Consider the following 57671-nt stretch of genomic DNA (forward strand, 5'->3'; position numbering starts at 1 on the left):
AACTGCTCAGTAATGTGAAAAAATTCTTGAAAAAATCTGCAAATAGACTCTTTCAGAGAAAGTAAATCGAGTGTCTCACTATTATGAAAAGTTATTTAGTAATGATTGCTCCTTCGCCCGCTATTGCAGCTTGTATAGAATGAGTTTCATCAGTGAATCGTGCTCCATGAACAATTTCCAATTGTTTGGGACCAAAACAGGAACGCCAGATATCCCAGTCTGGAGATGGTTGTGGAATACGACGGCCATCAGTATGAATCAAAGGTACATTATGAAGATCTTCCAGTGATTTTATTTTGAAAGTTGGGCTAGCGGCCAAAACAAACTCATCCTCCAAAATTATATGGATATTTAAAGTATCTCTGGGTGGATAACCATAGCGAATAGCCATATCGATTCCGGTAGCGTCTAAATCAACAGGACAATCATCTGCATGTAGCCGCAGATCAATATCTGGAAATTGATGACGTATTTCAGCCAGATGAGGAATCAACCAACAAGTAATAAATGCTGTAGTCGTAGTTAGGGTAAAAGGTGAAGAGCTATGTAACAACCTCATTTCATTAATAGCAGATTGGAGTAATAAAAATACCTGACTCGTGGCTTTTTGTAATATTTTTCCTTCCTCAGTCAAAGCAACATAACGTGGCGAACGTTTAAGAACACATATCGCTAACTGCTCCTCAAGCAGCCGTATTTGATGACTAATAGCTGTAGGAGATACATTTAATTCTTCCGCTGCTAATTTAAAACTTTTTAAACGAGCAACAGCATCAAAAGCACGTAGAGTTCCCAAAGGTGGTAATCGTCTTTGCATATTAAGTTATTCTCATCTTTTGCTGAAAATAATGACCTTGATGGTATCAGATTTATAATGATATTTTCTTATCTATTCGAAAATATCAATGATAAAAATTCATGTTTGGCGGAAATATATGATGATAAAAAAAACTGTAAAAGAATTACGTTTAGTTGTAATGACTGAGAATTTTGACGAAGCACTTTCTTTCTATCGTGACATCCTAGGACTAAATGAAATCAACTCAGTCCCTCCAGATAATGGGAAAGTTGCCATATTAGAAGCAGGGAAGGCAACTCTTGAACTTGTAGAACCTTCTACTGCTAATTATATCGATAAAATTGAGGTCGGTAGAAAAGCATCAGGCCGGATACGAGTAGCATTTGAAGTTGATGATGTTATTGAAACAACATCTCTTTTGCAAAAATCTGGGGCAGAGGTCATTGGATCCCCACGCCAAACGCCATTTCACTCTATTAACAGCCGATTAGAAGCTCCGGCAGGGCTTCAAATTACGTTATTCCAGCGAAATTAATTTTACAGATTAATATTTACAACAAGGAGATGGTATTAACTGTGGTGGTGGCGGTATCGTTATTGATGAAAATAGCATGAATATTGGGTACTATCCTTAAATTGGTTAATCAGATAATGACGTATAATTCTCTGATTAGCCAAATCATGAAACAAAAATGTATGGATATATAAAATGATAAAGTATGCCCTAAAATCTATTATATTTACTTTGGTAATATCAATCCCTTATTCTCATGCAAATCAAAACCAAATCGAAGTAATCAACAATCCTGTTTTAAAAATATCTGAAAATTATAGCCGCACTAGCCCTAGTGATAATCTTCTTATAGAGGAGTGCAAAAAATGGAATTTAAACAAAAAAGTCATAGATAAAATTTTTAAAATAAGCGAGCAATATGAACATTCCCCCTATCGGGAGTTTTACCAAACTCCCTGCGATATAGTTGGCAGAGCGAAATTAAACAACGAAATATGGGACTTTCATATCAATGGTGGTGGGATAACCACGTTTACCAATGATAACAAAATTATTTACCTAGGGTGTAACACTAAAGAGTGCGAACCTTTTTTTATAATACCTTATGATGGAATGGTTCCATAAACAATACCGAAATAAATAACCAACAGCCCGTTTAACCTATATGCTTTCCAGTGAAACGGGTTTTCATACCAGTAAAATCAGAATATTAAGTTTCATTTGACAATTAATAAAAAATACATATAAAAATGACATAACCTATAAACAAAATACATTAATTCTTAGGTGAATTAAAATTCCTGAAACAATAAATTTAAGTAATATGAAAATTATTATATTTTCAATTTAGTAGAATAAAATGTGATCCAAAACTCAAACAACGTATCTTTTCATATTCAAAATTCTGAAATCTGACTAGGATGGGCTGGTTATTACTTCACTCTATGAATTATCTCATCATAAAAGTAATCATTCTGTTAGTACCTATTTCCGTTATTTACTACTCCTGCCATAGAAAGGAGAAAAGGCATGAAGAAAAAATCAATAAATCAAAAGGATGTTGATAATCTTATTAGATTAGTCGGAGGGCAGGAGAATATTGCCTCCGTAACCCACTGTATCACCAGGCTCAGATTTGTTCTTAATACCCCGGAAAACGCTGATGCTAAGGCCATTGAAGAGTTACCCATGGTGAAAGGCTGTTTCACTAATGCCGGGCAATTTCAGGTCGTCATCGGAACGAATGTCGATATTTATTATAAAGCCCTGCTTGCCGCAACCGGTAAACAGTCAGCAAATAAAGAAGAAGTTAAGCAGGCTGCACGACAAAATATGAAATGGTATGAAAATGCAATTTCACATTTTGCTGAGATCTTCTTTCCATTATTGCCAGCCCTTATCAGCGGCGGTCTGATATTAGGCCTTCGAAATCTGATCGGCGGCATTCCATTTAGTGACGGAAAACCCCTTGCCGATATATATCCAATCTGGCAAACCATCTATGATTTCCTCTGGCTTATCGGTGAAGCCATATTTTTCTATCTCCCTGTCGGGATCTGCTGGTCTGCCGTTAAAAAAATGGGTGGAACCCCCATTCTGGGGATTATTCTGGGGATCACACTAGTCTCCCCACAATTAATGAATGCCTATCAACTTGGGCAACAAATCCCCGAAGTCTGGAATTTCGGTTGGTTTACCATCTCCAAAGTAGGTTATCAGGCACAGGTTATTCCTTCTCTGATGGCTGGGTTAGCCTTAGGCTGGATTGAAATACGCCTGAAGAAACTGGTGCCGGATTATCTTTATCTGGTGGTTGTTCCGGTTGTTTCCCTGCTGCTGGCCGTTTTCCTTGCCCATGCAATTATCGGCCCGATTGGGCGTTCAATCGGTGATGGTGTGGCCTGGTGCGTCAAAGGGCTGATGACCGGCAGTTTTGCACCAATCGGTGCTGCCTTATTTGGCTTCTTCTATGCTCCTCTGGTGATTACCGGTGTACATCAGACAACGCTGGCGATTGACCTGCAAATGATCCAAAGCACGGGCGGAACCCCTATCTGGCCGATTATTGCCCTGTCTAATATTGCTCAGGGTTCCGCAGTTATCGGTATCATCTGGGCAAGCAAAAAACAAAATGAGCGTGAGCTTTCCGTTCCTGCGGCAATTTCAGCCTACCTCGGCGTTACTGAACCAGCCATGTATGGTATTAACCTGAAATATCGTTACCCGATGTTCTGCGCGATGATTGGAACGAGTCTGGCTGGCTTGCTATGTGGGTTGAACCACGTGACTTCCAATGGTATCGGGGTCGGAGGTATACCGGGTATTCTGTCCATCAAACCTCAATTCTGGATGATCTACCTTCTCGCTATGCTGATTGTGATTATTGTACCAATGACACTGACTGTTCTGATGTATCGCAGGAACGAACGCAAAGAAGAATTGATCAACAATGAAGCCGCGGGTTAATAGGATATAGTTTTATAAGGTATTGTTATGACTGAACAACAACCGTGGTGGTTAGACAGCGCTATCTACCAGATTTATCCAAAGAGTTTTCAGGATAGTACAGGAAATGGTACTGGTGATATTAACGGGATCACCCAACGTCTGGATTATTTACAGCACCTCGGAGTAGGTGCTATCTGGATCACCCCTATTTATCCCTCTCCACAGGTGGATAATGGTTATGATGTTGCCGACTACTGCGCAATTAACCCTGAATATGGCACGATGGAAGATTTTGATAATTTGGTGGAGAATGCCCATCGCCGTGGTATTCGCATCATTTTAGATATGGTTTTCAACCATACTTCAACGGAACATCCGTGGTTTAAAGCCGCGCAGGACGCCAATAATCCTTACCGTCAGTTTTACATCTGGAAAGAGGGTGGCGGGCAGGATAATCCCCCTAATAACTGGAAATCCAAGTTTGGCGGCAACGCGTGGCAATGGCACGCAGCGAGCCAACAGTATTACCTCCACCTGTTTGCCGCCGAACAGGCTGATCTGAACTGGGAACATGAACCCGTTCGTGCTGAGCTAAAAAAAGTCTGTGAATTCTGGGCTGACCGTGGTGTTGATGGACTGCGGCTGGATGTCATTAATCTTGTCTCAAAACAGCAGGACTACCCTGACGATGATCGTGGTGATGGGCGCCGTTTTTATACCGATGGCCCACGGATACACGAGTTTTTACAGGAAATGAGCCGTGATGTTTTCCAGCCTAAAGCGTTAATGACTGTTGGTGAAATGTCTTCCACGAGCCTTGAACATTGTATTCGTTATAGCTCACTGGATGGGAATGCACTCTCCATGACATTCAATTTTCATCACCTGAAAGTTGATTACCCGAATGGGGAAAAATGGACACATGCAAAACCAGATTATATTGAACTGAAAAAGATCTTCTCGGTCTGGCAGCAAGGGATGCATCAGAAAGCATGGAATGCTCTTTTCTGGTGTAATCACGATCAGCCCCGCATTGTTTCCCGATTCGGGGATGAAAAACAGCACCATAAAGCATCCGCCAAAATGTTAGCCATGATGCTACACGGAATGCAGGGAACACCTTATATCTATCAAGGTGAAGAGCTTGGTATGACCAATCCTCACTTTAAATGCATTGAAGAATATCGGGATATTGAAAGCCTGAATATGTATCAGGAACGCATTGAACAAGGTATGTCTTCAGAAGAAATACTGACAATTCTGGCGCAAAAATCCCGTGATAATAGCCGAACGCCAATGCAATGGGATGACACTGACAATGCTGGGTTTACCTCTGGTACTCCGTGGATAGCGACCAGCGATAATTACCGTGAAATCAATGCAGAATCCGTATTACAGGACAAAGATTCTGTATTCTACTGCTATCAGGATTTAATTCAGTTAAGAAAAACACAGCCCATACTGACTTATGGTGATTATCTGGATCTTTTGCCTGAGCACCCTTCTCTGTGGTGCTACCTGCGACGTTGGCAGGATCAGACTTTACTGGTTATTGCCAATCTTAGTGACGAAACACAGCTTTGGTCACCAGAGCCTGAACTTACACAAAAAGAATGGCAGGTATTAATCAGTAATTATCCATCACCCGTCACCGTGGAAAAAGAAATTAAGATCAAACCTTATGAGTCGGTTTATTTAATTTCAACATAGCAATATTTTTTATGTATTTTGATAATACATAATACATTGTTTATATACCACTTAAAACTTCATGCCTCACAGAATAAAAGTGAGGCATGATATAAACAACAAACAGAAATAATAAATAAACCATCATCCTCCCACCAGAAAAAAATAAAATCCCAAATCAAACTTTACCTTTATTAATCCCTGCTATACTTAAATAAAAAAATACAACTATCTATTTTAAAAATCACAGCTTTTTAATTTAAACCTCTTGTTATTATACTAACTTACTCCCTTGTGAGTAATTTTAAAAATCAACACAAATAATAAATAGGAAATCAATATGAAATCATTTAAAATACAAAACATACATACCTTGTCTTTAATTTTATTATTATTTTCTAATTTTTCTTTAGCTCAAAACAACACAACACAATCTTTTCCTAAGCCAGAAAATAATATCAGTAAACCCTCTGTGTTTTCTGCATATTATAATATGCACATTAATAATAAGAGCAAAACTGCCAACGTAAACATTATACGTAAAACGTACACGTGTATGTATGAACCAGGGCCAGAGAATATCTCTTTACCCCCTCAAAACAAAAGAGATTTTAGGTTAGAAGATGATGATAATGTCCTTCATCATTGTAATCGAGAGAAAAAAATAGAAACATGGACTATTGAATATATTAAGCCAGACTCTGAAAAAACAACCTGTAGTGCAACACTACTCACAAAACCTGCCGGAGGAATATTTGCAGGGTGGCTAACCTATCTTACTCCTGAAAAGGGTACAGAATGCGATGTTCCTGTTAAATTTATCTGTGATGGTAATACTGCACATTGTCGGGATGGTTTTTCAAGTCATGATGGAGCACAGTTCACTATGGAAATAACTAATTAAAAAATAGAATTTTCTAATTAGATTCATAGGGGAAAGAAGAATGAAATTACTAAAAAGACATATAGCTTATGCTTTATCTTTAAGTCTGATAATTATTTCTAACTACGCTTTAACAAAAGAAAATATCGTCCAAGGAATTCATAAAACAGAAAATAAAAGTACAACGAGTAAGCCATCTGTATACTCTGCATATTATAACATGTACGTGTTAAATGCCAGTGAGACCGCTGTGGTTAAAATTAAACGTGATCAATATGAATGTATGTATGGTGCCGGGCCAGAAGATGAGTTTACTTTATCTCATTATGAGGAAAAACACTTCAATTTAGAAGATGATGATAATATATTTCATAATTGCAATGCATCAGCTAAATGGGTGACATGGAATATTGAATATGATGCACCAAACGGAGAAAAAAAATATTGTAATGTAAAATTGTTGACTGACTATATCGATATGGAAGATGGATGGAGAACTTATTTTTATCCAACACCGGGAACAAACTGTCAGGTTCCGGTTAACTTTGTTTGTGATGATAGTGAGTCAAATTGTCGTGATGGTTATGTCAGTCATGATTCATCTGTAAATGCTTTGGTGATAACCAAATAATTTATATATGAATTAAGATGATTTATATATAATTGAGTTAGCACATTCTATATATACACTATACGACAAAGATATGGACACAACATAAATATGGCACAGCCTGAAAACCTGTGCCATACTTATTTCGATTACCTATTCGGAGTATCTTGCCATGTATTATGCAAAATATTTAACCTGTCTTGGTATCAGTTGTCTGGTTTTCTCTTCTACCATACAAGCCGAATCTTCCCCAGTTCAACTATCTCAGAATCAGCAAAAATACCTTCAGCAACAAATTGATAAACAAGTTATCGATAAATCAGCACTAAAAGATATAAATAAGTGGTCAGATGCAAAAAAAATCGCTGAATTTATTTGCCGTCCTTTTGCTTTACCGATTATTCAACAACATCACAAAGATGCTGATAAAGTTTTCCTTGGTGATGTATCACCAGATAGCATCAAATTAATGAATTCCTCAGAATTAGTCGGGGCTGGTATGTATCGGACCGATAATGGCTGGAAAGATATTCAGTTTTCCTGCAAGCTCGATGCAACCGGTAAACCACAATCCTTCAATTATGAAGATGCTAAAGTACCCAAATTACCAATGGGGCCGGGGCCTGTCGTTCCTCCGGATAAGGAAGAATAATGCGGTATATGCTGTTTTTATTATTCCTGCTGTCTCCACTCAGCCTAGCTGCCAGCTTTGATTGTGCAAAAGCCAAATCTCCTGATGAAAAGGCAATTTGTGCCAGCCAGAAGTTGAATGATTTGGATGTAGAGATGAGTGTGAAGTATCACTTCCTACACGGATTATTTGCAATGGGTGTATCAGGAGAGATGTATAATAGTCAGCAGGCATGGCTGAAACAGCGTCAGCAATGTGGAGCTAATATATCCTGCCTGACCAATAGTTATCGCCAACGAATTAATCAATTGGATACGCTTTATAACTCAATAGAAAAACCTATCTAAAATCAGATTTATTATTTAATAAATTTTTATTAAGCCAGCATTTAAATTTGCTGGCTTTTTATTTTCCCTGCCACTTAATTTGTTCTGTCATTTAATTTTATTTTTTATTCTTATAACATCACTTCGCAGATCACTGATATAAAAAGAGCATTATTATTCAAAGAAAAATGCGGCTTTTAAATTTAACTCACGATATCTTATCCCCGTCTTTCAACAACAACTCCTTGGGACATCGGTATTACCCAATTACACTAATACTAATAAGGTGCTCATTATGACTAATCCATTATTAGATTTTTCTGGACTACCAAAATTCGCTTCTATTAAAGCAGAACATGTTGTACCCGCGGTGAAAGAAATGCTGACTAAATATCGTCAGGTAATTGAGAAAGTGGTGAACGAAAATAGTCAATTTACCTGGGATAATTTATGTCAGCCAATCTCTGAGGCAAGGAATCAGTTTGAACGCGTCTGGTCTCCTGTATCTCATCTCAATTCTGTCAAAAATACACCAGAATTCCGGGTGGCTTATGAACAATGCCTGCCAATGAATTCTGAGTTCTCAACCTGGATGGGTCAACATAAAGGGTTATATCAGGCTTATAAGTCACTGAAAGAAAGTCCTGAGTTTGAAAAACTGTCTCAACCGCAGCGTAAAGCTGTAGAAGATAAGCTGCTTGATTTCACTCTATCCGGCATTGCATTACCGGAAGAGAAACAAAAACGCTACGGTGAAATCACGGCTCGCTTGTCTGAGCTGAGCGCCCGCTTCGGCAACAATGTGTTGGATGCCACAATGGGATGGACAAAGCTCGTCACTGATGTCTGCGATCTGTCTGGTTTACCTGAAAACATAAAAAGTTCAGCCAAAGCTGCCGCTAAAGCGAAAGACTTAAAAGGCTGGTTACTGACGTTGGATCCGCCAGTCTACAGTGCAGTGATGAGCTATGCCGATGACTGTGAGCTGCGTGAAGAAGTCTATACAGCTTATATGACTCGTGCTTCTGATCAGGGTATGAATGCCTGTAAGTGGGACAATAACCCGATTATGGAAGAAATTCTCGCGCTGCGTCATGAACTTGCTCTGCTGTTAGGCTTTAAAAACTACGCTGAAAATTCTCTCGCAACCAAAATGGCGAAGACAACTAAGGAAGTGCTCGATTTCTTAAACGGTCTGGTTGACCGCGCCCATGAACAGGGTGAAAGAGAGATGGAAGAACTTTGCGAGTTTGCCCAATCCCACTACTGTGTTGATGAGCTGGAAAGCTGGGATGTAAGGTATTACAGCGAAAAACAAAAACAGCACGATTTCTCTTTTGATGAAGAGCAACTGCGTGCTTACTTCCCGGAAAAACGCGCCATTGAAGGGCTGTTCGAAGTTGTTCACCGCATTTATGGCATCACGGCCAAAGAGCGTAACGATGTAGATACCTGGAATTCTGATGTCCGTTTCTTTGAGCTTCATAATGATAAAGGGGAACTGCTTGGTAGTTTCTATATGGATCTCTATGCCCGCGCAGGTAAAAAAGGCGGAGCATGGCAAAGCAGTTATGTTGACAGAATGCGCCTTGCTTCCGGCGAGTTGCAGAAACCCGTTGCTTTCATTAACTGTAACTTCAGTGGGCCTGTAGGCGGTAAACCTGCGCTGTTTACACACTCTGAGGTTTCAACGCTGTTCCACGAATTTGGACATGGTCTGCAAACACTGCTGACGACGATTGAAACTCTGGATGTTGCTGGCACTAACGGCGTACCGTGGGATACCGTAGAGTGCCCGAGCCAGATTATGGAGAACTGGTGTTGGGAAGCGGAAGCACTGGAATTTATCTCAGGTCATTACGAGACAAATGCACCTCTGCCGAAAGAAATGCTGGATAATATGCTGGAAGCGAAAAATTATCAGGCAGCAATGAAGATGCTACGACAATTAGAGTTTGGCCTGTTTGATTTCCGTTTGCATGTTGAATATGACCCGGAAGAAGGGGCACAGATCCTGCCAATACTGGAGTCAGTGAAAGAACATGTTTCCGTCGTTCCGTCATCAGACTGGGAGCGCTTCCCGAACTCTTTCAGCCATATCTTTAATGGTGGCTATGCAGCGGGCTATTACAGCTATATGTGGGCTGATGTACTGGCAGCAGATGCTTATTCACGCTTCTCTGAAGAAGGTATTTTCAACCGCACAACCGGTCAGTCATTCCTTGATGATTATCTGGGGCGCGGTGGTTCAGAAGACCCTCTGACACTGTTTATCCGCTTCCGTGGCCGCGAACCAAAACTGGATGCACTACTGAAAAAGCTAGGCATTACCGGATAATTCTTTGTTTATTATAAGGCGCTGATAGCAGTGCCTTATAATATAGTTATAAATAATATAAAAAAATCGCCAAGTATTATTCTAATATACACAATGGATTTCAAGTTGCATCGCGACGGCAAGGGAACGTGTTCCTAAATAAGCTTTCAAAATAGTAGATCACCTGGAGGGAACTCAGTCCAATTTTTGCGATCTGATTAATCGCCAAATCAAAAAAATCCCAAAATGGACTGAGTGATGCGGATCATAGCACCAATCCCCCGAAGTGAACGACGTCAGATGAAAAAATTTATTCATAAAACCCGCGATAAAGATTATGCCCGCCGACTTATGGCTCTCTTAATGTTACATGAAGGTCAGACCGTTTCTCACATCGCCAGAACCCTTCATTGCTCACGTTCTTCCGTCCATCGTTGGATAAATTGGTTAACATTATATGGGCTGGAAGGATTAAAAAGCTTACCGAGAGGAAGGCCAGCTCGATGGAGTTTAGCCCCGATTTTTAGCTTGCTCTCATTCTTATTATCACACTCCCCGCAAGATTTTGGCTGTTTGCGTTCACGTTGGAGTATTGAACTTATCACTCAGATAATCAATGAATTATTAGGTTTATCACTGTCAAAAAGTACCCTGTATCGTTACTTTTGTCAGGTGGGTATTGTCTGGCGAAGAGCGGCTCCTACCGTCAAAAAGTTTGATCCTGAATATGACGAAAAAATGGCAAAAATCACCGAAGCCTTAGCCAACGTATCAGAGCAACATCCTGTTTTTTATGAAGATGAAGTCGATATCGATCTGAATCCTAAAATCGGGGCAGACTGGTGTCTAAAAGGACAACAGAAACGTGTGATGACGCCGGGGGAAAATCAAAAGCACTACCTTGCAGGCTGCCTTGAGGTACGAACAGGTCAAGTGACCTATGTCTGTGGTATAAAGAAAAACTCTGATTTATTTATCAATATGTTAGATAGAATTAATCGTCAGTATAGCCAAGCCAAAAGTATCACGTTAATTTTGGATAATTATGGTATTCACAAAAGCCAGAGAGTCAGGGAATGGCTAAAACAAAATCCTAAATTTAACCTGTTATTTTTACCGGCCTATTCGCCATGGCTCAATAAGATTGAACGCCTGTGGCAGTCTTTGCATGAAACCGTCACACGGAATCATTGCTGTCAGTATATGTGGCAACTCTTAGCGTGCATTGAAGAATTTATGACCGCCTTTTCATTAGGGCAACAGCCGGGAGTGAAAAAAATGAGTGTATCGTTATTATGAAAGCTTATTTAGGAGCATAGATAACTATGTGACCAAGGTGAGCGAGCTCAGCCAACAAAAAAGCAACTTGAAAGACTAAATGTATAGAGTAAAAGAATAATAATTAATTTTTGGTCATTGCTCAAAAACGTTATAATGGTGTTTTTCATAGTAAGCTTCCTGCCTTAGTTTTACTTTCTGTGGTGAATTTTTTTTAAAGTCCATATAACCGTATTAATACCAATGCTTAAAACATGACTAATATCCCTGACACCAGAACCATGCATCTCCATATTAATCAATTATTCTTTCATACTTGGTTTATGGTCGTTGTAAAGATAGCTAAGTTGGACTGTTCTCTGGCAGGATTGGTGGTAATAATGTGGAAATCCACTTACCTGTGCCATGTTTATATACCGGTTCTATTTATTTAGGCACATTATCAACAAACAACGGCTATCGTGACAATCATTCTCATCACCCTCCTGAAAAATAATAATATAAAATTAACGTTTCAGATCCTCGATTTATAAATTAGCTAAAAATTAAATATAGAATATTAGTTCACAGTTCGCTCATATCAATCAATCTATAAACATACCTTAATAACATTATCAAAATGGCATTTCCTTGCAATTATGGACATAAACGAACTGAAATTAACGAAGATTTTAAATCTCCGGTCGCTACAACTAATATTTTTCACCTCAAAGTGATGCAGTGCATTTATTTTATAAGCTTTTTATTGAAGTTAATAAAATAAATGCACTGCATCATTCACCATAAACCTTAGAGAATTTCCTTCATTGATAAATAAAATCTCACAGTAGCATTATAATCACTTCCTGTATTAGGATCTTTAATTACATCATATAAATTGGTATCAGACACCCCCTGATTATACACATTGCTCCCCCAATATGGATTATACCATGCAACATCGACCCAGTTGTTACCCTGCCCATCGGGTGAATTCTTGTTATCCATAATATTGTATCTAACATGTCCTCCAGTCCCATTCCCAAAAGCATTTGACTGAGTTTCAAATACCCCTTGACTTTTGGCTAAAATAGTACCTGGAGGGTAAAAATCTGTACTCCACTCCCCATTATCTATTCCAACATGATGACGATTCAACCTCAAAGTGAAATTTGTTTCATTTTGTAAAATAACAGTAACACTTCGTGCAGCCATAATAACCCCCTTATTTTAATTAAAATTATTTTTTATATTCTATAAAAGTCACTTTCTATATATTTCCGATTTACCTCCCACAAAAAAGAAAAAAATAGACACAATAACGCCTCTATATACCTTTTCATAATAATTAGAGCATCAGCATTCGGGGTAAGGAATACTCCTATCATTTTGAAAATGATATTTAGTAAAATATTCTAATGAACCAATATACACTCCATTTCTGGAGAGAGGAATAACTTTCACTAAGATCATAAAAGATATAAAAAACACAACTCATCATTAACATATTACTAATTTTGGATTTACCACATTATATTTTAAGCATCTATGTCATGATATTAATTATAATCACAGATGTTGACTATTTCCACTTTTGAACAGATTATTTTAGACATAATTATAAATACCTAATTTATTCACACACCAATGTATTTATTAAAACGTATTCAATATCATGAAAATTAAAAATAACATGTAAAAATCCACAAGTAGGTCTCCATACAAAATGCAAAGTTAATTGTATATGTTTCCTCTGAAATGTGGAATATCTAACAATACGCTGTTAAGGTAATGAATACATTAACGTGAATTGCATGAACTTACCAAAGAACATCCGCATAAACCAACCACAATTGCTGAGGTACTGAAACATGCTCGAAGAAATTTATGCTGAAACACGCCGTTTTCCGATAATTGCTCATGAGTTAGGCATTGATAATGTCGTAGCGACAACAATTGCCCTGCATATGGAGCAAAAATGGCTGGATCTAAAACTATGACATTAGCGGCATACGCAACTAAGCATTGAACTCACGCTATTTTATCCCCATCTATCCTCAATACCCCATAATGGGATATCAGGCTGATAACAGCTTATACCCCTATACAAAGATAAGGCGCTCATTATGACTAACCCGTTACTGACATCTTCAGTATTGCCTAAGTTCGCTGACATTAAACCTGAACATGTCGTTCCTGCCGTAAAAGAAACGCTGGCAAACTACCGTCAGGTCATTGAGAAAATTTTAACTGAGAACTCCGCTTTTACCTGGGATAGTCTGTGCCAGCCGCTTTCTGAAGAGCAAGATAAACTTTCTCGTATGTGGTCGCCAGTCGGGCACCTGAATTCTGTCAAAAATAGCCCAGAGCTTCGTGAAGCCTATGAACAAAGCCTGCCTCTGCTCTCCGAATTCAGCACTTGGCTTGGGCAACATAAAGGGCTATATCAGGCTTATAAGTCACTAAAAGAGAGTGAGACTTTTAATTCACTGTCCCAGCCACAACGCAAGTCTATCGAAGATACTCTGCGTGATTTTGAGTTATCCGGCATTGGCTTACCGGAAGAAAAACAGAAACGCTACGGTGAAATTGCAGCTCGTATGTCAGAGCTTGGTTCCCAGTTCGGCAATAATGTACTGGATGCCACGATGGGCTGGTCTAAGCTCATCACCGACGAAAACGTTCTGGCTGGCTTACCTGAAAGTGCTAAAGCTGCGGCCAAAGCCGCCGCAGAAGCCAAAGAGCAGGAAGGCTGGTTACTGACGCTGAATATGCCAAGCTATCTTCCCATCATGGCGTATGCTGATAACCGTGAACTGCGTCAGGAAATGTATTACGCCTACACGACTCGTGCATCCGATCAAGGGCCGGATGCCGGGAAATGGGATAATAACGCTATTATGGCGGAGATGCTGGCATTGCGTCATGAACTCGCTCAATTGCTGGGTTTCGCAAGCTATGCAGAAAAATCCCTTGCTACCAAAATGGCGAAAGATCCTCAGCAGGTACTCGATTTCCTGAATGATTTGGCTAACCGTGCGCATGGTCAGGGCAAGAAAGAGCTGGAAGAACTGACAAACTTCGCCCGTTCACATTACGGTGTTGATAAGCTGGAAGCCTGGGATGTCACCTACTACAGCGAAAAGCAGAAACAGCATCATTTCTCCATTGATGATGAGCAACTGCGCCCTTATTTCCCTGAACAACGTGCCGTTGAAGGGTTGTTCGAAGTTGTTCGCCGCATTTATGGCATCACCGCCAAAGAGCGCCACGATGTAGAAACCTGGCATTCTGATGTCCGTTTCTTCGAGCTGTATGATGAAAAAGGGGAACTGCGCGGTAGCTTCTATTTAGATCTCTATGCCCGTGAACATAAACGTGGTGGCGCATGGATGGATGACTGTGCCGGCAGAATGCGTTTTGCTTCCGGTGAATTGCAGAAACCAGTTGCTTACCTGACCTGTAATTTCAATAAACCCGTGGGTGACAAACCTGCTCTGTTTACTCACGATGAAGTGATAACGCTGTTCCATGAATTTGGTCACGGCCTGCACCATATGCTGACCGAAATCGAAACACTGGATGTTGCCGGCATTAACGGTGTTCCGTGGGATGCGGTAGAACAACCAAGTCAGTTTATGGAAAACTGGTGCTGGGAGCCGGAAGCACTGGCGTTTATCTCCGGTCATTACGAGACGAATGAACCTCTGCCACAGGAAATGCTGGATAACATGCTGGCAGCGAAGAATTATCAGTCCGCAATGTTTATCCTTCGTCAGCTGGAGTTCGGGCTGTTCGATTTCCGCCTGCATGCTGAATATGATCCGGCAAAAGGCGCTCAAATCCTGCCAACGCTGTACTCCGTGAAAGAACAGGTTTCTGTTGTACCATCACCAGAGTGGAACCGTTTCCCGAACTCTTTCAGCCATATATTTAACGGTGGTTATGCCGCGGGCTATTACAGCTATTTGTGGGCTGACGTGCTGGCAGCAGATTCCTACTCCCGTTTCTCTGAGGAAGGTATTTTCAACCGTACAACTGGCCAGTCATTCCTCGACAATATCCTGTCCCGTGGCGGTTCTGAAGATCCAATGACGCTGTTCGTCCGCTTCCGTGGCCGCGAACCCAAACTGGATGCCATGCTGAAAAGTGCTGGGATCACGGGATAATTTGTGTGGAAACTCGCGTGAAAATTTGTTTGATTTGCGAACAGGGCGCTGATAGCAGCGCCTTATCTCATTTGGCTGAACGCTGGGGTCTGGTACACAATGAAGATTCCGTTATGGCCTTGGTTCTGACTCCTGAGCGGCTGGAGCTACGTAAACGCGATGAGCCGAAGCTAGGCGGAATTTATGTTGATTTCGTGACCGGAACAATGGCGCATCGCCGCCGCTTTGGTGGCGGGCGCGGTGAAGCCGTTGCGAAAGCAGTCGGCATCAAGAAAGATTATTTACCCACAGTCGTTGATGCCACAGCAGGGCTAGGAAGAGATGCTTTTGTTCTGGCCTCAATCGGTTGCCATGTCAGAATGCTGGAGCGCAATCCGGTCGTTGCGGCATTGCTGGATGACGGGCTACAGCGGGGTTATCAGGATGAAGAAATCGGCGAGTGGCTGAAGGAACGCATGACCTTAATCCACGCTTCAAGTATTACCGCCTTGACAGATATCACTCCGCAACCGGATGTGGTTTATCTTGATCCTATGTATCCGCATCGACAAAAAAGTGCTCTGGTCAAAAAAGAAATGCGTGTATTCCAGTCTCTCGTGGGTGCTGATGAAGATGCTGATGCACTGTTAGGACCAGCCCGTGCTCTGGCAAAGCGCCGTGTTGTAGTGAAACGGCCTGATTACGCAGAACCAATGGCAGGAGTGAAAGCATCCGCCGCCATTGCTACCAAAAACCACCGGTTTGATATTTATCCTTGTTGATTACACACCATCTTCATTAAATATATTTATTTTTCAGGTATTCATACCTGAAAAATAAATACGTCACAGTTATGTTTTAAATAAGAAATAAAACAGTATATCAATTGTTACACTGTTGTTTAGCGTTCGTATAAATAACTAACTCTATACTCCGGAAGTCATCACTATTTTAGATATGACATCTCATTTGAAAAATAAGGAGATACCATGAGCAAATTACAACGTGAAATAGCAGAAAATAAATCTCAAATAATCAATTCAGATAAAAATAAAACTCAGCGAAAAGAACTCGTTGATAGTCTATTAGATACAGTTTCCGGTGGCTGGGTGAATGCCTTTGGAAATTGGAGTAAGTCTCTGTAATAATCATAAAATAAATAGGAGAGAAGCGTTTATCTCTCCTATTTATTCATGGAGATGTGATAATGACGATAATAAAGCGAGAGAAGATTAAACATCTTGAAATAATTCTAAAAGTCAGTGAGCGATGCAATATTAATTGTACTTACTGCTATGTATTTAATATGGGCAATACATTGGCTGCTGACAGTGCTCCAATTATATCTCTTGATAATATAGCGGCACTGAGAGGATTCTTTGAACGCTCTGTAATAGAAAACCATATTGAGGTGATTCAGGTAGATTTTCACGGTGGCGAACCACTGATGATGAAAAAAGAACGTTTCAATCAAATGTGTGAGATTCTCCGCGAAGGTAACTATGGTAACTCTCAACTAGTTTTGGCATTACAGACCAACGGTATTCTGATTGATGATGAATGGATTGCTCTTTTTGAAAAACACCAAGTTCATGCAAGCATATCTATAGACGGACCAAAACACATCAATGATAGGCATCGATTAGATCGAAAAGGAAAAAGCACTTACGAAGGAACAGTTAATGGCTTACGTATGCTCCAAAATGCGTGGGCGCAAGGACGTATTCCGGCAGAACCAGGAATTCTCTCTGTGGCAAATGCTAACGCTAATGGAGGAGAAATTTATCATCACTTCTCAAAAGAACTCAAATGCCAGCGTTTCGATTTCCTCATACCTGATGATCAACATGCTGATAGCACTGACGCCGAGGGAATTGGCCGATTCCTCAATGAAGCGCTTGACGCCTGGTTTGCTGACGGTCAACCAAATATTTTTGTCAGGATCTTTAACACATACCTGGGCACAATGCTTAATAGCCAGTTTCACCGTATTATAGGCATAAGTGCCAATGTTGAATCGGTTTATGCTTTCACTGTAACTTCTGATGGTCTGCTCCGTATTGATGACACCCTGCGCTCAACCTCAGATAAAATATTTAATCCCATTGGTCATGTCAGAGAATTAACTCTCTCAAGTGTGCTCAAATCAACTAATGCTAAAGAATATTCTTCACTGAATAGCGAATTACCTGAAGATTGCAATGACTGTATATGGAGTAAAATCTGTCATGGTGGTCGTCTGGTTAACCGTTTTTCACCAACCAATCGCTTTAATAATAAAACCGTTTTCTGTCCATCCATGCGGGTTTTTCTCAGTCGCGCTGCATCACACTTGATTGAAGCTGGTGTTAGTGAAGAAACAATAATAGAAAATATCCAACAATAAAAATAGCGAATTCCAACAATGATAAGATTTAATTATTGGTTATCTACGCTTTCATTTTTTGCCTTAGCCATTTTATCAAATAACTCCATCGCTAATAATTCTATTGATAATTTAGAAAAACCTATAACTCTAAAGCTGAACTTTGATAAATATTCCGTTCCCTATTCAACATTTATTATTGATGGACAACCAGTATATGCAATGATTGATACAGGCTCTTCTATGGGGTTTTATCTTTACGAATCTCAGATAAAGAAAATTAAAGGACTCAAAAAAGAAAGTATTTATTACAGTACAGATTTAACCGGTAAGGTTCAGAAAAATATAAAATATTTAGTCAGCTCCTTAAACGTAAATAATATAGAATTTAAAAACGTGAGCATTACTCCATTTAAACCGTGGGGACTGCTAGTTTATAAAAAAGGAAATTTACCCGATAAACCTGTTGTGGGTCTTGATGCTTTCAAAGATAAACAGATAATATTAGATTACATCTCTAATTCACTCACAATAACAAATAGCGTTACCGATAAAAACAAGCCACCAAAAGGGTTTACAGAACTTCCTTTCCAAAGATCTTCCAGTGGAATGGTTTTTGATGTCGAGCTATCTGGTCATAAATACCACATGATCCTGGATACCGGTGCTACCGTATCTATGATATGGCGTGAAAGACTTAAAGCCTATACGCCAACAAGTTGCCTCGCGGTTAATCCGAAAATGGATAATAAAGGATGTGAAGCCGCAATGCTGACAGTTAAATCGGTGACCGGAAAAGCAGAACAGTTCGGGGCTGTAATTGTTGATGGACATTTTCAGCATATGGAAAAAATTGATGGCCTCCTCGGAAACAGCTTTCTCCGAAATCGAAAATTAATCATAGATTTTAAAAATAAAAGGGTCTTTTTTTCCAATGAGCACAGAAAAGCATGAAAACTCAATCTATCGTGCCGAAGCTCTGCAACATAAACAGGAGGGATGGCTTGGCGTATCTTATCTGGATATTCCATCCAGCCTCTCCATTTGTATTCTGACAGGCATGCTGACTGTTGCTTTTATTGTCTCAATCATTATCTTCGGCTCTTATAGCGAAAGAGTTAACGCCTCCGGTAATGTCATTTATGATCCTCCGGCTGTGTCACTCATTGCACAAAACAATGGCATAATTATTAATTCAGTCGCTTCAGAAAAAAAACTCATTAAGCAAGGTGAAGTTATTTTTTCTGTGAGTGATGAAACTGAAACTAATCTTGGTGCTACCAAATTTGAAATAGAAGAGAGTTTGAAAAAACAACGGAACATACTGTTGAAAAAAATTAATATTATCACCACCGAAGCTGAGGAAAATAAAAATTACTTTATTGAGCGAATAAAAAATAAAGAACAGGAAATAAATGGTTTAAATATCCTGATAAAAAATGCAGAAGAACAGAGGAAATGGTTCGAAAAAAAATCCAGCTTATATGAACAATTACGCAAAAAAGGCCTTGCGCGTGATTCTGAATTTATTGACAGGAAGAAGGATTATTATTCAGCCATAGTAAATCTCTCGTCTGCAAGGGTAAAAATAATTACCCTGCAAGGAGAGTTGCTGGATTTTAAAAAGAAAATATCAGCGACTGATAGGGAGTCGGATTCAGCGAAAAAATTAATTACAGCTGAAATTGCTGGCATAAAACAAAAGATTCTGAATATAGAAAAGCAAAGAGAATATCTGATTGTCGCCCCATTTAATGGAAAGATAACCAGTGTGACAGCCCATAAAGGAGAGAGAGTAAAAGCAGGCCAACAAGTCGCCGTCATCGTTCCCCTGGCTGCAAGGCCAAAAATTGAACTGCTTTCTTCATCCGATTTTCTCGGCGATGTGGCTGATGGACAACAGGTAAAAATGAGGATAGCAGCGTATCCATATCAGTGGTATGGAAAGGTTGCAGGAGTCATCGAAGCAATCTCAGAAGCCCCAGTCAATATCCCTCCATCAACTCAGACGAATAGTGAAGGTAAAGCGCTTTTCCGCATAACGGTACGGCCAGTTATGACAGAACAACAAAAATCACTTTCCCTTCTGCCGGGTATGAAAGTAGAGACAGAGATATATGTAAGAACCAGAAAGAATTACGAATGGCTCTTTATGCCAGTGAAGAGGGTATATGAAAGAATATGTGACAACACACAATAAGGATACACGATATAAAATCAGTGGCTTTTTCGAGTTTTTCACTAAAAAACTACCTGTAATCCTGCAAACAGAGGTAACAGAGTGCGGATTAGCCTGTTTAGCCATGATTGCAAGCTGGCACGAACGGGAAACGGATGTTTACAGCATGAGGAAAATTTTCGACGTATCAAACAATGGCATGTCATTAAGACAACTCATCACAGTAGCAGATAGAATAAATATGAATGCCAGAGCCATACGCCTTGATCTCGAAGAACTCAGAAACGTCAGGCTTCCATGTATTCTGCACTGGTCCTTTAATCATTTCGTCGTGCTAAAAAAAATCACAAAGAAAAACGCCGTTATCCATGATCCTGCCTTAGGGAAAAAAATCATTTCCCTAAAAGAGTTGTCAAATAAATTCACGGGAATAGTTCTGGAAGTATGGCCACGGTCTGATTTTAAAAAGGAAAAAGTGAGTGAAAGTATCACTATCACAGATATGTTCCGGGGTGTAGCTAACCTTAAAATCACACTACTAAAAATCATTCTGATATCACTTTTTATTGAGGGGCTAGCTCTCTCAATTCCCCTCAGCTCTCAATTTATTATTGATATTGTTTTGCGATCCAGTGACTTCGAAATGCTGAATCTGATTGTTATTGGCGTTATTTTTCTACTTATTCTCCGCTCTGCACTCAGCATCATCCGAGCCTGGACTCTGATGGCAATGCGCTACTCTTTGGGAATACAGTGGAGTATAGGCTTTTTTAACCAGTTGCTGAGCCTTCCGTTAACATTCTTTGAAAAGCGTCATGTAGGAGATATAGCGTCTCGGCTGACATCACTCAATGAAATTAAAGAAGCCTTCACCGCAGAAATGCTGACTTCCTTGCTTGATGTGCTCATTCTACTAACACTGATAACTCTGATGTTTTGTTACAGCGCACTTCTGGCTGTTATTTCCCTGCTCATCATCTTTATTTATCTCAGCGTAAAACTTGCGCTCTATAACACATACAAAAGTGCCCGAGTTGAGGCCATTCACAATGAAGCATTACAGTCATCTCATTTCCTTGAAACAGTTCGAAATGTGGCATGTGTCAAAGTATTTTCCCTGACAGAAAATCGGCGTATGACATGGCTGAATAAAGTTATCAACACAGCTAATGCCCGAGCGCATTTATTCAAGATAGATCTGATAAACCAAACCCTGTCAGGATTTCTTACAGGGCTTTCATCAGCAACGATTTTATTCTTTGGTGGTAATCTCATGGAACATGGCGCAATAACAACAGGGACTCTATTCGCCTTTATGCTCTACGCTGATATGTTCCTTACCCGCTCTATTAAAGTGATTAATTCACTTTTTAATTTTCGCCTTATATCAATACACTCAGATCGCCTAACAGACGTTGCAACCGCAGAAACAGAGGACGCTTGGTATTCAAAAAACTTAGTTCCGCTTGAGGTTGTAGAAGGTCGGATAACGCTCAATAATCTCTCCTATCGTTACGGTGAAGCTGAGCCATTTATTTTTAAAGATATCAATCTGGAAATTAATGCAGGCGAGAATATCGCAATTATCGGGGCGTCGGGTTGTGGTAAATCCACTCTTCTCAGAATAATGGCGGGCTTAGCCATTCCCCAATCAGGAAGTGTATTGATTGATGGAACCAGCATACGACAGATTGGTATTGACGAATATCGGCGGCATACCGCCTTTGTGATGCAGGAAGACAAACTTTTTGCGGCCTCTCTGATGGATAATATTTCCTCTTTTGATCCTCAGCCCGACCTTGAATGGATGTATGAGTGTGCCAAAGCAGCAGCAATACATAACGAAATTATAGCTATGCCAATGCAGTACGAAACAATGATAGGTGATATGGGAAGTATTCTTTCAGGAGGACAAAAGCAGCGCGTATCTCTGGCCAGAGCACTTTATAAGCGCCCACGAATCCTTTTTCTTGATGAAGCAACGAGTGACCTCGATGTATTTAATGAACGAAAGATCAATAACGCTATAAAACAGATGCCCATTACCCGCATTTTTGTAGCACATCGGCCTGAGACGATTGCTGCCGCGGATAGAATATACAATCTAAAAGACAAAACTTTTACGGAATTTTCCAGATCCGGCACTGTTTTATTCTGATTTTACTTAAGATTCAAAAAAATAAGCCCCATTCAACATGGGGTTTATTCATTAAAAATGATTTATTGTTTACTGGTAAACTCACTGAATTACAAAATACCTTGCGCCAGCATGGCATCAGCAACTTTCACAAAGCCCGCTATATTCGCACCCTGTACATAGTTGATCTGTTTGCCTTCTCCACCATATTCCACACAGGATTGGTGAATATCGAGCATGATGTGATGTAAGCGGATATCCACTTTTTCTGCTTTCCAGTTCTGGCGTATCGCATTCTGCGACATTTCCAGGCCGGAAGTGGCTACACCTCCCGCATTAGCGGCCTTACCCGGCGCAAACAGAACACCGGCTTCAAGGAAAGCATCAGTAGCTGCGATAGTTGCCGGCATGTTGGCTCCTTCTGCTACCAATTTCACACCATTCTGAATCAGTATTTTTGCATCTTCCAGATGCAGCTCATTCTGTGTCGCGCAAGGCAGAGCGATATCTACAGGCACTGACCACGGGTTTTGCCCTTTAAGGAAAGTCAGCCCACGTTCTTTGGCATAATCCTCAACACGCCCATAATGTTTATTTTTAATCTCTTCCAGATGAGCCAGTTTCTCTGAAGTGAATCCTTCTTCATCCAGAACAGTACCGCCGGAATCGGATACCGTCACCACTTTAGCCCCCAGTTCCAGACATTTTTCGATGGTATATTGAGCGACATTTCCCGCTCCCGAAACCGATACCCGCATACCATCCAGCGCCATACCATGACGTTTCAGCATCGCATGAATGAAATAAACCAGGCCATAGCCCGTCGCTTCCGGCCGGATCAAACTGCCACCAAAAGAGAGCTCTTTACCCGTGAAAACACAGGCCGTGTTGTTGGATAACTTTTTCATCATCCCGGTCATAAAAGCCACTTCCCGGCCACCGACTCCGATATCTCCGGCAGGAACATCAGTATCAGGCCCCAGATGGCGATACAACTCTGTCATTAATGCCTGACAGAATCGCATAATCTCTCCCTGACTTTTTCCTTTAGGATCGAAATCAGAGCCGCCTTTTGCACCGCCCATCGGTAATGTTGTCAGAGCATTTTTCAATGTTTGCTCAAAACCGAGAAACTTCAGAATAGAGAGGTTAACGGAAGGGTGAAAACGCATCCCGCCTTTAAATGGCCCGATGGCCGAATTGAACTGTACCCGCCATGCGCGGTTTACCTGAACCTTTCCCTGATCATCAACCCAGCTAACGCGAAATTGAATAACTCTTTCTGGTTCAACCAAACGCTCTAATAACCCCTGTTCACGATATTGCGGATTGCGCTCAAGAAAAGGCCAGAGAGAGGTCAATACTTCTCTTACTGCCTGTAAATATTCTGGTTGATGTGGATTGTGGTACTGAACAGATTCAAGAAATGAGACTAAAGATGATGGTACATTCATTTATAGCTTCCTTTATACATTCAGATGTGATGCCCTCCCCATTTCCTTTGTTATTTTTTGTCGAAAATGTGAGGTAATTACGGTTTGCTTTCTGAATATACCACTATTTTATGATTGAATTTCAATAACTATTTTTATTAATTTTGTTGAAAATAAATTTTTTATTTTCTAAATAAAAAGCTTTTTAAAGCACCTTATACTTTGCACAAGCAAAAAAATCGCCTGCAATGAGCAGGCGATTCCATAGAATAAGTTTTCGGCAGAATATTAATCTTCTTCACGCAACGGAACGATAAGCATATCAACATGGACGGTGTTAATGAGCTGACGAGCTGATGACATCAGCTTGCTCCAAAAATCCTGATGATGACCACAGACAACGAGATCCATATCATATTGCTTAATCGCATCAACAAGTACTTGCCCTAAATCACCACTACCACTCAGCGTTTCCTGAATTTCATAGCTTGAATTCTCTGACAGTTCTTTCAGGGAGTTACGAGTTTCATCTGCGATGCGTGCCTGCATATCACCAAGATTGACATCTATCAGGCCGGTGTATAAATCAGAGTAATTTACATCAACATGGATCAAGGAAACCTTAGCATTGTATGGCCTTGCCAAAGAAACCGCTTTATCCACCAAGACCCTGCTTTCTGGAGATAGATCAACTGCTACAAGAATATGTTTATAAGCCATATAAGTGAACTCCTTCCATAAAATGGATTGGCGGCATTAAACGCCATGATTTTATACTTATACTATAACTGCTTGACGCCTCTTTTGAGTGTCGTCGTGATCACAACTTGTTACTTTATTTAGTTAACCAGTTGAAAGAAAAGATATCTGCTTTCAATACCATAACTGTATTAAACATTTTATCTCTGATACTGAGGCCATTTTTCAATATCATTTGGCTTTTCTAATAAGCCATTTCCTCCTAAAATTTAATACTGTGACTATTTACATTGCTACCTTTTCAGATAAATTCTTAATCCATACACAATATCCCGTTGCCACTCTAAGGAGGGGGGAATATGTTCAGTATGCTTGCATTCTTCTGGGCAATTTGCATTATCTGTATTATCAATATATTACGTTACATTTCTTCACTACGGGCTTTATTATTTATTCTGCGTCAGGCAGATCCGATGCTATATCAAGCCATTGATGGGAATGGTTTTTTTACTGGTAATGGCCAGTTCAGTAAACAAATGCGGCTGGTACGCTACATTAACACACAAGGCTATCTCAACCATCACAATGATGATGTCATCTTTTTCTGCGAAAGGCTGCGTAAGCAGTTTATATTGACGAAAGTGTTATGTGGGATTGTCTTACTGTGTCTGGTAGGAATAGCGATAGTCTGATAACAACAGAGAGGGAAAGCGAGTTGAAAATAAAAAGTGGCAATAAAAAGGGTTGAGCTGCTGATATCGCTGCCAACCCTTTTTAATAACTTAAGATTAGATCAATTGCAGAGCAATCCAATACAGGCAGCCTGACAGGGCAATTGAAATCGGCAATGTCAGTACCCACGCCAGCATGATATTTTTGATAGTCTTACTTTGAACACCACCACCATCAACCAGCATTGTACCTGCGACCGCAGAAGAAAGAACCTGTGTCGTCGATACCGGCATCCCCGTATAACTAGCAACCCCAATCGATACTGCGGCAGTCACCTGAGCGGAAACCCCCTGAGCATAAGTCATGCCTTTTTTACCGATTTTTTCACCAATAGTGACAGCAACACGTTTCCAGCCAACCATTGTGCCCAGAGACAGTGCCAGCGCCACCGCGATGATTATCCACATTGGTGCATATTCAACGGTATTCAGCAGATCTTTACGCAATTTATGCAGGAAACGTGCATCTTCCATGCTAGTTTCTGGCAATTTAGCCACAGCACTTGCTGTATCAGCAATACACATCAACATGCGACGCATGCTGTTACGTTGATCAGGATTCAGCTCACTATAATTCTGAATGCTTCCCAGCATTGTTTCCGTGGTATTCAGCACATCCAATGCCCGTGAATTATCACAGTGGAAATTCATATCCAGTTGATCTTCAACCGGAGATATAGCCGGAGTCAGCTCAATTGCATGGGTAAGTGCAGGTTCATGATGCTCATAATACTGCTGCAAATGAACAACAGCATCATGGGTACGAGCAATGTCATAGCTTGTTGAGTTCATATTCACAACAAAGCCAGCAGGCGCGACACCAATCAGTACCAGCATGATCAGACCAATCCCTTTCTGGCCATCATTGGCGCCATGAGAAAAACTCACACCAACAGCAGAAAGGATCAGAGCTGTTCGTGTCCAGAATGGTGGTTTACGTTTACCATCCTGCTTTTCACGTTCAGCCGGCGTCATGTGGATACGACGGCGCTTTTTAGTACCACTCCAGTAACGGCGCAGTAAAAAGACCATCGCTCCCGCGATCACCAAACCAATCATAGGAGACAGAATCAAGGACATAAAAATCTGTATCATCTTCGGAATATTCAGCGCATCAACAACAGAAGAGCTGGTCACTATCGCGTTGGTCAGGCCAATCCCGATAATAGAACCAATCAACGTATGAGAGCTGGATGCCGGGATCCCGAAATACCATGTGCCCAGATTCCAGATAATTGCCGCCAGCAGCATGGAAAAGACCATCGCCAAACCATGGCTTGAGCTGACATTCAGTAGGAGATCTGTAGGTAATAGATGAACAATCGCATAAGCGACACTTAATCCACCAAGTAGAACACCAAAAAAGTTAAAAACCCCTGCCATGACAACAGCAAATTGCGAGCGCATAGCGCGGGTATAAATAACAGTTGCTACTGCATTCGCGGTATCATGAAACCCATTGATGGCTTCATAAAAAAGCACAAACAACAGAGCAAGTACTAACATAAGGCCGGTATAAAAATCCAGGCCAGTAAACAGATGTAGCATAAACGTTAAGCCAGTTAGTAGGACATGAACGCGGCGCATTATCAGTGACAAACGCTGGCGGGAAAAGAGAAATATGACCTTTTTTTGATTTAATGACAATAAACCGGCAGCGAATGATTTACTTTTCTCATAAAAATCAAAAAATTATGGGATTTTTATCTTTTTATATTTTTTTGATGAAAAATTGCCTGCCATAATAAAAGTTCAACCAAGTACTTATTTTTCTCTGCATTTAGCAGATAGTCCCTCCACAATGAAGTGTATTTCCTGAAAAATAATCCGGCAAGAAAGTTATTCTGCAAGTATAGAGATAGCAAACGAATGGAAAAATTTGATGTAGTAATTATTGGTGCTGGCGCGGCTGGCTTGTTTTGCGCAGCACAGGCCGGACAGTCAGGGCTAAGTGTTCTGGTCCTGGATAATGGTAAAAAAGCAGGCCGCAAAATTTTAATGTCCGGGGGCGGACGCTGTAATTTTACCAATATGTATGCCGAACCCGCAGCCTTCCTTTCAGCCAATCCGCACTTTTGTAAGTCAGCACTTGCTCGCTATACACAATGGGATTTTATTGACTTGGTGCAGCGTCATGGTATTGCCTACCATGAAAAAACTTTAGGGCAGCTTTTTTGCGATGACTCAGCTCAGCAGATTATTGACCTTCTTTTGAAAGAGTGCGAAGCGGGCCAGGTTACAATTCGCTTACGCAGTGAAGTCACTCAGATAGAGAAAAATGAGCAGAAGTTCGAAATTACTGCATCAGGGAAAAAAGTGAGCGCGCACTCACTTGTAGTGGCTTCTGGCGGATTATCTATGCCCGGTTTAGGTGCCTCTCCTTTCGGTTATCGCATTGCGGAACAATTCGGTCTTAATATCCTGCCAACTCGTGCCGCCTTAGTTCCTTTTACCCTACACAAGCCATTGCTGGAACAGCTTCAAACTCTCTCCGGTGTGGCGGTCCCTTCCATTGTTACCGCACAGGACGGAACGGTGTTCAGGGAAAATATCCTGTTTACTCACCGAGGACTTTCCGGCCCCGCTATTTTGCAGATTTCCAGCTATTGGCAGCCCGGTGAATATGTGAGTATTAACTTACTTCCGAATATCGACTTGGATGACTTCTTAACTCAGGAGCGTGAATCCCACCCTAACCAAAGCCTGAAAAACACCCTTGCCAAACTGTTGCCAAAACGTCTGGTGGAGTGCCTGCAATCTCTTGGTCAGCTACCAGAACTCTCTCTGAAACAGCTCAATTCAGCACAGAAAAAAGATCTGGTCACTACCCTGCAATGCTGGCAGGTACAGCCAAATGGTACTGAGGGATATCGCACCGCAGAGGTAACTCTTGGTGGCGTAGACACTAATGAGCTGTCATCGAAAACAATGGAGTCCCATAAGGTGAAGGGATTGTATTTTATCGGTGAAGTTGTCGACGTCACCGGCTGGCTTGGCGGATATAATTTCCAATGGGCATGGAGTTCAGCCTGGGCCTGTGCGCAGGCACTGGTGACTGTGGAAAGACAATAACATTTATCTGTTGGCAATAAATTTTGCCCATAAGAACGATTCGATTCTTGTTCTTACGGGCAACCATAGCTGCCACTACAGGGATTCAGAGTGAAATACAGCATATCCTTAAAAAGGATAAATTAGTGCTTAAAAATCAGCTTAATTAAAATGCAAATTCTGTATCAGATAATCAATAAAAACGCGGCATTTGAGGCGAATACGATGATCACCGGCAAACACAATCGTGATGTCCTGCTTGGGCAATGTATAGTCAGGAAACAACTGGATCAGCTCCCCTTTCGCAATTTCCTCTTTCACCATCCACTCCGGCAGAATGGCTACACCGAGTCCGGAATACACCATCGTCTTAATAGCTGAGGCTGAATTAGAGTGAAACCGGGCCATAGCACGAAATTCGAATTCTTCCTTTTTATCGTTGCGTAAAGTCCACTGTGTTGGTGCCTGTAAGTTACTGTTAGCAATCCACTGCACAGCATTTAAATCATCAAGGGATTTAACAGGATTATTTTTTAACCACTCTGATGAGGTCACCATAACAATGGCATAATTACCCAGTTTTCTGCTTCTTAAAGTCGAGTCACGTAAAGTCCCTAAGCGAATTGCCAGATCAAACCGTTCTGAAATTAAATCATTCAGTGATGAATCAGCGTAATAATTGATGCCTAAATTTGGATGAAGTTTGCAAAACTCACCAATTAACGGCAGTAAAAATTGCGCACCAAATTCCGCCGTGGATGTAATACTCAGAGTTCCGGACAAAGAACGATGAATGTCAGATATGTTTTCAATAGATGTCTGAATATTAGAAAATATTTCCCGAAAATCCTTATATAGGACTTCACCGGCTTCTGTCAGAGTGATGCCTCGTGTGTTGCGAATAAGCAGCGGCACATTCAGCACTTCCTCCAACGATTTCACATGAATACTCGCCATCGCTTTGCTAATGAAAAGCCGTTTTGCAGCAAGAGTGAATGACCCACAATCTACTACCGCAAGAAACGTTTGAATTCGGTTTAAGTGATTAAAAACCATAGATTGTTAAATATTAGTAAACACTGAGTTCAATTTAATCTAATCGACACTACCGAGCAAGCCAAATTAGACTCCAAACTGGAGGATAAAATGACATATCGCTATCGTATTGCCTTTATTTTTTTAGCTGGCTTTTTCATTGACTGCATAAATATTTTTATGTCAGCGATTGCATTGCCTAATATTTCCCACGAACTCAACATTTCTGAATCTAGTGTGGCCTGGGTAGCAAACAGCTATATTCTGGGGTTGACGCTCATTATTCCACTCAGTACCTGGCTTGCCAGTCATCTGGGTGCCAGATTGACCATGGCAGCTTCCATGGCAATATTTTCTGTAGGGGCTTTACTATCAGGGTTATCCAACGATTTTGTGTCATTGATCCTGTTTCGATTTATTCAGGGAATAGGCGGTGGCTTATTGATCCCGGTAGGTCAGGCACTCACCTTTGGCCTGTTTAAAAAAGATGAACGCGCAAAAGTATCGACGCTGATTATGGCTGTCGCGCTAATTGCACCGGCTATTTCTCCCGGTGCTGGCGGAGTTATCGTGGATCACTTTTCTTGGCGCTGGGTATTTCTCTGCAATATCCCTTTCAGTCTCATCACGGCATTACTGGCAATATTGTGGATCAAAGAGGAAAAAACCACCGCCCGCCGACCGGATCTCATAGGACTATTATTGGTGAGTCTGGCACTTACTGCACTGCTGTTTGGCATGTCACTGTATGCGGGTTCTACCAGTCCGTGGCTCCCCCTCACCTTAGCCGGAATTGGCATTTTATTTAGCCTGCTCTACGTCAGACATGCTCGCAACATAGAGCACCCAATTCTCGACCTGAATGTGTTGCGCAATAACCGCATGCGCTTCTCTGTCTTAGTTTACTATGCTGTACCGGGCATATTTACCGGTGTGAATCTACTCAATATTTTCTTTCTCCAGCAGGTGATTGGCTGGACAGCCAGTGAAACCGGGCTTTTGATGATATTGTTCGCGGGTGGATCATTCTGTGCCATGGTAGCTTGCGGTCATCTCTATAATCACATTGGCGCTGCCCGACTATTCTGTACTGGCCTGATATTGCATGCCGGGGGGATCGTATTGCTGACGCTGGTCGGGTCGGAACATGAGTTACTCTTGCTTGTTGCTGCTTACTTGCTGATGGGAATTGGCGGAGGTATTTCAACCAATACCGCTCAGACTACTGCGATGCTGGATTTTGAGGGGGAACATCTGGCCCGCGCCAGCACTGTCTGGAACCTCAACCGCCAGATGTCATTCAGCATCGGCGCTGCGGTTTTTACACTGCTCTTTAATCTGCTACAACAGCAAACTACCACGACATCCGCTTACCATTTCACATTCCTTATTGCCGCCGGGTTAGGACTACTTCCCCTGCTAAAGCTCATTCAACTCAGTCAAAAAACGGAGTCCGTATGCAATCAGAAAAAGAATTAATTGCTCACCACAGCCTAATCGAGCTTCCTCAATGGATAGAAGAGGTATTTACTGGCCGGGAAGGTCATCCATCTGCGCTGAAGAAACTACTGGGCAGTTTTCCCGCTGATTTCAGGATGGTAACAATGAAAGGCCAAAGCATCGGTCTGGCTGAAGTAGAAAACCTGTTTCGTCACAATATAGGCACCCGGCCTCAGCTACGCATTGTTATAGATGCCTGTGAAACATTAGCGGAAACCACAGAAGGCGTGATATGCCGCTATCGCGAAACTCAACATAATGCAGGAACTACACTGGTTCGCTGGTCCACAGTCATTATAGATATTCATGCGGGGCAACCCTACTGGCGCTATCTGCACGAAACAGCTATTGAGGAATAAAAAAAGAAGTATTATTCAATCAACATCAGTAAGCCATACTTATTGCCTTTCAAGTTGCAGCTTTATTGTCTGCAACTTAAAGCCTGGAGAGTATATATTCTACTTTGATCTTTTATCATTATTTAATGAAAATCTATCCTTATAAAATATTAAAGACAGAGGAAAATGAAATATTCAATATATTGAAAGTTATTTGAATTAGGTGTATTAACGATGTTAGTGATGAATAATATCATTCATTTTAACACGAAAAGAATATTGCCATTCATTATAAGATAATGAAAATATAATTGATTGGATAAAATAACTTTAAAGAACAGCATTTAAAAAACAGATAAATCAATATAATTAAAAATTAAGAAAGGAGAATGATAATGTCATTAGAAATGGTTACTGCTTATCGTAAATCAAATGCTCTATTTTCTTTTGTAGACAGTGAAGCGCCATTACATTTAAGCACTCAAGATGGCAAAACAGTGGAACAACTTGCTCAGCTATGCAATGTTTATCAAGATAGATTCCATCGGTTATTGGACTATATGCAAACACTCAATGTGTTAATAAAAAAAGAAGATAAATTTTATCTCACAGAACAATGGGCATCACTCAGTAAGCCAGACAGCTTTGAAACGTTATATATAAAGTTCGAATTAGACCCCGCTTTCTGGAGCGCCTGGGCACAATACAGCTCATCATTAAGAAAAAATAATACTAAATCTGCTTTTGAACTTACCCATAATGAATCATTCTTTGATTATCTCAGTAATGGGGAAAATAAAAATATAAAAACAACTTTTGATAATTTAATGGCGAAAATGACCAATATGATGAATGAATATGTTATTAACCGCCTGCCGTTAAATAACATCTCTTCATTTATTGATATTGGAGGTGGAGTAGGTTCTTTTGCAAAAAATATAAAAAGGCATTATCCCCATATTCAGTGTCATGTCATGGATCAATATGATTTTACCGAGCAAGAATCAGAAGGTGTAACTTTAATTAATGGCAATTTCTTTTCTGCTATTCCATCAGGATATGACGTTTATTGTATGAAAGGTGTTTTACATGACTGGCCAGATAATCAGGTCATCCATCTTCTCAAAAACTGTCATAAAGCTATGCGGGAAGATTCTGTCTTATATGTTATCGATATGATCAAAGAACCAGATGAAACCGCATCATTTGATTTATATATCGATACCCTTCTGTTAGGCCGGAAACGGAATCAGTCTGAATTTGAATTTGTGGCAAAACAAGCCGGATTCTCTATTACAAATATCTACAATCTGAATTTCTCTACCGTCAATGGAAACCAGTACGTTATTGAAATGAAAAAATAAATTTATTCTGAATTAACAGCCATGTCGCTATGACTACTCGTGTAATCCGGCTGAACGGCGTAATACCGACTCACAAACGGAGTCTATGCGAATTGATTGATATCCATGCAGGGCAGCCCGCCGACACAACCTGCATGAAACAGCTATTGTGGGGCAGAAAATGCAGCAGTATCCGATCTGCAATATTCGTACTCTCAGTGACACGATCCGGGAGTTTACTTTAGAGGCGCCAGAATGGGAACTCGCGGCGTTAACACCCGGTAGTCACTTCCGCTGGTTGATGCCCGACAATATTGGTACACGTAGTTATTCTTGCGTGATGTTGACTATACCAACAGCCACACTGACATTTGCCATCCAACTCAATACAGCGTCTGCCAGTAGCCAATATTTACAGAGCCTGAAGGTAGGTGACAGTGTCAGGCTTGAAGGGCCATTTAACCACTTCCCACAGCTCTCCGCCCCTGAGGGAGGACGAGATATAGTGATTGCAGGAGGCATTGGCATAACTCCCATCACCGGCATCATAGCGCGCCTCATTGCAATGGGAAAACACCCGGAATGTCACTACCTTATCTCCTCACAAGCACAGGCTGTCTATGCAACTGAATTGGCAACGCTCGCCGCTTCATATTTTTATCTACACAGTACAGCAGAGCAAAAGGTCTGCCTTTCCGAATTATTGGGTGCATTACAATCCCGCGATCGGCTGCATGTGTGTGGCCCTGTACGCCTGCTCAATGCCGTATTGGACTTCTGTGATAACCACCATTTTCCACGGCAACACATTGCCTTTGAGCTTTTCACCACCCCCTCAATTGAAGCTGATATTGCCAAGACGGGTTACGAAGTAGAAGCAACAGAATCAGGTATCAGGCTACAGGTCGCAGCTGGCCAGTCACTACTGGATGCTTTGGAAGCGGCAGGGTTAGAGCCACTATATGATTGCCGGCGCGGGGAGTGCGGTCTATGTGCACTGAAAGTGATCGAAGGTGATGTCGAGCACCACGATTTCATTATGACACCGCAAGAAGCGGCTACCTCCCGAACCATTTACCCCTGTGTTTCCCGAGCAAAGGGAAGCTTCCTTAAATTAGCATTGTGAATCGTTTTATGAATAAAAATCTTATATTTCGCGGAACAGAAATTCACAAATCTGCATATCTCGATGAGGCTATATTCATCACTGAGCAAAAGAGCGTCTTTATGCAGAGCTGGCTCTATCTGTGCCACGGCAGCCAGATCCCCGCAATCGGTGACTATTTCACAACTGAATTAGCATCACAGCCATTAGTCGCGATTCGCCAGAAAGATAATGAAATAAAAGTACTTTATAATCGCTGCCCACATAAGGGCGTAAAGATCTTACCCGAAACCAATGGTAACAGTGGGCGTTTTCTGCGCTGTCCCTATCATGCCTGGACATTCAAATCTTCAGGAGAATTACTCAGCATTCCGGTAAAAACCGAATATGACCCCAGTGTACTGTCCGAGTGCGAAGCCAGCATCGGTATGAAAGCTGTCGACAATGTAGTGTGTTATCGCGATTTCATCTTTGTACGACTGAGTGCTCAAGGTCTGCCATTTGATATTTTCTTCGGCGATGCTCTCTCAACGCTGGACAATATGATCGATCGTTCTCCTAAAGGAGCATTGCGAGTCGTTGGTGTACCACTGCGTCATCGTCATCATTGTAACTGGAAAATGGTGATGGATAACCAAACTGACACTTGTCACCCCATGGTGGCGCATGAATCTTCAGCAGGAGAAGCGGTTAATCTCTGGGCTCAGGCTGATCAGCAAGGTGCTCAACCCACAGCGGTGGAACTTTTGTCTCCTTTAATGTCTCCCCACGCTTTTTTTTCTGAAATGGGGATCCGCATCTGGGCTAATGGTCATGGGCACACCGGTGTCAGTAACTCTATCCATAAAGACTATTCAGAAATCCCCGATTACTGGGAAAGTATGGTGGAGAGTTATGGTGAGGAACGAGCACAGCAAATCTTGAGCGATACACGACACAATACCGTGTACTTCCCCAATCTGGTTGTAAAAGGGCCTATCCAGACGTTACGCATTATCCGTCCGGTTTCCGCCAGCGAGACTGTTGTTGAATCCTGGATTCTGGAGCTGGTAGGGACACCACAAAAGATGCTAGAGCGTACTGTACAGTACAACAACTTAATCAACTCCCCCTGTTCAATCGTGGCACATGACGATGTGGAAATGTATGAACGCGCTACCGAAGGACTAAAAAGTCAGGCTAACGAGTGGGTCAATATCGCTCGCCTCTATGATCCTGCGGAATGCTGGGATCGAACCACTCAAATGTCAGGAACCAGTGAAGGCGCAATGAGAAACTTTTATTCCATGTGGCAACGCATGATGGAGGGAGGCAATGGAGAATAACAATGTCATACAGACCCTGACTGATTTGATTTATCACGAAGCCTGGCTACTTGATGAACAGAAATTTGACGACTGGTTCACTTTGCTGGCGGAGGAATATACGTGGTGGATTCCATCACGACACGATCAACTTAGCCCGCTGACAGAGTCTTCTTTACTGTATGAGGATCGCTTTGTCACACAACTGCGTATCAATCGACTTCGTAATGCGCGTAATTTTTCGCAGCAGCCATGCAGCCGCTCACAGCATCTGCTCCAGCGCCCCATTATCAGCTGGACTGAAGGAGAACAGAGTGCCAGTGGCGTTAGTCAATTACTCTACAGCGAAAGTCGTGGTGACAGAGAGTGGCATTACGCCGCACGTCTCGAACACCAGTTTCATTGGCGTGAAGGACAATGGCTGATCAGAAGACGCAAAACCGTCTTACTTAATCTTGCTCGGCCTTTCGACAGTTTGCAGTTGATTATCTGAGACTCAATCATGACAACAAATGATATCTCATCTGCCCAAACCCCCTCATTTCCGTTTATCGACACGCTATTTGACTATGGAGCCTTTTTGGAACAAGTTGAATCGCAGCAAGCTATTGGGCATTTACCTGATAGTCAGCAACATCAACATATTGCCATCGTTGGCGCTGGGCTAAGCGGTTTGGTTGCAGCCAGGGAGTTGTTACGTGCTGGCGTACGCAACATCACCTTGTTTGAAGCTGAGCCGGGACGTTATGGCGGGCGTTTATTGAGCACACGTTTTAATCCAGATATACCACAGTACATCGCAGAAATGGGAGCTATGCGCTTTCCTCCAACTTGTGTAGGACTGTTTCACTACCTGAATCTATTCGGTATTAATACCACCTCAGTGTTTCCCGATCCCGGTGTTGTGGATACCGAGATCCACTATCAGGGAAATGCGTTAAGCTGGAAAGCTGGCGAGTCCCCGCCAATCCTATTTCAGCGTGTCGAACGCGGCTGGAAAGCATTTCTGCATGAGGGCATTGAACTGGAAGGTGAGCAACGTCTAGTGGCACCGACAGCAATAACTCAAGCTTTACGTGAAGGGCGTCTAACAGATGCGAAAGCAGCCTGGCAGCACTATCTAGACGTCTTTGGTGACAGCTGTTTCTACTCTGCACTCGTGCGCATTTTCACCGGAAAAAATCCTCCTGGGGGACAATCTTGGGTGAAGCCAATTGACTTTGAGCTGTTCGGGTCGCTCGGTATAGGCTCCGGAGGCTTTTTACCTGTATTCCGCGCTTCATTTATTGAAATCCTACGACTCGTGGTGAACGGATTGGAGGAGGATCAACGTTTAGTTCCTGAAGGTATATCTTCGCTGACTGAACACATAGGGGAAGAAATAATCGGAGGCCGTCCACTGGCAGAACGCATCCGGTATCAAAAAGTCACACAAATCAATCAACAAAAAGACGGTCGCTTTTTGGTAGTAACAGAAAAGGGAGAATCCAGTACTTTTGATCGGGTCATCGTCACCATTTCCACACGTGCCATGCAGGTATCTCTTAAGCTGTCTAAACACCCACAGTGGCTGGTAACAGGTGTCGCACGTGCGATTAATGAAACTCACCTGATTGGTTCATCAAAACTGTTTCTACTCACACGAGAAAAGTTCTGGCTTAAAGAGAAATTACCACACACCATTTTGACGGATACTCTGGCAAAAGGCGTCTACTGTCTCGATTACCAGCCTGAAGATCCCAACGGGCACGGTGTGGTACTCATCAGTTATACCTGGGAGGATGACTCTCACAAGCTAGTTACGTTGAAGGATAAACGTGCTCGTCTGGATCGGCTGGTTGAAGAGTTGTCACTGACTGCTCCGGCCTTCGCCCGCCACCTAGTCCCAATGAACAACGACCCACGCTACATACTTGAATATGACTGGTTAACAGATGCTACCGCTATGGGAGCATTCAAACTCAATTATCCTGGTGACGATCGCTATTCTGAATCCCTCTTTTTCCAGTTTCAGAGTGCCTGTTCCCGCGAAACCGATACAGGTATCTACTTAGCCGGTTGTAGCTGCTCCTTTACCGGAGGCTGGGCAGAAGGAGCTATTCAGACAGGAATTAATGCCGCCTGCGCAGCTTTATATAGTCTGGGAGGTACCCTGCAAGCCAACAACCCGTTGACTTCTATGGCTCACCATTATCATTACTGAGCACAATCCCATCATACATATAAATTCTCATATACTTCTGGCCAAGGAGGAGGCCATTAATTTTTGCAATCTGAATGCTCTTCAAACAGGCTGAATAAATAATAGAGACTAACTCAAAGATAAACGGCAGCGTTTATCGTCGTCTCCCATTTACAGTCAGTGAAGCACTGCCTGCAACGCAGGTGGCGGCCAAAAGCATTACCACAGCAAGACCTATCAGTAATCCGGTGAAACTGGATACATCAGCCACAATGAGCGGCCCGGTGCTGGCACCGATAAACAGGATAAATCCATTAAGAGCCATACCCCCAGCCCGATTGGGAACGGACATCGTACCAAATTGCGTAATCATCGCCGGAATGGCGAGTGCCACACCTGCAACAAAGATCAGGCTCCCAATAGCAACGCCCGTCAGGGATTGTGGTAAGACTGCCACCAAAAATAAGCCAAAAGACGCAAACATATAACCCGTAATAGCAACGCCCTGCATCCCAATCCGTGTAGCAATCGGCCCGGCTAACAGTGCTGCAAACATTCCGGGTAATCCAACCATACGCAGCAGAATAATTTTTTCGGGTTCCAGTCCCAGAACTACAAGATGTGGCCCCAAAGCGGTATAGATAGCAACAAATGACAGTAGAGGGATCACCATATAAAGCTGAGTCAGAACGAACAGCGCAATCACGACCAGCAACGTAATGATACCGCCACTCGCTGCCTGAGACTGGTTATGCATGACACTTTGTCTCCACTGAGCCAAACGTGACGACGGTTTAATCATCCGTGAAATAACCAACAAAATGCTGGATCTGAGTCTAGTATGGTTTTTGTGATACTGACAGTTGTATACACAATATATTTCGAGGATATTAGTTCATACAGAAAATATAAATAATAAACTTCTGCGATTAATATATTCAATTATAAATAGACCTTTCAATTAATACTAAAACTCCTCCTATTATTTAAAAATGCTATTTCTTCCGGGCAGGAATAAATAATGAAATAGGTATATCAAATATTGATACAAGATTCTGTATGATTCAGAGTTAAACATTAGAAAAACAGATTGATTATTATATTTCTATTTGGAATAATGCGCGGCAAATTAGGACTGACAACAAACTATAAAACTGGATAAAGTACGTTTACCCAGTCAAAAACCCAATTAAGATAGTTTAAAAATAACTTTAAAAACGGTCAGAACCTTCCAACATCATTCTTCAACAAAGCCTCAGGGATTAATTATTAGTACAAATGATTTATATCGGGTAACGAAATAAATCTATTAGAAATCATTACATCCAAAATATGAGCAGACAAATTTATTAACCTTTATTGGGACATGGATCCCAAGATTGTTCTGTTCAAAAAAATGAGTCTTAACTATGCAAAACTTAACCCATGTTAAAGCGCTATGTGCTTTAGCAGATCCTTATCGTGCCTGTGCCGATCATGATACGTTATTTAATGATGCCATGCGTGAACTGACGTTATATCACTGTGAGCATACTCCGGGCTATGAACAGTGGCTGGCAAATAATGGTTTGAATAAACAATCTGTAATGGCAATGGATGACTGGTCAGCCCTGCCACCTCTTTTTGCCAATTATTTCAAACGTAATTTGATCGTGAGCAACAGCTCGGTAGATGCTTTGGAGTTAACGTCCTCAGGCACAACCGGACAAAAAAGCCGTATGCACTATGACAACCGAAGTATTACGGCTGCGCAGAATATGGTGGATCGTATTTTTAATTATTATGGCTGGAATACACCTGACCAACCCTGCAATTATCTTCTACTCAGTTATGAACCTGCCGGAGCCATTTCTTTGGGAACCGCTTATACCGATCAGTTTCTGTGTAAGTATGCACCGGTAAACCGCTCCTATTATGCCCTGCGTCATAACGGAAAAAGTAATGAGTTCGACCCTTTCGGCACGATTAAAGCCTTACAGGAATTTGCTGAAGAAGGGCTGCCAGTGCGTATTTTCGGCTTTCCGGCTTTCCTGTGGTTTACCCTGCAAAGAATGGAGCAAATGGGGCTACCCCCACTGAAATTACATCCGGATTCCCTGCTCTCTCTGGGTGGCGGCTGGAAAACACATTCTGATAAAGCAATTTCTAAACAAGAACTGTACCAACGATTGGAAAAACAATTAGGTATCCCGAATGTCCGCTGTCGCGATGGATACGGTTCCGTTGAACATCCTGTGCCTTATATGGAGTGTTCTCATCATCGTTTCCATGTTCCGGTCTACTCACAGGTCTATATCCGTCATACCGCTAATATGTCACGACAGCCTTATGGCGAACCGGGTTTTCTGCACTTCGTCTCTCCTTTTATCACTTCCAGCCCGGCGCATAGCATCGTAATGAGTGATCTGGCGGTACTGCATCCCGGAAGTCAGTGTGGCTGTGAGCTGGATACTGATTGGTTTGAGTTGCTTGGTCGTGCTGGTACCAGCAAAAGTCGTAGTTGTGCTATTGCCGCTTCAGAATTGATAAAAGAGGCCTGAGATGTCTTCCATAGAAAATATTAATGAGCCGCTTTCTGTAGAACAGCTGGCAAAACAAAAAATTGCAAAATTAAGTGCCCGTTTACCAGAGCTTCTGGCACGGCCTCATACTGCGGAACAGGTGCTTGAGTGTGCACAACGCTTTGCCGATCATCTTGCCGATATGGATGATCACCCTCTTTTTGATGCTAAAACACGTGAAGCATTAATTGCTTTCTGTCAGCGTGAAGCGCTACAGGCTAAGCTGGAGCGAGAACTGGGAAAAGACGCATTCTCCCTGCGCCGGTTCGATTATAACCAAAACCGCTATGAGTCATGGAAGCCACTGGGATTGGTCGTCCATATCACACCTTCCAATGCTGCACTGCTTCCTTTTATGGCTGTGCTGGAAAGTTTACTGGTCGGCAATATTAACTGGCTACGTCCGAGCAGCAGTGATAAAGGCTTTAGTGAACAACTTCTGCATGCGTTCCTTGCTCATGACATTTCCGGTGATTTAGCTGATCGCGTCGCTGTTCTGTCGTTACCAGCCACACAGCTGGGAGCATTGTTAAGTCAGGCTGATGCGGTTTCTGCCTGGGGCGGAGATTCTGCCTTATCTTCCATTCGTAGCCAGTTGCCAGCCGGCTGCCGCTGGATAGACTGGGGACACCGTATCAGTTTTGCCTGGCTGAACCCTGATGTAGTCGATGATGCTCAACTGGATGCGCTGGCAGATGATATTTGTTGTTATGACCAGCAAGCCTGTTCCAGTCCGCAATGCCTGCTGGTTGATAGTGATGATCCGGCCGTTTTGCAGAATATCGGGCAACGTATGGCCGCTGCTCTTGAACGTCGTTCTGGATTGCACCCTGCATTGCAGGCAGATGTACAGGAATCCGCTGAAATTACCACTCAGATGGCATTTCAGCACCTCGATTTCGCCTTCGCTCCGGTAAATGGCAAACTCTGGCAAAACGATGGATGGCGGGTAGTATGGCGACATGAGCAGGAGCTGGCTGCTTCTCCCCTGTTCCGTTCATTACAGTTACGCCCGGCACCCCGTCAACAATTATGTTCTATTCTGCGCCCGTGGCGTAATCATCTCCAAAGCTGTGCTTTGATTACCCGTCAGGAAGATATCGCTGAAATGAGCCATGCTCTGTTCGCTGCGGGAGTCAGCCGCATAGCCTCTGCCGGTCAGATGCACAATGGCTATAGCGGTGAGCCGCACGATGGCGTTTATGCATTGTCACGCCTTGCTAAGCGGGTTTCTGTCAGCCTGCCTGCGGGTACGCTGGATGGCTGTGCGCATCTGAATACTCCTCCCTCCCGTCCATACGGGCTGGATAACCTGCCAGTCATGAATAAGGCAGATTTTCAGGCACTGACTCCAAACGAAAAAAGCCGTTTGTACTTCCGTAGCGGAGGCAGCAGCGGAGCACCAAAACTGGCGGCTTACAGCTATTCCGATTATCACACACAAATGCAGTCCGCCGCTGACGGGATATTCGCTTGCGGGCTTGAGCCTGCTACAGACCGGGTCATGAACCTGCTGTACGGCGGAAAGCTATATGGCGGCATGATGAGTTTCTTCACGATTCTGGATAAGCTGGATGTCGCTCAATATCCGATGGGCGGCCCCACTGACAGTGATTTCAGCGAAATAGCGGACTTAATCATACAGGAACGCATTAATACACTGGTCGGGATGCCAAGCACGATACACCGATTATTCCTGAGTGAAGCCGACAAGCTGCGCCAATATGGCGGAGTTCGTAAACTGTTTTTGGGAGGCGAGCACCTGAATGTTGGTCAGCGGAATTTTCTGAATGAATTCGGCATCACCCTGATACGTTCAGCAGCCTACGGTTCAGTAGATGCAGGCCCATTAGGCCACGGATGTACCGCCAGCGAAGATGGTGTTTTCCATTTAATGGCTGATACCCAATGGCTGGAGATCCTTAACATTCATGATGATAAACCCGTAGCAGAAGGGGAAACCGGTCGCCTGATATTTACCTCTCGCCACCGCGAGGCGCAATCCGTCCAGCGCTATGATTTAGGCGATCTCGGGCACTGGATCACTGAACCTTGTTCCTGTGGCCTAATTACGCCTCGTTTCCGACTTGTTGGACGTAATGGTGCTTTACTGCGTGTCGGCAGTATTTTTATCAATCTGGCTGAATTGTCAGAACAGCTGGAAACGCCTGTGCAATGGATAATCGATCACAACGAAGAAGGTATCGGTGGTATCCAGTTATTGATTGAAAATCCTGATGTTGCCACAGTCCGCCAATATTTATTGGATCTGGAGCAGAATTCAAAAATTAAGGAAGTTATCGACGGTGGAATGTTGAATCTGGATGTTACATTTTGCCCAGTATCAGAATTTCGCCGAAATGCTCATAGCGGAAAAGCACCATTGTTCATTGACTTACGTAAATCCTGATTAAGTGAAGCGAATATCATGAAAAGCATAGCGTTAATTGATCTGTTCAATCATGTACGTAAGCATTCTGTTTATTATCGGGAACTCTACAAGTCCGTTCCTGATAACTGGACGCTACAAGATTTACCCTTAGTCGAACCCGGCAATTACTGGGTCGGCTCAGAAAATTTACAAACGTGGCCGGTGCTTACCGCCCCACTGGAAGGGGGGCATGTGTTTAAAACGGGTGGCTCAACCAGTGATGGTCGGCTGTCAGTTTTCAGCCAGCAAGAGTGGAAAGCATTTATCCAGTCTTTTGGCAAAGCTGTTGCCCGTCAACTCCAGCCGGGAGATCGCGTCGCCAATTTGTTTTTTGCGGGCGATCTTTATACCAGTTTACTGTTTATTCATGGTGCTTTGTCTAACTCATCATTACCTATTGTGGAGTTTCCCTTCACTTGTAAGGTCGATGACAATTTGCTGGCTCACAACATTCAGCATCACAATATCAATGTGCTGGCGGGCGTTCCCGTCCAGCTCATCCGCTTTGCTCAATATCTGAAAGAAAACGGGCAGACTCTGCCAATGGTAGAAACCATTCTGTTTGGTGGCGAGAGCCTGTTTGAAGGGCAAATCGCAGCAATGCGGCAGGTTTTCCCGCAGGCTCGCTTTGGCTCCGTAGGCTGTGCCAGTGTTGACGGCGGGTTAATCGGCTTTGCTGATCCCGCATGTGGGCCGGGAGAACATCGGGTTTTCAGTGAAGAGACTATTATTGAGATTATTGATGAGATTACTCATGAACCCATCACGGAACCGGGGCATCGGGGAATGCTGGTGGTTACCAACCTACAACGGCAACTAATGCCGGTACTCCGCTATCCGACCGGCGATCTGGCCTGCTGGTGTGAACCTGAGCAGACTCATCGTAAGTTTGCACTTCAGGGGCGCGCCAATCAGGGTTACCGGATCAGAGTGGGTGATCTTTCCTTATTTCCTGACGACTTAGCAACCCAGTTGGCACCGCAAACCGAACTACTCGCCTGGCAATTGGTACTATCTCAGGAAGAGTCAGAAGACAAAATCAAATTATTGGTGGCCAGCCCTGAACCCGTTAATATCGAGAAAATACGCCATAATATGCTACTGGCATTTCCGGGTCTGAACACAGCACATTTCCGGCAAAATATGCTGGAGATTGTTCAAACCAATATCGATGCAATGTATACCCACCCGCGTTCAGGCAAATTGCAGCGGGTTGTGGATCTGCGTAGTTATAATTGAAGGATCAAATTTATGACTACTTTTCCTTCAGCTATTTTGGATTCTGCTATTCAGATCCGCAGCTACCAATCAGGTGACAGTAAACATATCAGCAAATTATTCCGTGATATTTACGGTGATTCGTATGTCTACCCTGATATCTATCTACCCAAATTGATAGAGGATTATCAGACTACAGGAAAATGGTATTCCGCTCTGGCTTTTTCTCAGGGGCGGCTGATTGGCCATGCATCACTTGTGAAGGATTCGGTTCAGCAGGCTCAGGCAGAGCTGGCGCTGGTTGCGGTATACCCAGAATTTCAGGGCAAAGGTATTGCCACCTCTTTGGGGAATTATTTATGCCACTATGCGAAAGAGCAGCAATATTGTTTGTTGACGATAAAGCAAGTTTGTTCGCATATGAAAAGTCAGTATTTAGCCCAGAATCTGGGCTTTTATTCAACTGCGTTGATGCTGGATTATGTCGATTCTCCCTTTGGGTTACCGGAACCAGAAAGCATTGTTCAGGGTATTTTGCCACTGAAATCGTTTCCATTGCCTAAACTGAATTGGCCGCAATCCTGGCAGAACTGGGCTAACCAGATAAGCCAATATGTTGGTGAATCATCATCTGATCAACAACAAAAAGGCTGTAACCCTTTTACTTCCAGTGCATACGCAACTTCCCAGATAAAAGGGCGACGTCTGGAGATCACATTATATGAAGCTGATCCGGACTTCTTATCTGAGATCATAGATTACCCGGCTAATCAGTTAATCTATCTGAAACTTCCGGCTAATGAAGAAGCACTACAGTTCTACCCACAATTGCAAAAAGGCGGATTCCGCTTTGCCGGACTCTGCCCTGACCCCCAAGAAGGGTGGTTTTTGCTCTGGCTACGGGGTTACCAACCAACGCTCTATAAGTTTTCCGATATCAGCATACAGCATCTCTACCAAATGGAATTGGGAGAAACGGCAGGGCATTCACGACAACCCCGCGTAAGTGAACTGATTCCGGGTTAAAACAGCTCGTCTAACTGTTCGAAGAATTCACGCTTGGCTACGTTATCAAAGTCGCCAAGCGTAGTAAGAAACTCTGCGGCTTTATTCACTGAAATCTCTTCACGCAAGTTACGATGCACAAATGCAATATCCAGCCAGCGATCAGCCACACCATCAGGGACCAAAGCTGAGTTGCCGATAAAACAGTCAATAGATGGAGGCAGTTTAGGCAGCATTTATCTTCCTTTTGTCATTTGAATGACCTAAACACAATTTAATTTACAGGCTCGCCATCAAGCTACTCTATGTTCACTTATTCCTGCCATTTTCTTAACTGAATTCGTCAAGGTTCTGACCAGAAAGCCGATCAGGATCTAATTTTGGTCAAAAAAACACTTTACAAATGATATTGAGAACGATTATCATTATTAACACTTTCAGTGCACCACCTTCAGGGTCATGTGAAAGTACGACATTGCTCACATTGCTTCCAGTGTTTACTTTATAGCCAGCAACTTAATGTTGGCTTTTTTTTATCCTTAATATCCTCTTTTTATTATTCAAATTTTTTGATTGTTAATATTAAATTTCTAATATTTCATATTTAATTCCATCAACTAGACTATGAAAAAATGTTGAGGGATTTTGAAGATGATTTACCTACGTAAGGCTTCAGAACGAGGCCACGCTAATCATGGCTGGCTGGATAGCTGGCACACTTTTTCATTTGCACATTATTATGATGCCAACTTCATGGGCTTCTCTGCCCTAAGAGTCATCAATGAAGACCTGATTGATGGTGGTCAAGGATTTGGCATGCATCCTCATCATGATATGGAAATTCTGACTTATGTTCTGTCCGGTACAGTAGAGCATCAGGATAATATGGGAAATCTGGGCCAAATATCAGCAGGCGAGTTTCAGATAATGAGCGCGGGTACTGGTATTCGCCACTCAGAATATAATCCACATCATGATAATCCTCTTCACTTATACCAAATCTGGATTATGCCAGCAGAAAATAGTCTGACACCCCGCTATGAACAACGCCGCTTTGAGTCGGAAAAAAAACACCAGCTCATACTTTCACCTGATGCCCGTGATGGCTCATTAAAGATATTTCAAGATATGACGTTATGGCGTCATACATTGAAACGTAGTGAAAGGTACGAATATCATATAGAAAAACCGCGAAAAATCTGGCTTCAAGTGGTTCGCGGCGAAATCGATGTCAACGGTGTAAAAGCAGGGATTAGCGACGGTATCGCTATCAGGGATGAATCCGACATTCAGATAACCGCAAATCAACAGAGTGAAATCTTATTGTTTGATCTGCCGCCTAATTGATCACTCTTCCAAAAAGTAAGAAACGTCATAGTGATAAACCCCGCTAGTTTTTCAACGGGGTTTGTTAACAACTTGAAGTGGGATCGTTCTCCCACTTTATTTAATGCAGATAGTCTGAAACTCTTACAACTTCGGCCCAGCTTTTACCAATGCAGCGCCAGCGGCGGTATCGGTATATTTGTCGAAGTTATTAATGAAACGCTCAGCCAGATCTTTGGCTTTAACATCCCATTCCGCTTTATCCGCATAAGTATTACGTGGATCAAGAATACCGCTATCAACGCCCGGCAATGTCGTTGGGACAGTCAGGTCAAAAATCGGCAATTCGACGGTATCTGCATCTTCAATATCGCCACTTAGGATTGCATCAATAATCGCGCGGGTATCTTTGATAGAAATTCGTTTGCCTGTGCCGTTCCAGCCAGTGTTAACCAAATAGGCTTTTGCACCGGATGCCTGCATGCGCTTCACCAGCACTTCAGCATACTGTGTCGGATGTAACGACAGGAATGCCGCACCAAAACACGCGGAGAAAGTCGGCGTTGGTTCAGTTACACCACGCTCAGTTCCGGCAAGTTTAGCGGTAAAACCTGACAGGAAATGGTACTGAGTCTGTTCTGGCGTCAGGCGGGAAACAGGAGGTAATACACCGAAAGCATCAGCCGTCAGGAAAATAACTTTAGTTGCGTGTCCGGCTTTTGATGCCGGCTTAACGATATTTTCAATATGGTAGATAGGATAGGAAACGCGGGTATTTTCTGTTTTAGAACCGTCGTTGAAATCAACCGAGCCATCTGCCAGCACAGTGACGTTTTCCAGCAGGGCATCACGGCGAATAGCGTGATAAATATCCGGTTCGGCTTCTTTCGACAGGTTGATGGTTTTTGCATAACAACCACCTTCAAAGTTAAATACGCCGTCGTCATCCCAGCCATGTTCATCATCACCGATCAGTTTACGTTTCGGATCAGTGGAAAGCGTGGTTTTACCTGTACCGGAAAGACCAAAGAAAACAGCGACATCACCCTGCTCACCCACGTTAGCAGAGCAATGCATGGAAGCAATACCTTTCAGTGGCAGCAGGTAGTTCATCATTGAGAACATGCCCTTTTTCATCTCACCGCCATACCAAGTACCACCGATCAGTTGCATTCTTTCTGTCAGGTTAAAAGCAACAAAGTTTTCAGAGTTCAGGCCCTGCTCTTTCCATTGTGGATTCGTGCATTTAGCACCGTTCATCACAATAAAGTCCGGCGTGAAGTCGATCAGCTCTTCATCCGAAGGGCGAATAAACATGTTTTTGACAAAATGAGCCTGCCATGCCACTTCCGTAATGAAACGCACTTTCAGGCGGGTATCCGCATTCGCACCACAGAACGCATCAACTACAAACAAACGTTTGCCTGAAAGCTGCTGAGTAACTAACCCCTTAAGATGAGACCAGGTTTCCTGACTGAGAGGTTTATTATCGTTCTTACCTTTTCCCTGATCTGCCCACCACACTGTGTCGCGAGTCACTTCATCACGTACAATGTATTTATCTTTAGGAGAACGCCCTGTAAAAATCCCAGTATCTACTGCGACAGCGCCAAGGTTGGTCAATGTTCCTTTCTCATATCCCTGTAAAGAGGATTTAGTTTCTTCAGAAAATAACAATTCATAGCTTGGGTTATAGATAACTTCGCTGATATCACGAATACCATAAACCGCAAGCTCCTGCGCAGTAACGCCTGTAACGCTCATTTATTGCTCCTGATCAGTTAGATTTAATCTCTGTCTCAGCCGGAAATAATAAATAATTATGACTAATTAACCGCGATTGTTATCAAAAAATTGAAATCTTATTATTTTTTTTAGTGTTATATGAGACACAGAACACGAAACAAAAAATTTTTAATAATAAAAAGGGCGTATTTATACGCCCTCCAAAATCAATACATAAATACAATCAATATAATTATTATTACTTCACTTCTTTTATTTTATTAATCGCTTTTTCATCGAAAATATAATGCATTCCACAGAATTCACATTCCATGTCAATTTTGCCATCTTTATGCAGAATATCTCGCAGATCCTCTTCTGGTAAAGTTGCCAGAGTATCGGCACAACGTTGATGAGAACAGCCACAACGGAATTCAACCTGCTGAGGTTCATACAGAGTGACATCTTCTTCATGGTAAAGACGATACAGAATTTCTTTGATATCCAGTGTAAACAGCTCTTCACCTTTGATGGTTGTCGTGAGCTGAACCAGATGGTCAAGCATATCAACATCACCGGTTTGCGCGCTCGGCAAGCTCTGCAATAACATGCCACCCGCCGCCATTTTGCCATCCTGCACACCTGTGCGGATAAACAATCTGGTTGGTAACTGTTCTGACTGCCTGAAGTAAGCATCCAGACATTCCGCCAGCGTCTCTCCTTCCAGCGCTACAACCCCCTGATAGCGCTCACCTTCTGTTGGCGTAACTGTAATGACCATATAACCATTACCAACCATATCACGCAGGCTGCTTTCAGCATTGATATCACCATCAATACGGGCAGTACCACGCATTTGTTGCTGGTTATTACCATTGATAACTGCCAGCTTAACCGGCCCGTCGCCCTGAATTTGTACGGTAATATCTCCGTTGAATTTCAGGGTAGCGGTCAACAGGCTGGTTGCGACCAACAATTCACCCAGCAACTGCTGTACAGGTTGAGGAAAATCGTGATTTTCCAACATCCGCTGGTAAGTCTCACTGACGGTAACAAGTTCACCCCTGACAGAATGACTTTCAAATAAAAAGCGGTGTAATTGGTCATGCTTGATCATAAATCTCTCTCATTTCACTGAGGCGGTTATTCCCTTTATCTTTCAAGCTGCCGCTTTGCTGGCAGCGCGAAGCAACTCGAAATTTGTTAGGAATGTCCCGACTCATTTAATTTTGTATTCTTGAACTTAATCAGTGTACGCCGCTCTTTCTTATCCGGGCGACGATCAGGATGTGGCATCGTTAGTGCATTCATTTTACGGGCTAACGCCATTTTTTCCCGTTTAATAATGCTTTCTTCCGTTTCCTGATAAAGCTGCTGGGCTTCTGTAGCACCACGCCTTTGACTGCTGAGGGCCAGAACGGTGACTGTTCTCTCATCACTACCCTGACGCAGTTTAATGACAGCATTCAACTCAACCAGTTTACTCGGCTTTCCACGCTGACCATTATAGTGGACTTTTCCTCCATCAATCATGTCACGCGCAGTGGAACGGGTTTTGTAAAAACGGGCTGCCCACAGCCACTTATCAAGGCGAACAGCTTGATCGTTGTCTGAATTAGGCATGATTGTTCTCTCTGATTGCTCTGTTTCAATATTAACGGGTAAATATTAACGGGTAATGTGTAATAACAATACCTGATCGGAGATGACAAAAAACAGGTTCAGGGTAGCATAGCCCACCGGATTATCGCTAATTCATTGGTGGTTGTTTCACATTGAAGCAACTATCGTAGTGCTGTTTTATCCGCAGCAAACGCTGCCTGTTTTTTTGTTTTTTCTTGATAGTCAGTATCCCATTGACTATCAGCGTCGCCATAATTACCGCCAGAAAAAGGCAGCTACCCAGATAACGAATCAGTGTTATAGAATCAGGCTCACTGTGCAGCGTTATATGGCGGGTGCCATTTGCATCTTCCGATAACTCCGTTACGATGCCTTTCGTTTCAAATGGTACATGCGTCAGCATTCCCGCTTGCCGCAATAAATCATGCCATTGCTGCAATGCATTGGAATCATAAGTAAAAAACGATGAAATAGGATATTCAACTAATGGACGCTTTTCATCACTAATCAATAAAACGCCCCCCGGTGGAGGACTGTTCAGAAGAATACTGTATCTATCCGTTTCCCGCTGGACAAATGAAGCTGCAGTGGAATCAACTAACTTTCCTAATGCATCCGCACTGACAGAACGTAGTAGAACCCTAGTTCCATTCAGTTTCCCTTTTTCAGCCTGATTCAGGAGATCATCCCAACTTTTGGCATTACTTAAATTGACAAGTGCATTTTTTAGCCGGTTACAATCGCCTTCCTTGAAGCAAAGCGCATTCGTCTTCAAAATAATCTGAGGAAAATTGTCGAGTAATATCATTCCCGACTTAGTAATCACTTCATTCAGGGCGGGGTTATATTTCCGAGCATGCTCCATAGGACGCAATTGCTCATTCACTGTTGTCAGTAACGCCGAAGCTTTATTGATAATCTCCGATTCAGGAATGGGTAATGAGCTGCCATTGTTCCAATAGATACCAAGGCAATCAAACGGTAAAAAAGAAAAATCATCCGGGGAAGACAGTGTCCCTGATTTTGGTGGCATGTAACACATTCCCGTACCTTTCACCCTCAACACATCCCCTTCCCGCAGTGGCATATTCGATAACTCACCGGCATCAGTAATGACTGTGGTGTTATTACCATGCAGCCACGCGAAACTTAATCGCATCGATAGACTAACCGGCGGATAAAGATACAGTACAAGCATGGCTAAGATAGAAAATACCACCAGCATCTGATTCTTCTGGTAACGTTGATAAGGGTAAAGCCTTTCTTCCTCATTCAATGAAAGATGCTGCCCCTGACGGACAACATGGCCATTGGAGTACATTTCTACATCAGTATTTTTATCAAGTTCATGCGCAACATACGGCTCCCAATGAACAGGATAAATGAGATCAACGCCTCCAAGAGAGATGTTCTTTTTGTTTTCCTGCTCAAATTCACTAAATACCCCCCAGCGTTTCAGAATGCCGCTGAAACAGCTTATATTCAAATAATTACGTGTGGAGGGTAACCTGAAAAACGGCCAGAAACTGGCAAGAATAAACAGCACAGAAACCAGCATCAGCCACGGCAATAATGGTGAAGGAACAAAAAGCGCCAGAAACCACAACGATAAGCCAGCACACATCAGCACACCTTCCTGAATACCTGTTGAGTGACGCAGGCGATACTCTTCCGGAGTTTCTTTACGCAGGTACAGCAGGTTGGCATTCGAATTACCGTTTTTCTGAATTGAAGCGTGCTCTGCCTTTTTGATACTCGGTGTAACCAGCAGGTCTTGCTGATAGTCTGTCAGACTGTGACCATTTACCGCAATGACTAGCGGCATTGAAGAAGTTTCAACAATATCGATTGTATTTCGCTGATTAACAAAAGGTTCAAGCAAGGCTGGAAAATAGATTTCTGTTTCATCGAGATAGTAACGCCAGTGCTGCGTTTCCCCAGAAACAGCAGAAAAACGGGTGATAGTATGACTGATGGTATAAACGTTATTATCCCTGATGGGAAATACCGGATAGCCGGATACGTAGCTTCTGTCTAATTTCGTATGAGGTAGGATATTTTTCAAATAAGATTCAATAACTTGAAATTCGACTGCATTCAACTTACGACTGACTGTGTTAGTCTTCAATGACATATAACGCGCGTTATCAGACCGCCTCCATCTGAAAGTCAGAAAGGAAGCCATTATAGTCAGGCTAATAATAAAAATAGCCAATATAATGACCAGTGAGCTCATTTGTTCTCCATGCCCATGACAGCAGTAAGAAACTGACAAAATAACAATCGAAAGAAACCCGCAGAATCAGGTTATTCCTATTCTCGCCTTCTATTTTTAATTTTATTTACAACATGTTATATAAATTTTCTCACACCAATTCACAAAAAACAGCATTTTCTGCAAAGTAGAACCATAACAAAAATACATACAAGCGATAATCGCTATCATTTACTAACATAATCAGCCATATTAAAGCAAAGTTTAAATACGCAACAACCATCAGGGGCAAGCATGATTGAACTGAAAAAGCCTAAAATATTGAATATAAGTAATATTGCCCATTCTCGTTTATTCAACATCCAGTCCGTCGATCTTGAATTCAGTAATGGTGCCAGACGTATTTATGAACGAATGAAACCTACCAATCATGAAGCGGTTCTCATTATTCCGGTAATTGGTGATGACTTACTTCTGATACGTGAGTACGCCGTAGGTATTGAACAATATGAATTGGGTTTTCCTAAAGGCGCGATTGATGCAGGAGAAAGTATTCTTGAAGCGGCTAATCGTGAATTAAAGGAAGAGGTAGGATTAGGTGCCAGCAAACTGGAATTGTTGACAAAATTGACGATGGCGCCTTCTTATTTTTCCAGCAAAATGAACATCGTGATTGCACAGGATTTATACCCCGAAGCTCTGGAAGGAGATGAGCCGGAACCACTGGTACAGATCCGCTGGCCTATAGCAGACATGATGTCACTACTGGAACACCCCGATTTCAACGAAGCCAGAAATGTCAGTGCGTTATTTTTTGCACAACGATACCTGAATGAAACGTGTTAAGACTCCGTTTACAGCAGCGCTGATTGCTTATCTGAATAATAGAAATTAATAATATAAATTTATGAAAAAGGGGGTATTGGAGACAACCATCTTTAATACCCATTTTTTCACTATACTGAGCATACACAAAAGCATTCACTTTATTAAAAATAACAAATAAACATATTTATTATTATTTAAAAATTAATACCCACAATCGCGATATTCCCCTGATAACCCCTTTATGATTTATTCAATAAACTCAATTTTTAAAACTCCCATTGAAATAAAATAACTTTTTAATAAACGATCAGATCCGGAATATATTTTAGGCTGGATAGCTCACAATAACAGGCCATAGTGTAGCCGTTTCAATAGCACCAGAAACATAAATTAATGTTATGAGAAAGGTGTTATGAAAAATAGAAGTGCCGTTTTCTTTTAATCGAATTTCTATTTCAAAGGTAATCATGTATGGCAAATAATATAAATTCACAGATTAGTTATAAGACACTCTTTAACGATAATCCGGATCTTTATTGTTTTCCGGGTTTACCCGAAGCCAATGACGGGCCGTTAGCCTATCTGGTTGAGCTATATCAACAGATTCAGATGTTTGAAAAAGACGCAGACAAAGAGAGTGCCCGTTTTCTCAGCCAACGGCGGACTGATATCGAAAAATTATTGCTTGATAGTACTAACCTCAATCAGACTAGCAGCCTGTTACCACTCGTCATTGAAGCTCTGGCCGAAAAAGTCAAAAATCATATCAATAATAATCAGCCTTTGACGCATTCTCTGGCTGATATTCATTACCCGCTTTCGTTGCCATTCCACTTTCCGCTAAAGCAAACTACAACCGTACTGGCAAAAAAAGAGATCCCATTACTAGATTTGATCCAACGGGCTGACAGCAAGTATCCCAATTTTATCGATGACAATCTGAGTGCTGACTCGCTGCAAACAGCAATGATGATAAGCAGCACACTGGCACCGAAACTTCAGGCATTATTGCTGGAAAAATCACAAAGCAGCCAAAAAGATTTCTTCGAAAAATATTACGGCCTAAAAGGAGATACAATCAAAGCCGCAGGATCTCTGGAGCGTCTCACCATATTCACTCAACAAACCGGCCTGACTTCTCAGGAAGCAGAATCATTGTTTGCGGTTAACGGAATCGCCGAAGAAACCAAGACTCACAGTATCGTCACCTACTCCAGTAACGTCACTAAACCGGATAATGCGGATAAACAATTTCCCTCCGGGGCCAACTATGCCGCTTCCTATATCAACGCAGGTAAAGCCCCTGCTCTCTTGAGAACAAACTCTCTTTCTTTGATCAGCTTTTCAATGCTCCGGGATTGTCACAACAGACATCTTCTTCATTTGTGCTGGTTCTGGATAATAAAGAATTTGATCCCGCCGTGACCGAAGGCATCGATGCACTGACTATCAACCAGTTATGCCGGGGGTTGAATATTGATGATGCAACCTGCCAGATATTACTTTCTTTCGTTATGCAGGCACAGAACCTGAGCAAGCCCAAACGTTCGCTGGATGTTGTTTCTGCCCTGTATCGTCTGGTTGCCATACCCCGCATATTGCGCATGTCAGTGAAAGAAAGTTTAGGGTTATTGTTGCTATTGAACCGCGATAATCCGAGCTATCTGCAACAACTGGCAGGTATTCCGGTATTAGCTAAGGACGCTAAAGCCATTGATATTCTCGATGTACTTATCGCTGTCATGAATGCCACGCAATGGATTAAGCAGCATAATCTATCCCCCTTGTCCCTTAACCTATTACTGATGCCTTATCAGTCCGGCAGCAATACCTCTGCTGATATTGAAAATATTGATTGGATTAAAAAAATCAGATCCGTTATTCCCAGTGCAAATGATGCCATGCTGAGTGAAGATAAAATCGCTTCTGCCATGCAGGGCTTTCAGGCAAAAAACACATCCGTCATTTGGGTCATGTTCCTGTGTGGCGGTTAAAAGATATCAATATTCATATTCACTACACCGCTGTAGATGGCGGTAAACCATTCGCAAAAGCTGTGAAAGATAAAATGAATAAATAGCCCTTATGCTATAAAAATTGATAAATAACCTATAACAAAAGGCTCCGTCAGGAAACTGACAGAGCCTTTTTATCTCAGTTTAATACCTGCGCAGGCACCTAAAACTGATCAGAACAGTTCTTGGCTTTCACCATTCTCAATGACAGTCGTACCCGCCTCTGGTACAGAATATTCTGTCGGTTGAGTGCCCTCAATAAAATATTCTGCACGGGTATTTTTTCCACCGCTAGAGAGCTTACCCGTAGCCCGATCAATCGTGACAGACACAATGCCTTGAGGAGCCTCCATCAGTTTTTCAGGCACTCCTTCTAATGCCATTTTCATGAAGTCATCCCAGATTGGCTGAGCCGTTTTCGCTCCACCTTCTCCTTTCAGAACCGGAGTACGTCCCAGACTTCTGCTGTGCTCATCAAAACCAATCCAGACTGTTGCCACCATATCCGGCCCGTAACCAGAGAACCATGCATCTTTCGAACTATTGGTTGTCCCGGTTTTACCGCCAATATCACGACGCTTTAAATCTCGGGCGGCGCGCCAACCCGTTCCCATCCAGCCCGGTTCACCAAAGATGTTGGTTTTCAGGGCATCATGGATCAAAAATGCCAGCGGTGTGCTGATAACATGCGGTGCATATTGCTGATCATCAACGTACAGATTAGGCGCGACACTTTCCAGATCCGGCTGTGGTAGTAACACGGGGTTTTGGGAAACATCGGAATGAGCTACGTTCTCAATCGAATCTTCGGACAGCTCAATAGAGCGTGTTGTATCCCCGTAGATCACCGGAATATCAGTACATTGTGGGCAGGCAACCTTAGGTTTAGCTTCATACAGAATTTTCCCTGCATCATCCTCAATTTTGTTAATGAAGTAAGGATCAACCAGATAGCCACCATTCGCCATCACTGCATAGCCGCGTACTAACTGCATTGGTGTGAAAGAAGGTGAGCCCAGCGCCAGTGATTCTGTGCGGACAACATTCTCTCCCGGTAAGCCAAAGCGTTTCAGATAGTCAGCCGCATAATCGACACCCATCGCCCGCATAGCTCGCACCATCACTACGTTTTTGGACTGCCCCAGTCCCTGACGCAAACGAACCGGGCCATCATAGGTCGGAGGCGAGTTTTTCGGACGCCAGTCCGTACCTGCACCGGCATCCCAACGGCTGATAGGTGCATCATTCAGCAATGATGCCAGCGTCAGCCCTTTATCCATCGCAGCGGTATACAGGAATGGCTTGATATTGGAGCCAACCTGACGCAATGATTGAGTCACGCGATTAAATTGACTTAATTCAAAATTGAAACCACCAACCAACGCTTCTACCGCACCATTTATTGGGTTAATGGAGATCAACGCCGCATTCACTTCCGGTAATTGAGCCAGCCACCAGACGTTATTGACCTTTCTGACCCAAATCTGCTCACCAGCCCGAATGACGCTATCCACACTCTGTGGTGCCGGCCCTTGCAGGCTGTCAGTTTTGAACTGACGTGCCCAGCGGACTCCTGCCATTGTCAGTTCAACTTTGCTGCCATCTGTCAGTATCACTTCAGCCTGAGTAGCATTAGATTTCATGACAACCGCAGGCAACAAGGGGCCATATTTTGGTAAGGTTTTCAGCTTATCGGTAATCTTAGACTGACTCCATGCAAGCTGGCCTCCCTTCCATAACACTTCCTGAGCACCGCGATAACCATGACGCATATCATAGTCAATCACATTAGTACGAACGGCATCGACAGCAGCCAGCTGGATTTTGCGCGTCACCGTGGTATAGACCTTATAACCATCCGTATACGCATTTTCGCCATAACGGTTAATCAGATCCTGTCTGACCATTTCAGTCAGATAAGGTGCAGAAAACGCAATCTGCGGAGTGTGGTAACTGGCAACTAATTTCTCACTTCTAGCCTGATAATACTGCTGCTGAGTAATGTAGCCCTCTTCCAGCATGCGCCCCAGCACCACATTACGGCGGTTGGTCGCACGCTCATAAGAATACAGCGGGTTTAAGGTTGAAGGCGCTTTCGGCAATCCGGCAATCATCGCCATTTCACTTAGTGTCAATTCATTCACGTTTTTGCCGAAATAAACGTGTGCTGCAGCGCCGACACCATACGCACGATAACCAAGATGGATCTTGTTGAGATACAGCTCAAGAATTTCATCCTTGGTTAACATCTGCTCAATTCTAATCGCCAGAAATACTTCTTTCGCCTTACGAATCAAAGTCCTTTCCGGAGTAAGAAAAAAGTTTCTCGCAAGCTGCTGCGTGATGGTACTCGCTCCCTGAGACGCATGCCCCGAAGTCATCATAATGGAGGCAGCACGAATAATACCTATCGGATCAACACCGTGGTGTTCATAAAAACGGCTATCCTCTGTGGCAATAAAGGCTTTTACCAACAACGGAGGCATTTCGGATAGGGTAAGCGGTATGCGGCGTTTTTCGCCATATTGAGCGATGAGTTCGCCATCAGCACTGAACACCTGCATCGGTGTCTGTAATCGGACATCCTTTAACGTCGCGACATCCGGTAACTGTGGCTCGATATATTTGTACAAACCAAAAATCGAGGCAGTTCCCAAGAAAATGCAAAAAACGACAAGGATCAAAAAATACTTTATGAACTTCACCTGAAATTTCTCACGCCATGTTAATGAGGCAGTTTATAAACGATTAGTACGTAGTATAAAGGCTATACAACACGATGAATATGACCTTTCATTAATTACTAATCACTGATAAGGAAATCACTATATGTACCCAGCTACATGGTATATCGGCCTGGATATCCATAATCATTACATTCGTGCGCTTGCCGCCACTAAACGCCGTCACGGCTGGCAATTCCGGCACTGCTGGCACTATTCTTTATTTAACGAAACATCTTTATTTAATGAAACATCGTCATTTAGTGAAACTCCCTTATTAAATAAGGTACCAAACACCCCTATCTCAGGGGGATGGTTACAGTATCCAGAAAAATTACGCAAAATTTTAACGCAGTGGCGGCAAATATTACCTAACAAGGTTAAATTAAGGCTGGCACTACCTGTTCAACAAACATTACAGAAACAAATTCCTCTGCCTCAGCACATCTCATTACAGGAGCCGGAACTCGGTTGGTTTGTCCGTGCTAATGCCGAAAAGCAATTCCCCACCACTGATCTGGCTCTCGATTATCGGGTACATGGGCAACAAATCTGTATAAGTGCAACCCGCCAAAAAGACCTCAATTTCTGGCTCAGCCTGCTCACAGAAATCGGTTTATCACCCGATGCCATCGATATTGCCCCCTGCGCATTACGCTATGTAGCCGAACTTGCCGGAATTCCCGGTAACAGCTGGCTGGTTCATCAACGAAAAACTGACTGGTTATGGCTGGCCCCGTCGAGCCTGCCTTTCAGTTATGGGCTGATATCAACTCAGTCTCATGCCAGTCTGACACAGGTCATTAACCAGCTCCCCATTACTCCGGGCAGGGAAAATTACCCGATTTATTACAGTGATGAACAATCCACCAGCCCTACTCCCATAAAGCAGCAGGCCGCGCCAGCAGAATCCGTTCAGGTTTGGCACCTACTGTCAGCATTTTGCCATTACCAGCCCCCAATACCGGAAAACATGG

Annotated in this window: 50 protein-coding genes (1 of these 50 running past the window's edge); 36 read left to right on the top strand and 14 right to left on the bottom strand. The window is 42.6% G+C overall.

Annotated elements, in window-relative coordinates; genetic code table 11:
• Positions 1–91: 91 nt before the first annotated feature.
• Positions 92–817, bottom strand: coding sequence for a LysR family transcriptional regulator (locus AACS92_RS09595; RefSeq protein WP_099110996.1), 726 nt, complete (start codon positions 815–817; stop codon positions 92–94).
• 118 nt (positions 818–935) lie between these two features.
• On the opposite strand from AACS92_RS09595, the gene AACS92_RS09600 reads away from it, so the two are divergent.
• The 10 genes from AACS92_RS09600 (at position 936) to AACS92_RS09645 (ending at position 11516) form a co-directional block, all read left to right on the top strand.
• Complete coding sequence (locus AACS92_RS09600; protein ID WP_241537989.1) at positions 936–1334, top strand: VOC family protein; 399 nt, start codon at positions 936–938, stop codon at positions 1332–1334.
• A 174-nt stretch (positions 1335–1508) separates the two neighbouring features.
• Positions 1509–1937, top strand: coding sequence for a hypothetical protein (locus tag AACS92_RS09605; protein WP_099110998.1), 429 nt, complete (start codon positions 1509–1511; stop codon positions 1935–1937).
• A 405-nt stretch (positions 1938–2342) separates the two neighbouring features.
• A complete protein-coding gene (treB, locus tag AACS92_RS09610) occupies positions 2343–3779 on the top strand; it encodes a PTS trehalose transporter subunit IIBC (RefSeq protein ID WP_099110999.1) in 1437 nt (478 codons plus the stop codon).
• Positions 3780–3806: 27 nt separating this feature from the next.
• Entirely contained in the window at positions 3807–5471 is a 1665-nt protein-coding gene (treC, locus tag AACS92_RS09615) for an alpha,alpha-phosphotrehalase (protein WP_099111000.1), read from the top strand.
• A 319-nt stretch (positions 5472–5790) separates the two neighbouring features.
• Positions 5791–6354, top strand: a complete 564-nt coding sequence (locus AACS92_RS09620) for a hypothetical protein (RefSeq protein WP_099111001.1) — start codon at positions 5791–5793, stop codon at positions 6352–6354.
• 40 nt (positions 6355–6394) lie between these two features.
• Positions 6395–6964 (top strand): hypothetical protein, encoded by a 570-nt coding sequence (locus tag AACS92_RS09625; RefSeq protein ID WP_099111002.1) that lies wholly within the window; start codon positions 6395–6397, stop codon positions 6962–6964.
• Positions 6965–7115: 151 nt separating this feature from the next.
• Entirely contained in the window at positions 7116–7595 is a 480-nt protein-coding gene (locus tag AACS92_RS09630) for a hypothetical protein (RefSeq protein ID WP_099111003.1), read from the top strand.
• On the top strand, positions 7595–7921 hold the full coding sequence (locus tag AACS92_RS09635; protein ID WP_099111004.1) for a lysozyme inhibitor LprI family protein: 327 nt from the start codon (positions 7595–7597) through the stop codon (positions 7919–7921). Before AACS92_RS09630 ends, AACS92_RS09635 begins: the two co-directional genes overlap by 1 nt.
• Positions 7922–8195: 274 nt before the next feature.
• A complete protein-coding gene (gene prlC / locus AACS92_RS09640) occupies positions 8196–10238 on the top strand; it encodes an oligopeptidase A (protein ID WP_099111005.1) in 2043 nt (680 codons plus the stop codon).
• Between the two features lie 237 nt (positions 10239–10475).
• Positions 10476–11516: an IS630 family transposase gene (locus AACS92_RS09645; protein ID WP_099111006.1), complete on the top strand. Its 1041-nt coding sequence runs from the start codon at positions 10476–10478 to the stop codon at positions 11514–11516.
• A gap of 170 nt (positions 11517–11686) precedes the next feature.
• Here AACS92_RS09645 and AACS92_RS21860 read toward each other — a convergent pair whose 3' ends face one another.
• Positions 11687–11788, bottom strand: a complete 102-nt coding sequence (locus AACS92_RS21860) for an IS1-like element transposase (RefSeq protein ID WP_099111007.1) — start codon at positions 11786–11788, stop codon at positions 11687–11689.
• Positions 11789–12284: 496 nt separating this feature from the next.
• Complete coding sequence (locus tag AACS92_RS09650) at positions 12285–12689, bottom strand: hypothetical protein (protein WP_099111008.1); 405 nt, start codon at positions 12687–12689, stop codon at positions 12285–12287.
• 656 nt (positions 12690–13345) lie between these two features.
• On the opposite strand from AACS92_RS09650, the gene AACS92_RS09655 reads away from it, so the two are divergent.
• The 8 genes from AACS92_RS09655 to AACS92_RS09690 all read left to right on the top strand — a co-directional run bounded on the left by AACS92_RS09655 (position 13346) and on the right by AACS92_RS09690 (position 22324).
• Entirely contained in the window at positions 13346–13474 is a 129-nt protein-coding gene (locus AACS92_RS09655; protein ID WP_255398521.1) for a hypothetical protein, read from the top strand.
• 126 nt (positions 13475–13600) lie between these two features.
• Positions 13601–15643, top strand: coding sequence for an oligopeptidase A (gene prlC / locus AACS92_RS09660; RefSeq protein WP_099111009.1), 2043 nt, complete (start codon positions 13601–13603; stop codon positions 15641–15643).
• Positions 15644–15660: 17 nt separating this feature from the next.
• Positions 15661–16404, top strand: coding sequence for a 16S rRNA (guanine(1516)-N(2))-methyltransferase RsmJ (gene rsmJ / locus AACS92_RS09665; protein WP_099111010.1), 744 nt, complete (start codon positions 15661–15663; stop codon positions 16402–16404).
• 207 nt (positions 16405–16611) lie between these two features.
• Complete coding sequence (gene xyeA, locus AACS92_RS09670; RefSeq protein ID WP_099111011.1) at positions 16612–16767, top strand: XyeA family cyclophane-containing RiPP triceptide; 156 nt, start codon at positions 16612–16614, stop codon at positions 16765–16767.
• A 62-nt stretch (positions 16768–16829) separates the two neighbouring features.
• Positions 16830–18008, top strand: a complete 1179-nt coding sequence (xyeB, locus tag AACS92_RS09675; RefSeq protein WP_099111012.1) for a cyclophane-forming radical SAM/SPASM peptide maturase XyeB — start codon at positions 16830–16832, stop codon at positions 18006–18008.
• 18 nt (positions 18009–18026) lie between these two features.
• Positions 18027–18941, top strand: coding sequence for a retropepsin-like aspartic protease (locus AACS92_RS09680; protein ID WP_099111013.1), 915 nt, complete (start codon positions 18027–18029; stop codon positions 18939–18941).
• Between the two features lie 106 nt (positions 18942–19047).
• Positions 19048–20187: an HlyD family secretion protein gene (locus AACS92_RS09685; protein WP_241537990.1), complete on the top strand. Its 1140-nt coding sequence runs from the start codon at positions 19048–19050 to the stop codon at positions 20185–20187.
• Positions 20159–22324, top strand: coding sequence for a peptidase domain-containing ABC transporter (locus tag AACS92_RS09690; protein WP_099111015.1), 2166 nt, complete (start codon positions 20159–20161; stop codon positions 22322–22324). The genes AACS92_RS09685 and AACS92_RS09690 overlap by 29 nt, the downstream gene beginning before the upstream one ends.
• Positions 22325–22413: 89 nt before the next feature.
• On the opposite strand, the gene gdhA is transcribed toward AACS92_RS09690, so the two are convergent.
• Together gdhA and uspA are read right to left on the bottom strand one after the other, a co-directional pair.
• Complete coding sequence (gene gdhA, locus AACS92_RS09695; protein ID WP_099111016.1) at positions 22414–23757, bottom strand: NADP-specific glutamate dehydrogenase; 1344 nt, start codon at positions 23755–23757, stop codon at positions 22414–22416.
• A 267-nt stretch (positions 23758–24024) separates the two neighbouring features.
• Positions 24025–24456 (bottom strand): universal stress protein UspA, encoded by a 432-nt coding sequence (gene uspA / locus AACS92_RS09700; RefSeq protein WP_099111017.1) that lies wholly within the window; start codon positions 24454–24456, stop codon positions 24025–24027.
• A gap of 338 nt (positions 24457–24794) precedes the next feature.
• On the opposite strand from uspA, the gene uspB reads away from it, so the two are divergent.
• A complete protein-coding gene (gene uspB / locus AACS92_RS09705) occupies positions 24795–25127 on the top strand; it encodes a universal stress protein UspB (protein ID WP_099111018.1) in 333 nt (110 codons plus the stop codon).
• 96 nt (positions 25128–25223) lie between these two features.
• Here the strand turns inward: uspB and pitA are convergent, their stop codons facing one another.
• Positions 25224–26714, bottom strand: a complete 1491-nt coding sequence (pitA, locus tag AACS92_RS09710; RefSeq protein WP_099111019.1) for an inorganic phosphate transporter PitA — start codon at positions 26712–26714, stop codon at positions 25224–25226.
• 321 nt (positions 26715–27035) lie between these two features.
• On the opposite strand from pitA, the gene AACS92_RS09715 reads away from it, so the two are divergent.
• Positions 27036–28238 (top strand): NAD(P)/FAD-dependent oxidoreductase, encoded by a 1203-nt coding sequence (locus AACS92_RS09715; RefSeq protein WP_099111020.1) that lies wholly within the window; start codon positions 27036–27038, stop codon positions 28236–28238.
• Positions 28239–28379: 141 nt separating this feature from the next.
• On the opposite strand, the gene AACS92_RS09720 is transcribed toward AACS92_RS09715, so the two are convergent.
• Positions 28380–29273: a LysR family transcriptional regulator gene (locus AACS92_RS09720; protein WP_099111021.1), complete on the bottom strand. Its 894-nt coding sequence runs from the start codon at positions 29271–29273 to the stop codon at positions 28380–28382.
• 90 nt (positions 29274–29363) lie between these two features.
• On the opposite strand from AACS92_RS09720, the gene AACS92_RS09725 reads away from it, so the two are divergent.
• From AACS92_RS09725 to AACS92_RS09755, 7 genes are all read left to right on the top strand, one after another.
• On the top strand, positions 29364–30731 hold the full coding sequence (locus tag AACS92_RS09725; protein ID WP_099111022.1) for an MFS transporter: 1368 nt from the start codon (positions 29364–29366) through the stop codon (positions 30729–30731).
• A complete protein-coding gene (locus tag AACS92_RS09730) occupies positions 30710–31111 on the top strand; it encodes a hypothetical protein (RefSeq protein ID WP_099111023.1) in 402 nt (133 codons plus the stop codon). The genes AACS92_RS09725 and AACS92_RS09730 overlap by 22 nt, the downstream gene beginning before the upstream one ends.
• A gap of 374 nt (positions 31112–31485) precedes the next feature.
• Positions 31486–32454, top strand: a complete 969-nt coding sequence (locus AACS92_RS09735; RefSeq protein WP_193756965.1) for a methyltransferase — start codon at positions 31486–31488, stop codon at positions 32452–32454.
• 160 nt (positions 32455–32614) lie between these two features.
• Positions 32615–33559: a flavin reductase family protein gene (locus AACS92_RS09740; protein ID WP_099111025.1), complete on the top strand. Its 945-nt coding sequence runs from the start codon at positions 32615–32617 to the stop codon at positions 33557–33559.
• Between the two features lie 8 nt (positions 33560–33567).
• A complete protein-coding gene (locus AACS92_RS09745) occupies positions 33568–34863 on the top strand; it encodes an aromatic ring-hydroxylating dioxygenase subunit alpha (RefSeq protein WP_099111026.1) in 1296 nt (431 codons plus the stop codon).
• A complete protein-coding gene (locus AACS92_RS09750) occupies positions 34853–35335 on the top strand; it encodes an aromatic-ring-hydroxylating dioxygenase subunit beta (RefSeq protein ID WP_099111027.1) in 483 nt (160 codons plus the stop codon). The genes AACS92_RS09745 and AACS92_RS09750 overlap by 11 nt, the downstream gene beginning before the upstream one ends.
• 9 nt (positions 35336–35344) lie before the next feature.
• On the top strand, positions 35345–37045 hold the full coding sequence (locus AACS92_RS09755) for an NAD(P)/FAD-dependent oxidoreductase (RefSeq protein ID WP_099111028.1): 1701 nt from the start codon (positions 35345–35347) through the stop codon (positions 37043–37045).
• Positions 37046–37178: 133 nt separating this feature from the next.
• Here AACS92_RS09755 and AACS92_RS09760 read toward each other — a convergent pair whose 3' ends face one another.
• Positions 37179–37781, bottom strand: a complete 603-nt coding sequence (locus AACS92_RS09760; protein ID WP_099111029.1) for a hypothetical protein — start codon at positions 37779–37781, stop codon at positions 37179–37181.
• A 652-nt stretch (positions 37782–38433) separates the two neighbouring features.
• Here AACS92_RS09760 and AACS92_RS09765 point away from each other — a divergent pair.
• From AACS92_RS09765 to AACS92_RS09780, 4 genes are read left to right on the top strand one after another with little or no spacing between them, the layout of a single operon-like run.
• The gene (locus AACS92_RS09765) at positions 38434–39564 is read left to right on the top strand and encodes a LuxE/PaaK family acyltransferase (RefSeq protein WP_099111030.1); all 1131 of its coding nucleotides are present in this window, start codon (positions 38434–38436) and stop codon (positions 39562–39564) included.
• Between the two features lies 1 nt (position 39565).
• Positions 39566–41995 (top strand): acyl-CoA reductase, encoded by a 2430-nt coding sequence (locus tag AACS92_RS09770; protein ID WP_099111031.1) that lies wholly within the window; start codon positions 39566–39568, stop codon positions 41993–41995.
• An 18-nt stretch (positions 41996–42013) separates the two neighbouring features.
• On the top strand, positions 42014–43255 hold the full coding sequence (locus AACS92_RS09775; RefSeq protein WP_099111032.1) for an AMP-binding protein: 1242 nt from the start codon (positions 42014–42016) through the stop codon (positions 43253–43255).
• Between the two features lie 12 nt (positions 43256–43267).
• The gene (locus AACS92_RS09780) at positions 43268–44260 is read left to right on the top strand and encodes a GNAT family N-acetyltransferase (RefSeq protein ID WP_099111033.1); all 993 of its coding nucleotides are present in this window, start codon (positions 43268–43270) and stop codon (positions 44258–44260) included.
• Here AACS92_RS09780 and AACS92_RS09785 read toward each other — a convergent pair.
• Complete coding sequence (locus AACS92_RS09785) at positions 44257–44475, bottom strand: hypothetical protein (RefSeq protein ID WP_099111034.1); 219 nt, start codon at positions 44473–44475, stop codon at positions 44257–44259. The two genes, AACS92_RS09780 and AACS92_RS09785, sit on opposite strands and share 4 nt — an antisense overlap.
• A 415-nt stretch (positions 44476–44890) precedes the next feature.
• On the opposite strand from AACS92_RS09785, the gene AACS92_RS09790 reads away from it, so the two are divergent.
• Positions 44891–45586, top strand: a complete 696-nt coding sequence (locus AACS92_RS09790; RefSeq protein ID WP_099111035.1) for a pirin family protein — start codon at positions 44891–44893, stop codon at positions 45584–45586.
• 123 nt (positions 45587–45709) lie between these two features.
• On the opposite strand, the gene pckA is transcribed toward AACS92_RS09790, so the two are convergent.
• The 4 genes from pckA to AACS92_RS09810 form a co-directional block, all read right to left on the bottom strand.
• Positions 45710–47329 carry a phosphoenolpyruvate carboxykinase (ATP) gene (gene pckA, locus AACS92_RS09795; protein ID WP_099111036.1) on the bottom strand — a complete coding sequence of 540 codons (1620 nt, stop codon included), beginning with the start codon at positions 47327–47329 and terminating at the stop codon, positions 45710–45712.
• 220 nt (positions 47330–47549) lie between these two features.
• Positions 47550–48407 (bottom strand): Hsp33 family molecular chaperone HslO, encoded by an 858-nt coding sequence (hslO, locus tag AACS92_RS09800; protein ID WP_099111037.1) that lies wholly within the window; start codon positions 48405–48407, stop codon positions 47550–47552.
• Between the two features lie 86 nt (positions 48408–48493).
• On the bottom strand, positions 48494–48913 hold the full coding sequence (hslR, locus tag AACS92_RS09805) for a ribosome-associated heat shock protein Hsp15 (protein ID WP_099111038.1): 420 nt from the start codon (positions 48911–48913) through the stop codon (positions 48494–48496).
• A gap of 127 nt (positions 48914–49040) precedes the next feature.
• Positions 49041–51149, bottom strand: a complete 2109-nt coding sequence (locus AACS92_RS09810) for an IgaA/UmoB family intracellular growth attenuator (RefSeq protein WP_099111039.1) — start codon at positions 51147–51149, stop codon at positions 49041–49043.
• A gap of 273 nt (positions 51150–51422) precedes the next feature.
• Between AACS92_RS09810 and nudE the strand changes: the two genes are divergently transcribed.
• The 3 genes from nudE (at position 51423) to AACS92_RS09825 (ending at position 53950) form a co-directional block, all read left to right on the top strand.
• Positions 51423–51974, top strand: coding sequence for an ADP compounds hydrolase NudE (nudE, locus tag AACS92_RS09815; RefSeq protein ID WP_099111040.1), 552 nt, complete (start codon positions 51423–51425; stop codon positions 51972–51974).
• Between the two features lie 453 nt (positions 51975–52427).
• Positions 52428–53381, top strand: coding sequence for a Tc toxin subunit A (locus tag AACS92_RS09820; protein WP_099111041.1), 954 nt, complete (start codon positions 52428–52430; stop codon positions 53379–53381).
• On the top strand, positions 53315–53950 hold the full coding sequence (locus AACS92_RS09825; RefSeq protein WP_153044778.1) for a hypothetical protein: 636 nt from the start codon (positions 53315–53317) through the stop codon (positions 53948–53950). The genes AACS92_RS09820 and AACS92_RS09825 overlap by 67 nt, the downstream gene beginning before the upstream one ends.
• Before the next feature lie 194 nt (positions 53951–54144).
• Here the strand turns inward: AACS92_RS09825 and mrcA are convergent, their stop codons facing one another.
• Entirely contained in the window at positions 54145–56676 is a 2532-nt protein-coding gene (gene mrcA / locus AACS92_RS09830) for a peptidoglycan glycosyltransferase/peptidoglycan DD-transpeptidase MrcA (RefSeq protein WP_099111043.1), read from the bottom strand.
• A gap of 124 nt (positions 56677–56800) precedes the next feature.
• Here mrcA and AACS92_RS09835 point away from each other — a divergent pair, with 124 nt between their 5' ends.
• On the top strand, positions 56801–57671 hold the 5' portion of the coding sequence (locus tag AACS92_RS09835) for a hypothetical protein (RefSeq protein WP_099111044.1). The gene runs 50 nt beyond the window's last position; the window shows 871 of its 921 coding nt (coding positions 1–871); it begins with the start codon at positions 56801–56803; its stop codon lies beyond the right edge, outside the window.

It is taken from the genome of Xenorhabdus sp. KJ12.1 (genome assembly GCF_963876495.1).
GTDB lineage: Bacteria > Pseudomonadota > Gammaproteobacteria > Enterobacterales > Enterobacteriaceae > Xenorhabdus > Xenorhabdus stockiae.

What these genes read in the sequence shown, in the direction of transcription:
- AACS92_RS09620 (WP_099111001.1), top strand. Translation starts at nt 5,791, where the DNA reads ATGAAATCATTTAAAATACAAAACATACATACCTTGTCTTTAATTTTA.
- AACS92_RS09820 (WP_099111041.1), top strand. Translation starts at nt 52,428, where the DNA reads ATGGCAAATAATATAAATTCACAGATTAGTTATAAGACACTCTTTAAC.
- AACS92_RS09780 (WP_099111033.1), top strand. Translation starts at nt 43,268, where the DNA reads ATGACTACTTTTCCTTCAGCTATTTTGGATTCTGCTATTCAGATCCGC.
- pckA (WP_099111036.1), bottom strand. Translation starts at nt 47,329, where the DNA reads ATGAGCGTTACAGGCGTTACTGCGCAGGAGCTTGCGGTTTATGGTATT.
- gdhA (WP_099111016.1), bottom strand. Translation starts at nt 23,757, where the DNA reads ATGAATGTACCATCATCTTTAGTCTCATTTCTTGAATCTGTTCAGTAC.
- pitA (WP_099111019.1), bottom strand. Translation starts at nt 26,714, where the DNA reads ATGCTACATCTGTTTACTGGCCTGGATTTTTATACCGGCCTTATGTTA.
- AACS92_RS09790 (WP_099111035.1), top strand. Translation starts at nt 44,891, where the DNA reads ATGATTTACCTACGTAAGGCTTCAGAACGAGGCCACGCTAATCATGGC.
- AACS92_RS09595 (WP_099110996.1), bottom strand. Translation starts at nt 817, where the DNA reads ATGCAAAGACGATTACCACCTTTGGGAACTCTACGTGCTTTTGATGCT.
- hslR (WP_099111038.1), bottom strand. Translation starts at nt 48,913, where the DNA reads ATGCCTAATTCAGACAACGATCAAGCTGTTCGCCTTGATAAGTGGCTG.
- AACS92_RS09720 (WP_099111021.1), bottom strand. Translation starts at nt 29,273, where the DNA reads ATGGTTTTTAATCACTTAAACCGAATTCAAACGTTTCTTGCGGTAGTA.
- AACS92_RS09755 (WP_099111028.1), top strand. Translation starts at nt 35,345, where the DNA reads ATGACAACAAATGATATCTCATCTGCCCAAACCCCCTCATTTCCGTTT.
- AACS92_RS09630 (WP_099111003.1), top strand. Translation starts at nt 7,116, where the DNA reads ATGTATTATGCAAAATATTTAACCTGTCTTGGTATCAGTTGTCTGGTT.
- prlC (WP_099111005.1), top strand. Translation starts at nt 8,196, where the DNA reads ATGACTAATCCATTATTAGATTTTTCTGGACTACCAAAATTCGCTTCT.
- AACS92_RS09625 (WP_099111002.1), top strand. Translation starts at nt 6,395, where the DNA reads ATGAAATTACTAAAAAGACATATAGCTTATGCTTTATCTTTAAGTCTG.
- AACS92_RS09645 (WP_099111006.1), top strand. Translation starts at nt 10,476, where the DNA reads ATGCGGATCATAGCACCAATCCCCCGAAGTGAACGACGTCAGATGAAA.
- AACS92_RS09715 (WP_099111020.1), top strand. Translation starts at nt 27,036, where the DNA reads ATGGAAAAATTTGATGTAGTAATTATTGGTGCTGGCGCGGCTGGCTTG.
- AACS92_RS09730 (WP_099111023.1), top strand. Translation starts at nt 30,710, where the DNA reads ATGCAATCAGAAAAAGAATTAATTGCTCACCACAGCCTAATCGAGCTT.
- AACS92_RS09770 (WP_099111031.1), top strand. Translation starts at nt 39,566, where the DNA reads ATGTCTTCCATAGAAAATATTAATGAGCCGCTTTCTGTAGAACAGCTG.
- AACS92_RS21860 (WP_099111007.1), bottom strand. Translation starts at nt 11,788, where the DNA reads ATGGAGATGCATGGTTCTGGTGTCAGGGATATTAGTCATGTTTTAAGC.
- xyeB (WP_099111012.1), top strand. Translation starts at nt 16,830, where the DNA reads ATGACGATAATAAAGCGAGAGAAGATTAAACATCTTGAAATAATTCTA.
- AACS92_RS09655 (WP_255398521.1), top strand. Translation starts at nt 13,346, where the DNA reads ATGCTCGAAGAAATTTATGCTGAAACACGCCGTTTTCCGATAATTGCT.
- AACS92_RS09690 (WP_099111015.1), top strand. Translation starts at nt 20,159, where the DNA reads ATGAAAGAATATGTGACAACACACAATAAGGATACACGATATAAAATC.
- AACS92_RS09635 (WP_099111004.1), top strand. Translation starts at nt 7,595, where the DNA reads ATGCGGTATATGCTGTTTTTATTATTCCTGCTGTCTCCACTCAGCCTA.
- AACS92_RS09725 (WP_099111022.1), top strand. Translation starts at nt 29,364, where the DNA reads ATGACATATCGCTATCGTATTGCCTTTATTTTTTTAGCTGGCTTTTTC.
- xyeA (WP_099111011.1), top strand. Translation starts at nt 16,612, where the DNA reads ATGAGCAAATTACAACGTGAAATAGCAGAAAATAAATCTCAAATAATC.
- AACS92_RS09745 (WP_099111026.1), top strand. Translation starts at nt 33,568, where the DNA reads ATGAATAAAAATCTTATATTTCGCGGAACAGAAATTCACAAATCTGCA.
- prlC (WP_099111009.1), top strand. Translation starts at nt 13,601, where the DNA reads ATGACTAACCCGTTACTGACATCTTCAGTATTGCCTAAGTTCGCTGAC.
- AACS92_RS09775 (WP_099111032.1), top strand. Translation starts at nt 42,014, where the DNA reads ATGAAAAGCATAGCGTTAATTGATCTGTTCAATCATGTACGTAAGCAT.
- AACS92_RS09680 (WP_099111013.1), top strand. Translation starts at nt 18,027, where the DNA reads ATGATAAGATTTAATTATTGGTTATCTACGCTTTCATTTTTTGCCTTA.
- AACS92_RS09810 (WP_099111039.1), bottom strand. Translation starts at nt 51,149, where the DNA reads ATGAGCTCACTGGTCATTATATTGGCTATTTTTATTATTAGCCTGACT.
- hslO (WP_099111037.1), bottom strand. Translation starts at nt 48,407, where the DNA reads ATGATCAAGCATGACCAATTACACCGCTTTTTATTTGAAAGTCATTCT.
- AACS92_RS09605 (WP_099110998.1), top strand. Translation starts at nt 1,509, where the DNA reads ATGATAAAGTATGCCCTAAAATCTATTATATTTACTTTGGTAATATCA.
- uspA (WP_099111017.1), bottom strand. Translation starts at nt 24,456, where the DNA reads ATGGCTTATAAACATATTCTTGTAGCAGTTGATCTATCTCCAGAAAGC.
- AACS92_RS09785 (WP_099111034.1), bottom strand. Translation starts at nt 44,475, where the DNA reads ATGCTGCCTAAACTGCCTCCATCTATTGACTGTTTTATCGGCAACTCA.
- AACS92_RS09760 (WP_099111029.1), bottom strand. Translation starts at nt 37,781, where the DNA reads ATGCATAACCAGTCTCAGGCAGCGAGTGGCGGTATCATTACGTTGCTG.
- AACS92_RS09750 (WP_099111027.1), top strand. Translation starts at nt 34,853, where the DNA reads ATGGAGAATAACAATGTCATACAGACCCTGACTGATTTGATTTATCAC.
- treC (WP_099111000.1), top strand. Translation starts at nt 3,807, where the DNA reads ATGACTGAACAACAACCGTGGTGGTTAGACAGCGCTATCTACCAGATT.
- AACS92_RS09685 (WP_241537990.1), top strand. Translation starts at nt 19,048, where the DNA reads ATGCTGACTGTTGCTTTTATTGTCTCAATCATTATCTTCGGCTCTTAT.
- nudE (WP_099111040.1), top strand. Translation starts at nt 51,423, where the DNA reads ATGATTGAACTGAAAAAGCCTAAAATATTGAATATAAGTAATATTGCC.
- AACS92_RS09600 (WP_241537989.1), top strand. Translation starts at nt 936, where the DNA reads ATGATGATAAAAAAAACTGTAAAAGAATTACGTTTAGTTGTAATGACT.
- treB (WP_099110999.1), top strand. Translation starts at nt 2,343, where the DNA reads ATGAAGAAAAAATCAATAAATCAAAAGGATGTTGATAATCTTATTAGA.
- AACS92_RS09735 (WP_193756965.1), top strand. Translation starts at nt 31,486, where the DNA reads ATGTCATTAGAAATGGTTACTGCTTATCGTAAATCAAATGCTCTATTT.
- uspB (WP_099111018.1), top strand. Translation starts at nt 24,795, where the DNA reads ATGTTCAGTATGCTTGCATTCTTCTGGGCAATTTGCATTATCTGTATT.
- AACS92_RS09765 (WP_099111030.1), top strand. Translation starts at nt 38,434, where the DNA reads ATGCAAAACTTAACCCATGTTAAAGCGCTATGTGCTTTAGCAGATCCT.
- AACS92_RS09740 (WP_099111025.1), top strand. Translation starts at nt 32,615, where the DNA reads ATGCAGCAGTATCCGATCTGCAATATTCGTACTCTCAGTGACACGATC.
- AACS92_RS09650 (WP_099111008.1), bottom strand. Translation starts at nt 12,689, where the DNA reads ATGGCTGCACGAAGTGTTACTGTTATTTTACAAAATGAAACAAATTTC.